The sequence below is a fragment of the Microthrixaceae bacterium genome (assembly GCA_023957975.1).
Taxonomy (GTDB): Bacteria; Actinomycetota; Acidimicrobiia; order Acidimicrobiales; family Microtrichaceae; genus JAMLGM01.
Genome location: JAMLGM010000002.1, coordinates 346030 through 403700, shown reverse-complemented (window position 1 = coordinate 403700; position 57671 = coordinate 346030). Strand labels below are relative to the sequence as shown.

Sequence of the window (57671 nt, the reverse complement as noted above, 5' to 3'; positions counted from 1 at the left end):
ACATGATCTGGCACAGAATCTACGTCCAACGCGGCTCGGAGATCTGGAAGCTGCCGCGCACGCTGGTCCTGCTGTTCGGCTCGGCGATCATCTCCGCTGATCGAGGGGAGAAGGTCCGCATGTACTTCAAGGGTGTCTGGCACGGACTCCTAGGCAGGCTCGGAAGCCAGGTCAAACCACCGTCGCTGGCAACGACTTCGGAGAACGATGATGCCTGACACCGCTGGGCAAGCGCCGCTGATCAGTGTGATCATTCCGGCGTACAACGCCGAGCGGTATCTCCCGCAGTGCCTGGATTCTGTCCTCGCCCAAACCCTGCGGTCCTTCGAAGTGATCATCGTCGACGATGCATCGACCGACCGCACGGCGGAGATCCTGTCGAGGTATCGATCCGCCGACGAGCGAGTTCGCTTGGTGTCCAATCCGCAGAATCTCGGTGTTGCGCCCACGAGGAATCACGGTATCGATGCGGCTCGCGGAGACTATCTGGCGTTCGTCGATGCCGACGACTACGTCGAACCGACGATGTTGGAGGACCTTCATCGAGCAGCGATCCGCCTCGACGCCGAGGTCGTCGCATGTGGCATCCGATTGGTCGACCCAACAGGACGAGAGCTTGAGGTTGTGGAGTTTCCGCTGCCGGGAGACCTGCGTCAGGATCGAAGCGCTGTCCGTGAGGTGTTGCATGGCGCGTTCGGGACCAAGATGCTCTGGTACCACGTCCGAAATCTCTATGCACGCCCACTGATCGAAGATCAGCACCTCAGGTTCGACGATGGCATCCGCAAAGGCGAGGACTCACTGTTCAATCTGCACGCGCTGTGCTTCGCCGACGGGGTCGCCTGTATCCGACGCACCCTGTACTCATACCGAAAGCACGCGTCCAGCGCGACAGCGAACCCGCTCGCGAGCGAATGTGCGAACATCGAGCGGCTGGGCCAGCAAGTGACGGCGTTGTACAAGGCACAGGGGTTCGATGCTCGCGCGTACGCAGACTTCTACGGCCAAGTACTCCGCAGCGACCTACCAACCGCCCTGGTGCGGCTTCGAGGCCACGCTACACAGCTCTCCCAGACTCGTGAATTGATCTCCGCGAACACTGTGAGACAGGCGTTCAAGAACCAATCCGTTGTCCGACTTGACGCGCCGGCGCGCGTGAAGCTCCTGCTCATTCTGAGCCGACTCCGGTGGGCACGCGCCATACGGGTGGTGGTGAACAGAGCTGGGTGAGGTGAACGCGCGACGTCCGGTCCGCTTGCCCGCAAGCGAGAGTTCACCGACGAGTTCGTATGTCGAGGGCTCCGGCTCGGTCAGGTGCCCGTACGCGCCCCCATCAGGACGCGTCACCTCGGTAGACCGACTCGACGCATTGGACGGCGCTGCCTGCACCAAATCGACCAGCTCCCAGCAAAGCCGCCGACGCGAGTCGCTTGCGAGCGCACAGCTCAACGAACTGGCTCTCTAACGCTTCAAGGAGTTGAGACCCGTCACCCTTCCCCACGAGCAACCCGTCTACTCCGTCCTCGACGGCGTCCGGAATTCCCCCCACCGCCGTCGCCACCACGGGCAAGCCGAGCGCCTTCGCTTCCATCAACGCCACTGGCAGCCCCTCGTGGTCCGACGACAGGCAGAAGACGTCGAACGCCGACATGACTCGATGCACATCCTCGCGGAACCCGAGGAATCTGAACCGGTCGCCCAGGCCCAGCACACTGTGCAGTTGGTTGAGTTCATCTTCAAGCGGCCCCTGACCGACGGCGAGAAACACGACGCGCTGCCCGTCGTCGATGAGGCGCTTCGCCGCACGCATGAGCATCGGGTAGTTCTTCTGCTTGCGCAGGTTCGCTACCGTGCCGATCGCGACGGTGTCATCGTCGATACCCAGCTCCGCACGCATCTCGTCACGGAACGCCCGGTTCGCCGCCACGGCTTCGACATCGATCCCGTGAATCAGCGTCTCCACCCGCGGCCGAAGTCGTTTCGGCACCGTCGACCGACAATCGTCGGACACGGCGAACACCTTGTCGTTCAGCCGGTACGTCAGCCGGTTTGCCCATCGGGTGAGCGGCTCGAATCGATCCCAACGGTTGTGTTCCGTATAAACAAAGCGAACGTTTCGGGCGGTCAGCGCCAACGCAACCCGCGCCACCGAGGCCGGAAGCGGCGAGTGCGCGTGCACCACGTCGATCTCACGACTCCTGACGATGTGGACCAGATCGCGAACCCATCGCAGGTCAGACCGTCGGCCAGTTCCGAGCCGATAGACCGGCACGCCGAGCTCCTCGAGCTCGCGTACAACCGAATGTGGGCGATCCACCAGGTACGCCGCGTGGTACTCAAACGCGTCTCGATCACCGAGACGGGCGTGGGTGACCAAGAGTCGTTCCATCCCGCCGACACCCAGGCCGTTTGCCAACCACAACACGCGGCACTTCTTGGGTTCAGAACAACTCGACATCGCCAAGCTCCAAATCGAGTTCATTGAGCAACGGCACCCCCGGGCGCCCAAGGGGCCGCCAGGTCAGAATCGGGCCCAGGCGAGGCACCGACACAAACCCCGACCGCGCCAGCTCGGTGCCTCCACCAGCAATCGCGTAATCCGCTCCGGTCTCACGCAAGATCCGCCGCATCGTCGCTCCGAACGCCTTTGGCGACGCTGCGAGCACTTCCGAAATCGTGGCCTCGAGCGCCGACCCACGCCGGCGAATCCGCACGACCACCACGCCGTCGGAGATCCGATCCCCGACTGGCACCACCCGGTACTGCAAGGCCTCAAATGAGTACCGCCACCGCAGATACTCACCAGAACGGTCGGTACGGAACTCACCGGAACGCTGGTCGCCGATCAACGCCTCAACATCGGCTTCGTTCGCGAACGCCTCGTGTGAAGTCAGCCCAATGGTGAGCGGCTCCGACCACTTGTTCGCAGCAGCCTTGGCCCCGGCAACGCGCCGAAGCGCACCGGGCCGCACAATCGCGACACCCACCGGAACCCGTCCAACCTCCGACCAACCCATCTTCAAGTAGCCAGGCCGACTCTGAGCGTTCGGAGTGTTGAACACGAAATGCGTTCCAGCCTCGGTCAGTTCCGGCAACGCGCCGAGTGTCAGCGCCTTGAACACCCCCCGGCCCTGGGCGTCCGGATGCGTCGCCGTGTCGACCGCCCGCACCGCCTCGTACCACTGCCCGTTGCGCACGAAACGCCACCGCAAGAACACCCGCACCCCAACCAGGCGACCGTCCATCTCCGCAAGCCACATGGGCGACTCGCCAAACGGGTTCTGAAAATGCTTCCAGTCGAAGAACGCCTCATTCGGATCGTCGGCACCCCAGCCGAGGGCAGCACGGCACAGATCGATGGCGTCTTGACGGTCGCTCGGCTCAGCCCGTCGAATCGAAATCTCAGAACTCACTGGTCGACTGCCTACAAGTCATAGCGCCGACATCTCACCAGAAACCGAGCGCGAACTCCAGAGCCAGTCGACCCACATCGCGGTACATCCAACGAAGCGCACTACGTCGAATTGGGCACTCCGGAATTGCGGCGGGGTCCGCGAGCTCCAGCGGTCGGTCCCCGTGCGGCGCTCAACCATTGCGGCCATGCCTCAGCCCAAGGCGTTCTTCATCAACGACCGTCCCCATGTTGCGTTGCGAGTCCAACGCGAGGACTGGGTGGACGGCGTGTGCGCTGTTGCCATGGTTGAAAGTCCGTCGGCCGGTTGACTTGGTTGAACTCGCCCTCGCCGAGTCTGTGGCCCAAATGCACTCGTGCGGCACAGACGACGCAGCCGTTGCCCCTGAAAACCAAACCACTCAACCCCTAAGCACCCTCCGCGATTCAACTCCACGGCGGCTACTGGCCCAGCAAATCGCGGAATGCCGACTCGAAGTGCGGAGCCAGACGTCGACTTCCGTCGGGGGTCAGGTGATTTCGATCCATCCACAACCATTTCCCATCCCTCACCGCAGCGCACTTCTGAGGCTCGCAAAGAGCGGGCGCGGGATCGACTGTCACAACTTGATCATAACGGGCGGCCACCGCGTGTTCGGCATCCAGCAACACCCGCCGGCGAAGCTCGACGTTGTCCATCGTGACAGTCGGAACTCCAGGGTCTGGACGAAACAAACTGATACGCGAAGTGAAGTCGTCAGCAAATTCAGGAACGACATCAAGCACGACGACAGGGATTCCGCGACGACTGAACTCGTCCAACATAGCGGTGAACCCGTCGGTCCACGTATCGATCGCCTGGTCCCGCGATTCGGCAACCTGCCCACCATTCCCGATGGTCGGCGAATCGTCGTTAGGGGGGAATTGCGGCTTCACGTAACTCGCAGATCGATTTGCCACAACGACAATTGCCGGTGCGTCCGCATGGAGATCTTGGAGCACCCTCGCACGCCAAACTAGACATTCGCGTGTCTGCCACACCGGGCTCGGTCCGATCAAGAACGGACAGCCAGACCGATACCGTACTCGCACCCCATACCCATTGGGAACCGCGGCCTCCATAACCCCTTCGAAAGCGCTGTTCGCGTGCGAGTCACCGAGCACCAATACGTGGGGGTTATTCGGCCCCACTCCGCAACGAATTGGCGACCATGACCGACGGGCTTCATAATCATCACACCCTTCCTTCGACGCGCGCCTCTGTTCCGTCAGGCCCGCCGGAAGGTCAAGGCCCCAACTGGCGCGGGCACCAACGTTGACACCGACGGCAGCCAAAATCGGCAGCGCAACGCAAGCCACCGCCAACCGGGCAAGCTTGCGACCATTGAACTCCTTGCCGAGACGAATTGGCTGCTCGATCCACTTATACGAAACTGCTGCAGGTACAAGCGCCACGAGAGCCGCAAGTGACAGAATCTCTCCTGGAGCGTCAGGGAACGCCGAGCGCGCAAGCACGATGAATGGCCAGTGCCAGAGGTACCAGCCATAGGAACGATCCCCTACCCATTGCACTACCGGGTGCTCAAGCAACCGACCAAGAGGGCTTGGGGCTCCTGTACCTGACGCGATCAAAGCCAAGGCCCCACCCACAGGGAGAAGCGCTGCAGTCCCGGGAAACGGAGTTGCGGCCCCGAACAGCCACGAGGCGACTGCGATGGCGCCCGCTCCACCGAACGCGAGACCCCACCGAACAACCCGGCCCAGTACGAGTCCAGACGCAGGCACCACCATCGCGAGCAACACACCCGCACCGAACTCCCACGCTCGCGTAGTCGGCGAGTAGAACCCGAACTGGTCCGGCAACGACGACTTGAACGGCGAGGACCCACTCAGGAACACGACGCCGCATACGAACGATGCAAGCGTTCCACAAAGCACTACTGCGGATGCGACTTTAGTGATCTCGAGTTGCGGTGATTTTAGCCGAGTCGACCGTCGACGCCAACAAAACGCCGTAAGGGCGAGTGCCACGGGCAGCACAAAATAGAACTGCTCTTCAACCGATAGCGTCCAAGTATGCAGGAATGGATTTCGCTCCTCCGCAGGGCCAAAGTATCCCCCCTCCGAGAACATCAGGTACCAATTGGCCAAGGAGACACTGGATGCAGCAGCCGTCCTTGCTGCGAATTGCTGCTGACCGTCAAACGGACTTACCAGCACGATCGATGCCACGAGCGTCAGCATTGACATGACTGCTGACGCGGGGAGCAGCCGCCGGGCTCTTCGGGCGTAGAAATGACGAAGATGGACACGACCAGAATCAGCGAGCTGACGCCGAATCTGCCCCGCAATGACGAAACCCGAAATCACGAAGAAGACGTCGACACCGATATAACCGCCTGGAACTGGAAGATGGGCATGAAATAGCACGACAAGCAGTACTGCGACGGCCCGGATCCCTTGAATGTCGTAGCGAAAGGTGTTCCCTACAGCGCGCTCGTCCGCCTGCCTCAGTTCAGTATTATCCACGCGGTCCAACGATACCGAAAGACAGGCTGCCATTCAACCTCGGGCGCTACCGACGAGTACCGTCAGATTAGCCTCTCCCGACGGAAGCACCGAGTTGGCCGTTCCGCTGCAATTACCAAGCAAGGACCGAGGAGGTAGATGGGATCAAGCGTGAGCCGACGTTCATCGACAATCACTAGCCGCCCGAGGAGGTTCGCGAGTCGTCGCTTCCGGCGGCGTATCGCCTCACTGCGGGTCCCGCCCTCAGGGATCTTGACATCAAAGTAGCCACGCCCAGTGCTGTCGCGCATTCGAACCTGAGTGACAGCGAGGAGGTGAATCGCGAAGTTGGGCTGCCAGTTCCCGCTACGCGAGGGACGATGCCGAGTCCGCTCATCTGAGGTCGCCTCGATTTGGTGTGCCCCGAGGATTCCGGACCATCGGTGAGGCGCACCACGAGGCCACCCAGCGCGCCGACAACCCACCAGCCATCCAGCCTTACTACAACGCTCGCCAAAGCCGACCTCAGAGTCACCATGACAGCTCACCCTCGATCAGCCCGCCATCAAGACATCACAGGAACCGGATCGGTGGGTTCAGGAAAGGCCACCAAGACCAAAAAGTCGTGTGCGAGGAACAACGTCGAGTTGTGCTTCACGCCGACCGAAAGCTCATGGCCGACCCCCCCATCGAGTGAGCTTGCCCCAAGTTGTGGCCACGGGTTTCTTCACGCGGCTTGCGACGCCATGGCCGGAATGAACGCGCACGAGACCGGCACCACGACACCACGACCACCAACCCATCCCCACCGACCGTGTCGCCGCCATCCTCATCCTGCCTGGTGGGCAACAAGTAGAGGCGTCGGCGAACGCTAGGTTGCAAGCGAACCGAGATCATCAATCGCGATCGCAAACCCGACCCGACGTCGGCGTGCCGTGGAGTCACCGACGCCGCACCACCGAATACCTGCTTGACATCGACAAGAGCGGACACCGCGAGCCGACCCGCTCAAACCGGCAGCGTCGCGCAAGGGCACCGGTGGCGCCGTCATCGGCCAGCGCATTCACAACGACCGATGCGTCGACGCTGCCGGAACGGTCACGGACGAGCTCATTCGGGATGCATACATTTCGCCATCAACGACCGCTCCGGCCACACGACCGAGTCAACGTTGCGTACCGCAAAGAACCGTCGAACGACGAGAAGACCCGCCAGTTCCAACGTAGCCGCCGATACGCTTTCACCGTGACCAACAAGACCCTCGGCCGCGAGCGGGCCAGCCAGCTTCTCGGCATCGTAGTGCTGCTAATCGCAGCACCGGTGGTCATTCCAGTCGGCCTGATGTGCGCGCTCGCGATCCGGCTCGATTCTTCCGGCCCCGCACTGTTTCGCCAGGAACGCGTGGGCAAGGGTGGTGTGCCCTTCACCGTCTTCAAGTTCCGCACCATGGTGAACGAATCCAACCCGATCGTTCCCGACGCGTCACGCATCACCCGCGTCGGCAAGATCCTGCGACGGTTCTCCCTCGATGAACTCCCCCAACTCATCAACGTCGCCAACGGAACCATGTCGATCGTTGGCCCACGCCCAACCTTGCAGTACCAGGTCGACCGCTACAGCGACTTCCAACGTCGACGCCTCGAGGTCCGCCCCGGGCTCACCGGACTCGCCCAAGTGAACGGTCGCAACGCATTGAGTTGGGAACGTCGCATCGAGCTCGACGTCGAGTACGTCGAGCGCCAATCGCTGCTCCTCGACCTGCAGATCATCACCCGCACCATCAAGACCGTGCTGAGCGGAGAAGGCATCGACGGACACGATGCCTCCGACCCGCTCGTGGCAGCGGATACCGCTGCGTCGCCAGACGTTGCCAACGCCGGCGGTAGCTCCGAACCGACCTGAGCCAGCCTCACCGCTGGGCCTGCTCACCCGATAGCCGCGAGACGCTCAACTCACGCGCGATCGACCTCAGACCCCGAGCACCTCGACATCGCACCGAATCCCCGGAGCACCTGCGAGTCGCGCATCAGCCGTCACCAGCACAACGCCGAAATGCTCGGCGAGCGCGACATATGCGGCGTCACAGACGGTGACATTGGCGCGCAATTCGAACGCGCGGTCCATGAGCGGAAGCGTCGGCAAACGCTCCATTGCAAACGCGCCGAGGTCCTCAACTGCGACAGCGAACCGCTCCGAGGTCAGATCGCCGTGAAGCCACCGGCGTCGCAGCACAGAAACTGTCTCGACGTCGACGAGGTCCGGCGCCACCAATTCGCCAGCGCGGATCAGCCGACGTCGCGCAACGCCGCCATCAACTCCGTCATCAGCCAACGCGTTAACAACGACCGACGCGTCGACCACGATCACCGCTCAGCCCGCGTCGCCTCGAGGTCGTCAACCGCCGTCCGAAAGCCAACCGTTCCGCCCTGGTGTTGTTCGATTCGAGCGAACAGGTCCTCCACCGAAGGCCGCGATGCCAGGCGGGTCAGTTCTTCGGTCAGGTACCGCTGAAACGACTGCCCACGGCGCTTGGCTCGCCGCTGCAGCGCCGCGTGGACGTCATCAGGAAGGTCACGGACTAACACATTCGGCATGCTTTCATTATGCAATCACTACCGCTGATGTCGCAATGCCCGCCACCTCACCTGTTCTCCGACAACCAGCGGTCGTGATCACGACCACTGGTTATCGGAGTTCACCGACCGGGCGTCGAAACAGCGAGCCCGTTGTGCCGACACGCATCCGCAAGCCGGTCGTCGTAGGTGAGCACGACGTCGACATCAAGCAGGATCGCCGTGGCGAGATGGATCGCGTCGAGCGTGCGCAGGACCGGTGGAGCGACGCGACGGGCAAGGCTGACGACATCCGCGGTGATCGGTCGTTCGGCGACGCCAGACAGCGCCACCTCGAACGCATCCACGAGCTGCTCACGAGAATTCGCGCCAGAATCCGACAAGGAACTCAACGCCCGGCTGACCTCGATCCACGCCAGCGACGACGAGACAACCACTGTGTCGTTCGTGATGTCACTCGCAATGTGATCATCGAGTGCCGCCAGGAGCGCATCGGATTCGGCCTCCTCGACGACCCGCTTAATGAGCGCGCTGCTGTCGGCATAGATCCGCATCAGATCCGATCGTCTCGGTCGAGCAGGCCGCTACTCGTCGTGCCTTCCGGCAACGCGAGACGTCGAGCGAGGTGCCGGTACGGACTGCGCGGTCGAAGGACCACTCCCGCGGCAATCAACACGTCCAACTCACCACGCTTCGCGATCGCGCTGGACAGGCCGAGGTCACGATCTATCGCATCGCGAATCACGTCCTGTTGCGACCGTCCGGAGCGCTGTGCTTCCCGGCGGACCGCTTCCTCCGCGTCCGGCCGCAGTCGCAAGTTCGTTGCCATACGCTCGATGGTACCAAACTTGTACCGATTCCGTACCGATCGAGCACCCCTTTGTACTACTCGAGGCGCCTGACGGGCGGACGCCCTGCCCGTTCTCCGATAACCGGTGGTCGTCATCGCGACCACTGGTTATCGGAGTTCACCGACCTGCCCAGCCGGCTCGCGAATTGGTGGACGCTGTCGGGAGCCGCGAATGCCGTGGCACCAAAGCCGACATCGCGCTATCGAGAGCGGACGTCGAGAACCTGAAAGCCAAGATCGACGCACGTTTCGACAGCTTCGAGGACCGCATCACCAAGCTGATGGCCGAGAACTTCGCCGCTCAGACGAGGTGGGTGGTCGGCAGCATGGTCGTGACGATGCTCGCACTCGTTGCGGCCGTGCTGTGCCGGTAACCGAGGCCACCGACACATCCGACAGGGTGCCCACCGCCACGCGGCCGGGACCTCCCATCCTCATCGCTCGATACGCTCGATTCATGGACACGACGCCCGCCACCCACCGAACCCAACCATGACCGACACCGCGCGTGATCTCGTCATCGTCGGTGCCGGTGGGCACGGACGTGAACTCGCGTCGGTCGTCGCGTCCATCAATCAGGTCGAACCGCACTGGAACCTGCTCGGGTTCGTCGACGACGGCTCACCAGACCTCGAACGACTCGCCCGGATCGACGTGACGTTCCTCGGCACACTGTCGTGGCTCATCGAACACCCTGGCGCCTACGCAGTCGGAATCGGATCCCCACCAACCCGCCGCTCGCTTTCTCAACAACTCGGTGCCGCCGGCTGCACCGCCGCCACCATCGTGTCGCCCTACGTACGTCTCGGCCTCGACGTACGCCTCGGCGACGGCGTGGTCATCTACGACAACTCGGTGCTCACCACCAACGTCACCATCGGACGCCACACCCACATCAACGTCGGATGCTCCGTCCAACACGACTCGACCATCGGCGAGTTCGTACAGATGAGCCCCGGCGTGTTCGTCAACGGTGACGTCACCATCGGCAACGACGTGTTCCTGGGCACCGGCGCGATCGTCACCCGCGGGGTCACCATCGGTGATAGCGCCCGCATCGGAGCCGGAGCGGTCGTGCTCGACGACGTCGCCCCCGACACCCTCGTGGTCGGCGCCCCCGCCCGCCCCGTCCACGGCTGAGCCGACCTCCGGACCTCGACCTCAGCCCACCTCACCCGTTCTCCGATAACCAATGGTCGTGATCACGACCACTGGTTATCGGAGTTCGCCAGACTGCCCGGCAGGCTCGGCGGGAGTCCGAACCCCTACAGCATTGAGCAACTCAACGGCGCCGTCGTCAGTGTTCCTGCCACGGGTTGATCAACTCGACGCCGGTATCGATGAAGTGTCGAATGTTGCGCGTCGCCAGTGCGTAACCGCTCGCAGCAGCGGTGGCCGCAAGATACCCATCAACTGCTGGCAACGGGCGTCCGACCGAGCGGGCGACGACCGCGATCTCGCCATAGCGCTGGGCGGCGGTTTGGTCGAACGGCAGAACCCGGCCGGAGAACAAGCCCATAAGCCGATCAAGCGCCTGCACGAGCCCAGCCTTCCTGCGGCCATCCGGCAGCACGCCAATGCCAAACAACAACTCGGCAAGAGTGACGCTCGAGAGGTACAGCGTGTTGGCCTCCTGGGCGTTGAGCCAGTTCATCACCGCAGAGTCGGGCTCAGGCCGCATAGCTTCGGAGACGACGTTGGTGTCCAGGACGATCACGGCAAGTTCGGCGGCTCGGCGGGAGTCCGATCCCGTACAGCATTGAGCACCTCGACATCGTCGTCGGTCAGGGCCAGTTCCCGACCGAGCTCGGCCAACGCATCGCCGAGACGGATTCGCTCCGCCGGGAGAAGCGCTGCGCTCAGAATCTCGCGAACCTCAGCCTCCGCGCTACGGCCGCGTTGAGACGCACGGACCCGCAACGCTCGGTGTACCTCGTCGGGCACATTTCGAATCGTGAGTACAGCCATCACCGTCACCTCCTCAGGAATGACAGCATTCTATCATTGTGCTGTCATTCGGTGTCGGCACGGCTTGACCTCACCTGTTCTCCGATTGCCAGTGGTCGTGATCACGACCACTGGTTATCGGATTTCGCCAGACTGCCCACACAGCGAGCGGGCGCACAAGCAGCCGTAGGCGACCTCGTTGAGGGCCCCGGCTCCGTATCACCCGCGCACCATCGCCTCACCACAATGGTACGGTTCACTCATGAGTGGGACACACACCATCTCGATGGGAGACAGGGGCAGGTTGGTCGTTCCGGCCGATGTGCGAGAACGACTTGGCCTCACCCCGGGCACTCCGCTGGTGCTGCTCGAAGCTCCCGACGGATTGGTTCTTCTGACCCGCGAACAGCTTCGCGACCGGGTGCGAGCCGGCCTCCAAGGAGTTGATGTCGTCGCCGATCTGCTCGCCGAGCGACGTGCGGCTGCGCGCGAGGAAGACAGCCACACCCTCGACACACCATGACCGCGGTCCTCGACGCATCAGCTGTCTTGGCCTACCTCCGCGGCGAACCAGGAGCCGTCGAAGTCGAGGCCGCGCTTGTGGAGGGCGCCGTGATCGGCGCCGCCAACTGGTCGGAGATCTGTCAGAAAGTCTCTGCCGCAGGCGGGTCCTGGAACGAGGCGCGAGCGCTCCTGCAGAGCTACCCCGTCGAGATCGTTCCCGTCAGCGCGACCGATGCCGAGCTCGCCGCGCAGCTATGGCGTCGGGGATCCGGCCTCTCGCTCGCCGACCGACTGTGCCTGGCGCTCGGCGCTCGACTCAACGCCGTCGTGGTGACAGCTGATTCCGCGTGGGGAGATCGACCAGGGATTCGCCAGATCCGCTGAGCGGGCGAGATCTCACACAGCGCCGCGTCCACGCAGACGCACTTCGCCCGTTTCCCGATAACCAGTGGTCGTGATCACGACCACTGGTTATCGGGAAACGAGTGAGGGCCGCCGCTCGTGGGACGCGGACAACCCGTCGCCAAGGTCTCAGTCGACCTTCTGCACCTTTTTCATTCTGCCTTTTGCACCGTGCGCCTGCAGCCGCACCGCCACCAGGGCCACCGCGACGACAACCGCTGCCATCAACCACACGCGAGCGGTCGCGTCGGATCCGATTCTCTGTGCGACCACTCGCGACCCCAGCACGTTCGCGAGGAGATGAATGCCGAGCAGCACCCCGATGCGACCAGCCCCCACCGACGCCGCTCGCCGCACAACGGCGCATCCGAACGACACCGCCAGGCAGCACAGCGCACCCAGCCACGCGGTGAGGTACCCGGCCGAACCGACCCAGGCCACGAGCGCGCACGCGAACAACGCCACCGCCCGCGCCCCCGGCCCGAACGCCAAGCGTCCCATCACCCCAACCACCGCCATCGGCACGGCCGCCGCGGCGACGAACACCGCAAGCTCCGTGTCGGGAACCGTCGCCCACAGTCCGACAAGGGTCAGGGTGAACAGCACCGGCAGCCACACCTCGAGGTCGCCACACGCCCGAGGCATCACACTGCGGCTCAGCCACATCGCCAGCGCGACCACAAGCCCGAGCACCAGCCCGGCCGCCGCGAGTTCGAGATGCCACCGCTGCACGAACGCAGCATCGAGACCACTCACCACCCCAACGACCACACCGCGACGTTACGCATCACCGGCGTGAGTGTCAGGCCTCGCCGTTACGATGAGGCCATGCCCAACACCGTGGATCTCCTCGACCGTCCAACCTACGGGTACGGCGAAGTCGATCGGCTCCTCCATCTTCGCGCAGGCACCTCAAAGCGGTGGATCGACGGCTACACCCGCGGCGGCAAACAGTACGCACCGGTCGTCCGTGAGCACCCGACCGACAGCCCATACGTCACCTGGGGTGAGTTCGTCGAAACCCGATACCTCTCGGAGTTCCGCAATGCAGGAGTCTCGATGCAGCAGATGCGACCCGCGGTCGCACTCCTCCGGCAGAGATTCCAAACGAAGTACCCGCTCGCCCACGCTCGGCCGTTCACTGACGGTCGAGATCTCGTGCTTAAGGTGCAAGAGGAGGTCGGGCTCGATCATCGTCTGAGTCTTGTCGTCGTCGCGAGTGGCCAGCTCAAGCTGTCTACCGGAGCACAGACCTTTTATTCGACCACGGAATTCGACCCCGATCGGGACAACACGGCCGTATTGATCCGCCCATTGGCGACGTCTGCGTCGGTCACCATCGATCCGTACAGGAACAGCGGATCTCCGGCGGTGCGAGGAGTCAGGACCGAAGTTATCTTCGAACAGTTCAAGACCGGCGAAGAGATCGAGGCAATAGCCGACACGTTCGACCTCACGGTCTCTGAAGTCGAAGATGCCCTGCGCTACGAGGCCGCATAGCAATGGCTGCGCGGCGCGGAAAGCTTCGGTACTACTTCGATGAGAACGTGCTGGGCATCGGCACTGGGTGAACCACCCACATGCCCGATTCCGGCGCATGCTGGCATACTGACGAGGCTGAATCGGTGGGTAGCGAACAGCAGAGCGGCGCACCTTCGCCCCTGACCACCACGCCCGCCAACACGATCATCGGAGAACACGTGAAGGTAGTCATCACCGGCGGTGCCGGATTCATCGGGGCGAATCTCGCCCGGATCATGTCGAACACCGACGAGATCACCGAGGTCGTCGCCTTCGACAATCTCTCCACCGGGTTCCGCACCAACCTCGACGGCCTCGACACCTCCGTCGTGCGCCTGGTTGAGGGCGACATCTTGAACCCCGACGAACTCGACGCCGCTATCGCCGGGGCCTCCGCCGTGGTACACCTCGCCGCTCGCCCGTCGGTGCCCCGCTCGGTGAAAGACCCGGTTGCCTCCCATCACGCAAACGCCACCGGCACCCTCAACGTGCTCGAAGCCGCCCGCCGCGCCGGCGACGTGCAGGTCATCGTCGCCTCGTCCTCCTCGGTGTACGGCTCCAACCCCGAACTGCCCAAACACGAAGACCTCGCCACCCGGCCACTCAGCCCCTACGCCGCCTCCAAACTCGCCACCGAGGCCTACGCCCTCGCCTACGGGTCGAGCTACGGCATGGCGACGTTGGCCTTCCGCTTCTTCAACGTGTTCGGCCCCCTCCAAGCCGCCGGCCACGCGTACGCCGCGGTCATCCCGGCCTTCGTCGACGCCGCCCTCGCCGGTCGCCCCCTTCCGGTGCACGGCGACGGCACCCAGTCGCGCGACTTCACCTACGTCGACACCGTCGCCTCGGTCATCACCGATGCCGTCCTGCGGCGGGTTTCCTCGCCCGAACCGGTCAACCTCGCGTTCGGCTCGCGCACCAACCTGCTCGAGGTCATCGAACTGTTGAAAGGTGAACTCGGCACCGACCTCGCCGTCGACTTCCAACCCTCGCGCACCGGCGACGTCCCCCACTCCCAGGCCGCCAACGACCGCCTCCGAGCCCTGTTCCCAGACATCGAACCCGTCGACCTCGCCACCGGACTCACCCGCACCGTGGAGTGGTTCCGCACCCTCGCCTGACATGGGGGAACGGTCGCTTCCCAAGACATCGTTGCCCCGGCGCGCCCTCAAAGCCACCGCACATCTCGCCGATCGGCTCTCCCCGCCCGAGCGCGGCATCGTCATCGCCATCTACCACCGCGTCGGCGCCGCTGGCGGCGGCCAGATGAACCTCGACCCGGCCGTGTTCACCGACCAGATCGCGTGGCTGAGCGACAACCGTCGGATCATCTCCCTCGATCAGGCCGTCGCCGAACTCACCGAAGCCGCCGAAGCGGGCGGCAATTCCGCCCTCGAACCGGGCGTCGTGTTGACCTTCGACGACGGCACCGCCGATTGGCTCGACGTGGTCGCCCCGATCCTCGTCGCCCACGACGCACCCGCCACCTTCTACCTCACCACCGCCTACACCGAAGGCGCCCAACCCCTCCCCGACGGCGAGCAGGCGCTGAGCTGGTCGGGGGTCGAGGAACTCGCCGCCACCGGCGTCGCCACCATCGCCAGCCACACCCACACCCACGTGCTGCTCGACCGCCTCGCACCCAGCGCAATCGCCGAGGAGCTCGACCGCAGCATCGACCTCATCGGCGACCACCTCGGCGCAGCCCCACGCCACTTCGCCTACCCCAAGGCGCTGCCGCCCTCGCCCGCCGCCGACTCGGCCGTGCGCGAACGCTTCGACTCCGCCGTGCTCGCCGGCACCCGCGCCAATAGCGCCACCGCGGACCTGCACCAACTGTCGCGATCCCCCATCCAGGCCGCCGATGACGAACGCGACGCCCACGCCAAATTCGACGGCGGCCTCGGATTCGAGGACGCGCTGCGCCGACGCATCAACACCATCCGCTATCGGGGCAAGAACCGGTGAGCGCGCCGACCTCCAGCGCGCAAGCCTCAACGACGTCGGGATCGCGCCCGCGCCTCATCCACCTCACCACCGCCGACATCAGTCTCGAACTCCTCCTCGGCCCTCAACTCTCTGCCTTCGCCCAGGCGGGCTACGAGGTCATCGCCATGTCGGCCCCCGGCCCCTTCGTGCCCGCCGTCGAGGCCCGCGGCATCCGCCACGTCGCCCTCGACAACGCCACCCGGTCGATGGACCTGTTCGCCGACGTTCGGGCCCTGCGCGAACTCGTGCGCCAATTCCGCACCCTGCGCCCCGACATCGTCCACACCCACAACCCCAAGACCGGCGTGTACGGACGCATCGCCGCCAAGATCGCCCGAGTCCCCGTCATCATCAACACGGTGCACGGCCTCTACGCCACCCCGGAGGATCGCCTCGTGCGCCGGGTCGCCGTCTACGGAGCCGAACGCATCGCCGCCATCTGTTCGGATCGAGAACTCGTCCAGAACGTCGAAGACATCGCCACGCTGCGATCCCTTCGCATCCCCGAACGCCGCATCCGCCTGCTCGGCAACGGCATCGACCTCGACCGCTTCGGCCCCCCGACCCCCGAGGACCGAGCCGCCGTTCGCCACGAACTCGACATCGCCGATGGCGCCGTCGTCGTCGGCGCGGTCGGGCGTCTCGTGGAAGAAAAGGGCTACCGCGAACTCATCGCCGCCTGGCAACGCGTGCGAGCCGAGGTGCCAAACGCGGTGCTGCTGATCGTCGGCCCGCACGAACCCGACAAGGCCGACGCCCTCGACGCCGCCACCATCGCCCAAGCCGAAGCCGACGGCGTGCGGTTCCTCGGCATGCGCGACGACGTCGAACGCCTCTACCGCGCCCTCGATGTGTACGTGCTGTTGTCATACCGCGAAGGCTTTCCCCGCTCGGCCATGGAAGCCGCAGCGAGCGGACTTCCGATCATCGCCACCGACATTCGCGGGTGTCGCCAGGTCGTCGACGACGGAGTCACCGGACGCCTCATCCCGGTTCGCGACGCCGACGCCGCCGCACAAGCCATCGTCGACCTGTGCACCGATCCGCCCCTGCGCCACACCATGAGCGCCGCCGCCATCGAACGCGCCGCCACCCACTTCGACCAGCGCAACGTCGTGAGTGTCACCCTTGCGGCGTATCGTGAACTCCTGCCCGGCCGGCCGGCGGTGACCAGGGCAGACGACACAACGAGGCCCGCGTGACCGACCCCTCCCCTCACGAGTTGACCCAGATCTTCCTGTCGCCCCCCGACGTCGGGCCGACAGAACGCGAACTCCTCCTCGACGCGTTCGACTCGAACTGGATCGCCCCGCTCGGCCCCCACGTCGACGGGTTCGAGGCCGACATCTTGGCCTGGAGCGACACCGCACACGCCGTCGCCCTCTCCAGCGGCACCGCGGCTCTGCACCTCGCCCTGTTGGAACTCGGCGTCGGCCCGGGCGACGAGGTCGTCGTTCCGACCTTCACCTTCGGCGCCACCGCATTCGTCGTCACCTACTGCGGCGCCACGCCGGTGTTCATCGACTCCGACGAGGACACCTGGAACCTCGACGGCGCCCGCCTCGCCGAATTCCTCGACGAACGCGCCGCCGCCGGCCGGCTCCCCAAGGCTGTCCTCTGTGTCGACCTCTACGGAGACTGCGCCGACTACGAAACGATCGAAGCCGCATGTGAACGCCACGACGTCGCCCTGATCGAAGACGCCGCCGAAAGCCTCGGCGCGTGGCGAGGGTCGCGGCGAGCCGGATCGTTCGGACACGCCGCGGTGTTCTCGTTCAACGGCAACAAGATCATCACCACCAGCGGCGGCGGCATGTTGGTCACCGACGACGAACGCCTCGCCGAACGGGTCCGCTACCTGTCGACCCAGGCTCGCCAACCCGTCGCCCACTACGAACACACCGAGGTCGGCTACAACTACCGGCTCTCCAACCTGTTGGCCGCACTCGGCCGGGGCCAACTCATGGGGCTCGCCGCCAAGATTGAGCACCGACGCTCCGTGCGGCAGCGCTACATCCGGGAGTTGGAACAACTCGACGGCTGGTCGATTCGCCGACCCAGCGCCGGCGGAACCGACAACGGCTGGCTGACCGTCGCGCTGCTCGACCCGACGCTGCCCTACACCCCCACCGAGCTCATGGCCGCCCTCGCCGCGCAACGCATCGAGTCGCGACCCGCCTGGAAGCCGATGCACCAACAGCCGGTGTTCGCCGACGCGCTCTACCTCGGCGGCACCGTCGCCGAGCAGGCGTTCGAGCGCGGCGTGTGCCTGCCGAGCGGATCCTCGCTCACCGAGACCGACCAGACCCGGGTCATCGAGGCGATCGTCGAGTTCGACCGCGCCGCCAAAACCACAACTGGCGCGCGATGACCACCGACCCCACGACCGACGCGCCCTTCACGGCCTCGGCCGCTGCGGCCTCACCCGCCGCCGACTCACCCGCCGCGCCGCCAGCGCCGCCAGCGCCGCCTCCGCCACCTACGGGACCGCCCGAACGGTCGAGGCGCACCAGCACCCATCGCCGACGTCGGTCACGCCTCACCCAAGGCGAACTTCAGGCGCTCATCGCACTGCTGGTGCTCGGCGCCGTGCTCGGAGCGCTCAGCCCCGGCGCCGCCACCGGCCACGACATCGTCGACGCCATCTATCGGGCCGCGTTCGTCGCCGCGGTCACCCTCGCCGGATCGAGGTCGCGACGATGGTCGCTCGTGTTCGGCGCCGGCATCGTCGCCATCTTCGGCGTCGGCCTCGGCCAGATCCTCGGCATCGCCGCCCTCGCCGGCGCCGGGTACGCGGCGTGGAAGGACTTCCGCAACCGACTCGTCGGCGCCACCCTCGGCGCGGCCATCTCGCTCGCCGCGCTTCGCCTCGGCCCCGGACCGTTCCTCGGGTCCACCGTCATCCTGGGCACCCTCGCGGTGGTGCCGCTGATGTGGTCTGGGTACAAGATCAGCAGCCGCGCCGCACGCCGCAACGTCCGTCGAGGCATCGCCGCCATCGCCGTCATCTTCATCGCCGGGTTCATCATGGCCGGCATCCGCGCCGCCACCTCGGTGTCGACGCTTCGCACCTCCGCCACCGACCTCCGCAACGCCGTCGACGCCGCATCCGACGGCGACACCGAGGCCGCAACCGACGGGTTCACCCGCGCCCAGGCCGGGTTCGCCAGCGTCGAATCCGGCGGATCGATCCTGTTGTCGCCGGCGCGCCTCATCCCCATCGCCGCCCAGAACATGGCCGTGGTCGAACAGGTCTCCAGCGCCGGCGCCGACCTCAGCGCCGCGGCCGCAGAACTCACCTCGAGTGTCGACTACGACGCCATCCGCCGCGACGGAGGCGGCGTCGACCTCGCCGTCCTCGAATCGATCAGCGGGCCGGTCGCACGGGCCGACGACGCCCTCAACGCCGCGGGCGACACCATCGATGGCCTCACCCGCGAATGGCTGTTGCCCCCGCTCGCCACCCGGGTCGACGAACTCGACGACAAAGTCACCGACTACGGCGGACAGACCCGGGTCGCCCGCATCGCCCTCGACCACGCCCCCGCCCTGCTCGGCGCCGGAGGCGAACGCCGCTACCTCGTGTTGTTGGGCAACCCGGCGGAGTTGCGCGACCTCGGCGGACACCTCGGCAACTGGGCCGAACTCACCATCGCCGACGGCGCCGTCAACCTCACCGAAGTCGGTCGCCCCTCAGAACTCTCACAACCCCAGCTCGACGCAGCGGTCGCCGACGACGGCAACGTGCCCGAAAGCATGGTCGGGTTGCAGCCCGCCCGCTACCCCCAGAACTGGAGCGGATCGCTCGACTTCTCCTTCGTCGCACAGATGTCGTCGCGCCTGTTCACCGCCGCCACGGGGCGCAGCGTCGACGGCGTCCTGTACGCCGACCCCCACGTCGTGTCCGCGCTGCTCGCCATCACCGGCCCCGTCGAGGCCCCCGGGCTCGGCCGCACCATCGGCTCCGGCGACGTGGTCGGCTTCCTCACCAAAGACCAGTTCGCCGACTACGGCACCGACTCCGAGGGCGACGACGCCGTCACCGAATTCATCGAAACCGTCTTCGAACGCTTCCAGAGCTCCACCCTGCCCGGCCCCCGAAGCATCGGCGACACCTTCTCTCCCCTCGTGCACGCCGGACGCCTCCGCATGATCTCGTTCCACGACGACGACCAGCCGCTCATGGACCTCACCGGGCTGAGCAACACCTTCGACGACACCGCCACCGACTACCTCGCCGTCGTGAATCGCAACGCCAACCCCTCAAAGATCGACGCCTACCTCACCCGAGACAACGACTACCGGGTGCTGTGGAACCCGGCCACCGGCGAGGTCACCGCCACCGTCACCGTCACGCTGCGCAACACCGCCCCGGCCACCGGGCTTCCCGACGTCGTCATCGGCAACGGATTCGGAGCCCCGTGGGGAACGAACCGCACCGACCTCGCCGTCATCACTCCCCTCGGGTTGAAAGGGGTGAGCGTCGACAACGCGGAGGTCGGCGCCATGCCGCTCGTCGAGGGGCGCGGGTGGCGCCACACCGTGCGCGTCGACGTCCCCGCCGGCGGCGAGCGCACCGTGCGATTCGAACTGAATGGCCGCCTGCAACCCGCACGCGCGTATGACCTGTTCATCGCGGCCCAACCCACCCTGAATCCCGGCTCGACGAACGTCACCATCACCAGCACCGACGGATCGTTCCGGCCGGCCGACGGGCTCGACGTCCTCGAAACCGAGGCGACAACCACGGTCGAAGACCTCGGCGAGCACCGCCTGTCGGCAGCACTCAGATGAACCGCCCCACACCGCGGTTCGAGAACGGGCCATTTCACCTAGCCCCCAGCCTTGACCCGAACCTCCGAGTCGTTCAGACTCTAAGTCGAATACGTCGGGATAGCATGAGAGTTCATCGCTCACCCGACGGGGCTGTTCGGCATTCGAAAATGCCGGCGGCGGGAACCACAAGGGAGTCCACATGAACGCCAAAAAGCGCACAACTGCAGCCCTTTCGGCCTCTGCAATCGTTGTCGCTCTCGGTGCCGGGCTGATCCCCGCCGGCCCCGTCGCGGCCCAGGGCGGCACCGCCACCACCAGCTGTTCGGAATACGTTGCGGCCAGCCTGTCGGTCAGCAACCCGTCTCCCAACCCCGGCGACACGATCACCGTCAGCGGCTCCACCGCGCCGAACAGCACCGTGTCCATCCAACTCGTCATCGGGTCGAACGTCTACCTGCTCGGCAACGTCGTCACGAACGCGAGCGGCAGCTTCTCCACCTCGGTGACCATCCCTGCCGATGCCCCCGCCGGCCCGGCGCGCATCCAAGCGAACGACCCCGCCTGTAACGGGCCGCTCAGCGTCGACATCACCATCGGCGGCGGCGGCACGACCACCACGACGCCGACCGTCGGCGAGTGCGGCACCGACCCGATCACCATCCATTTCGACGGCACCCGCCTGATCGACTGGGACGGCTACAACCCCAAGGTCGAATACACGGGCATCGAACCGATCAGCCTGGCGGCAGGCACCTGGAACATCATCGAGGCCGTCTCGCGAGACAGCTACCCCGGTCGAGTCACCCAGACCCAGACCTCCGAGATCTGGGAAATCGAGTTCCTTTCCGGCAGCACGGTCGTGGCCCGCTCGGCACCCACCGAAGACCTCGCAGACATGATCGCCAACGCCGAATGGATCGGACCGCTCGGGTCGGTCACGCTTACGAGCGCCATCGACGGCGTGCGAGCCCACCACCTTCCCGACCAGTTCCCCGACGCCCCGTGGGGCCAGGCCAACAGCGTCGACCCGATCAGCTTCACCATCTGCACCGAGGGCGGCGCAGCGGCGAGCACCACCACCCAGGCCGGCCAGACGACCACGACTCAAGCGGGTCAGACCACCACGACCCAGGCCGGCGATGTCGACGGCAACGAGGTCACGACCCCATCCTCGGCTCCGAGCACCACGGCTGGTAGCGGAGTCGGCGGCAGCAACCTCGCCTGGACCGGCTCGACCACCAGCGTGCTGTTGCGCATCGGTGCCGCGGCCGTGATGGTCGGTGCGCTCATCTTGTTGAAGTCCCGCCGCCAGCTCGCTTCCTGAGGCTGAGCCTCGCGCTTGGCGCCAAGCGGGTAGCGCTGGCATCTAACGCTCAAACTTCCTGCAGAAAGTGACACCACGTGTCACTTTCTGCAGGAAGTTTGCCGTTAAGGCACCCCGAGCGGTACGCGCCTGGGCACCCGGCACCACCCCCAGCCAGAACGCCCACCCCAGCCCGAACGCGGGTAGTTTTTGGGCGCCATCTGGCCCCCAGGGGTCACTTCTGCAATAACGCGCAGGCCCCCCGGAGCCGCCCGACCGACTCGGAGGCGGGCTTTTACTCGGTGCCGCGGACCGGGGTGACCGGGGTGGCCGGGCGCACCGGAAGGGCCGCCTCGGCGATGTGATCGTGCAACAACGCCGGGTCAAGCGCCGGCACCGGCACCCGCGAAATCAGCGGGTGCTCGGAGGTGCGGGCCTGAGCCTCCTCGTCGGGGCCGAACAGCACCTCGTGCAGCTTCTCACCCGGACGCAGCCCGGTGTACACGATGTCGATCGGGCGATCGGACTCGGCGATCAGACGATTCGCCAGATCGGTGATCTTCACCGGTTCGCCCATATCGAGCACCAGCACCTCACCCGAGGCCGAGCTCGCGCCCGCCTGGATGACCAACTGGCAGGCCTCCTCAATCGTCATGAAGAAGCGGGTGACGTCGGGGTGGGTAACCGTCACCGGACCGCCGCGTGCGATCTGCGCACGAAACAGCGGGATCACCGAACCGCGGCTGCCCAGCACGTTGCCGAAGCGCACGCTCAGATACGACTGATCCGACCCGACCGCGTAATGGGCCGTCAGACGCTCGGCGAGGCGTTTGGTGCGCCCGAGCACCGAGGACGCGTCGGCCGCCTTGTCGGTGGAGATGTTGACGAAGGTCGACACCCCGAAGCGCTTCGCCACTTCCAACATGTTGTAGGTGCCCAACACGTTGGTCTTGAACCCCTCCTCGGGGTGCATCTCGAGCAGGGACAGGTGCTTGAGCGCCGCGGCGTGGAACACGACGTCGGGCTGGTGCTCCTCGAACACCTCGATCATCCGGTCGAGGTCGCGGATCGACGCCACGACGAGGTTGCGCGAATCGAGCAGCCCGCGGCCCTCGATCGACACCTGCACCGCCTGCAACGCCGACTCGTCGCGGTCCAACATGACGAGCGACTCGGGTGCGAACCGCACGATCTGGCGGCACAACTCCGAACCGATCGATCCGCCGGCGCCGGTCACCAGTACCCGCCGGCCGGTCAGGTAGCCGGCCACGGACTCGATGTCGGTGTTCAACTCACGTCGGCCCAGCAGATCGGCCTCGGTGAGGGGGCGAACGTCGCCCACCGACGGAAGCTGACCCAACAGTTCACCAACCGGGGGAAGCACCATCGTGGTCAGGTGTGCCTCGTCGGCGCGTGCCACCAACTCGCGAATCAGGTCGCCCGACGCGCTCGGAATGGCGATCACCAGCCCGGTCGCCCCGTGGCGTTTCGCCACCTCGGCGAGGTCGTCGCGGCCGCCCTCGACGGGCACCGACCGGATCCACAGGTTGCGCACGTCGGGGCTGTCGTCCAACAACGCCACCGGGACATAGGGCGAGTTGGGATTGTTCAGCATCGACCGGATCAGCCCGGCCCCGCCCTCGCCGGCGCCGAACACGACGACACGCTTTGCGGTCTCCGCATCGGGGCGAAGGGTGCGGTCGCGGATGACGCGCCACGCCGATCGGCCACCGAACATCGCGCACAGGGCGATCGGGCCGGCCAGGATCGGCACCGACACCGGCACCAGACGGTCGAACACCGGGTTCAGCAGCGTCGAAACCACGGTGACGATCGCCGCCGAACGGATGGCGGCGGCGACCTCTTCGAAGGTGCCGTAACGCCAGCGGTGGATGTAGAGCCCGATGAAGCGGCCGACCACCACCTGGAACAGGCCGATGCCGAGCCCGAAACGGGCCACCGACACGAAGTCGATGCGGCTCGGGTCGAAGTCGTAGCGCAACAACGTCGCCGCCATGATCGCCACAAACCAGCTGGTGGCGTCGAACAACGCCTGCAGGGCAAACCTGAAACGCACCAGCGCGGTGGAAAAAGTCATCGAAGTGGATCCCCAGTTGTGTCCCGAACCGTGCAATAAGCTTCCCCCGCCTGCGGCGAGGATTCAAGAGGCACGTCAAACTCATCTGCGGCTGGGTCGATCGACCCTGTGGGCCCGGGTCGACCGTCCTGTTGACCCTGCCCGCCACGCTCCGCAGACTGATGCGGCAGCCGAAAAACGGAGGACGTTGGTGCAGCGAGTTGTCGTCATTGGACAGGGTTACGTCGGGCTTCCGGTGGCGGTGCGCGCCACCGAGGTGGACTACGACGTCGTCGGGTTTGAACTCGACCAGCGCAAGGTCGACGGGCTCAACGCCGGGCGCTCCCATGTCGAAGACATCACCGACGAACGCCTCGGCGCCGCGATCGCCACGGGGCGCTACCGGGCATCGGCCGACCCCGCCGACCTCGCCGGGTTCGACATCGCCGTGATCTCGGTGCCGACCCCCATGGCCGAGGGTCTCCCGGACCTCACCTACATCGAATCCGCCAGCTCCACCCTCGCCCCCCACATTCGGGCCGGAGCCACCGTCATCCTGGAGTCCACCACCTACCCGGGCACCACCGAAGAACTGTCCCTGCCGCTGCTCGAAGCCGGCTCGGGCCTCACCGGCGGCGTCGACTTCCACCTGGGCTACAGCCCGGAACGCATCGACCCCGGCAACCAGCGTTACCGCCTCGAAAACACCCCGAAGGTCGTGTCGGGAATGAACGCCGAGTCGCTCGCCCACGTCCAGGGCTTCTTCGACCGCCTCGTCGAGACCACAGTGCCGGTGTCGGGCACCCGCGAGGCGGAACTCACCAAGCTGCTCGAGAACACCTTCCGCCACGTCAACATCGCGCTCGTCAACGAGTTGGCCATGTTCGCCAAAGATCTCGACATCAACGTATGGGAGGCGATCGACGCCGCGTCGACCAAGCCGTTCGGATACATGCGCTTCACCCCCGGCCCCGGTGTCGGCGGGCATTGCCTGCCGATCGACCCGAGCTATCTGTCGTGGCAGATCGAGCGTCGCCTCGGCCAGACCTTCCGCTTCGTCGAGCTGGCCAACGACGTCAACAGCCACATGCCCGACTATGTCGTGCGGCGGGTGCAGTTCCTCCTCAACGAGGCCGAACGGTCGGTGAAGGGGTCGAAGGTGCTGGTGTTCGGTCTCGCCTATAAGGCCGACACCGGCGACGCCCGCGAAACCCCGTCGGTGCCGATCTGCGAGTTGCTCACCGGCCTCGGCGCAAACGTGTCGGTCGTCGACCCCCACGTCGAGGACCGTCAGTTCCCCGACGGCGTCTCCCGAGCCGAGGGCACCCCGCAACAGATCGCCGAGGCCGACATCGTGTTGTTCCTCGTCGATCACTCGAACTTCGACACCGCAGCGATCGTGGGCAACGCCCGCCTCGTGCTCGACTGCCGCCACCGCCTCGAGGGCCCCAACGTCGAACACCTGTAGACCCACCCCCTGCCGATCGGCCACCACTAGGGTGTCGGGCGATGTCCGACGACATTCCCACCGATCGCGCTAGCGCAGCAAACGACGCCGAGCGCGCCGAGGGCGCCGAGGAGGTCCGCCTCTTCGGCGACCCGCGCTCGGGCCTCATCGACCGACGCTCGCCCGGAACTCCAACGCCCGAGGGCGCTGCGATGGCACGGCGCGCCACCGACATCGATTCCGGCGTGCGCCTCAACCGCGGAACGGGATTCGCCACCTTCCTGCTCGTGTCGGGATGGCTGTTGTTCGGAGCGACGCTCATCGCCGGCGGGCTCATCATCTACAACGCTCAGGAGGTCGGCGCGTTTTCCAACCCGTGGAACTCGACGCGCCTCGCGGTGGGCATCGCCGTGTTGTCCATCGGCTTGACCCAGTCGATCCTGATGATCGCGTTGTCGCTGGTCATGACCCAGTTGCAGACGCTCATGCGGTTCAGGTTTCGCGACGCCCCGACACGCAATCACTGACGCGCGCCCAACCGCCCCGGGAAGGCATCATGCACATCGTGACGGTCTGCACGGCCAATCAGTGTCGAAGCGTCATGATGGCGGCCACGCTCGCCGACGCGTTCGCCCAACTCCGGCGACCCCTGGTCATCGAATCGGCCGGGGTCGACGCACACGCCGGAGCACCCCCCACCGAGGAGGTCGTCGCAGCATTGCGCCGCCGCAACCTCGATCACCTCGTCCGCTCCCACGCCGCCCGGCCGATCGAGGAGGTCGCCGCCCACGGGGTCGACCTGGTCGTCGCCGCCGAGCGTGCCCACCTGCTGCCGATCATCGAGATCGTCCGGGTCGACCGGTTCCGGGTCTACACCATCGACGAACTCGCGACGCTGGTCGCCTCCACCCCAGCGACCGACCACGAACCGCTCGATGCGTACCTTCAGCGCCTGACCGAGAGTCGGTCGCTGGGGTCGTTCCTCGGTGCCGGACCCGGGGCCCACGACCTGAGCGACCCGACCGGCCGGGGCCGCAGAGCGCACCGCAAGACACTCGACGCGCTCATCGACACCTCGCGGCTGGTCGCCGCGGCGCTTCCCGCGCCGTCCACCGGAAGCACCAGGACCGCACCCTCGTGAACGAGCTGAGATAGCCTTGTCTACTTCTATTTATTAGCCCCAGCTAACATCATGTTAGTCTCACCTACCGTCCAGTTGTCTTCCCCCGACTGACGACGCCGTACGTGTCCACCGTGGGCACGACGATCCGACAGGAGAGATGAAACGATGATTCGCAAGCCCGCCCCCCGGCTCGTAGGTGCGACCGCGGCCCTGACCGCAGCAGTCACCCTCGGCGTCGCCTGTGTCCCCGAAGGACCCGGTGGTTCCACCACCACCTCGACCCAGGCGCCCACGACGCAAACCCCCACGACCGAGACGCCGACCACCGAGACGCCGACCACCGAAACCCCGACGACCCTCGCTCCGATGGTCGCCAACGCGACCTTCACCAACACCACCGGTCTGGCCCAGGTCGGATCCACCGTCACGGTGACCGGCACCGGCTTCGACCCGGCGTTGATCACCCCGCCCGGGACCCCCGCCAACGCGGCTGTCGCAGGCGTGTACGTCGCCATCGGTACCGGGTCGGGCCCGGTTCCCACCGCCTACACGAGCGCGAAGTACATCCGACCCACGGGTCCGTCGCCGGAAACCGCGTCGGGCGCCAAGCTGGAGGCCGACGGAAGCTTCTCGGCCACCATCAACACCGTGGCGCTGTTCAACGGCCAGGGCCAGACCGTCAACTGCTACATCGACGCCTGCAACGTCTACGTGTGGTCGGCGCACATGGGCACGGTCCCGTCGTGGTCATTCTCGGCCCCGGTGACCTTCGCGGCACCGACCGAAACCCAAATGCTGGTCTCGAAATCGGCCGACCTCGCAAACGGCGAGACCGTGACCGTGAGCGGCGTCGGCTACCAGGCCGCCGGACCGGGCATCTACGTCGGGCAGATGCCTTGGACCCAATCCGCGCTCCCCGCCGACTGGAGCACCAACTCCGCCGCCTGGGGTCCCACCAAGTTCCTGCCCTTCCCCAGCCAGGTGAACGCGTCCGGCGCATGGCGCACCACCCTCGCCACCGCCAAGAACATCGGCGAGGTCGACTGCTCCACCGCCGACTCGTGCAGCATCGGCTCGGTGCGCGCCCACGGCACCGCTGACCCGACGGGCCAGAACACCGCGTTCGCGACGATCACCTTCGCGCCGTAGCCGACAGCCACCAGCCGACAGCCGACAGCCGACAGCCACCAGGCAACTGGCGCCCGGCTACCCGGGTACCCAGCTACACGGTTTCAGGGTCTGCGTCGCAACGCCGGCCCTGAAACCGTGCCCGGCTCAGTAGAGCGCTGCGAGTTTCGGAGTCAGGCAGTTCGCATACACCTGGTAGCCGGCGGAGGAGGGATGCACCCGATCGGGGGTCACCAGATCCGCCATCGTGCGATATGCGCTGTTCATCTGCTCGACGGCGGCGCCGGGGCTTGCCAGCACGTCGTTGCACTCGAGCACACGGTCGTTGCCCTTCGCTGCACGAAGCCAGTCGTTGTACTCGAGGCGGCGCTCGTAGCGGTGATCGAACGGGGTCAACGTCGACACCACCCAGGGGGTGATCGGCAGCCACACGGTCGCAATGCCGCGGGCGGCAAGCTCGTCGTCGAGTGCGGTCACCGCGTCGACGAGCGGTGCGAGCGGTTGAGCCGACATCAGGTCGTTGATGCCGCCGTTGAACACCACGAGATCGACCTCGGAGTTGCAGGAATCGAGCGCCGCCAGCACCCGTTCGCCGATATTGCGGCTCGTCGAGTCGTCGCCGGTGAGCGGACGGGTGAACCCGGAGCTGCCGGTTGCGACGCTGCCCCACACGACACCGGTGGGGAACCCGAGCCGGGCGACGGTTTCGACCATGATCGAGTCGCCGGCGAACATGACCCGGGCCTCGCCATCGCAGCCAGCGCTCGGGTGCGTGCCCGACTGGGGCGTGCTGTCGCTGCAACCCACGAGAGAAATGATCAACAATGCGGCGGCAAGCAGCCTTCCCAACGCACGCGCCACGCTGTAACTCTCCCACCTCGGGGACACCCGTTCCGGGTCTCCGTGTCCTTTGATGATACTGAGAACGATCTCAGAGATCCAGAGGTTGTTTCGGTGCGGATGCTCCAATGCCGCCGATCTCCGGGCCGCGCCTACCATTCGCCCGATGTTCCCACTGCCGCCCTCCGACGACCCCGCCCTCGCCGAACCGGTCGACCTCGCCATCTTCGGCGGGTCCGGCTTCTACTCCTTCGTCGAAGGGTTGACCCCGATCCCGCTCGACACCCCCTACGGTCCGCCCTCCTCGGTGCCGATGGTCGGCTCGGTCGACGGGCGACGCGTCGCCTTCATCGCCCGCCACGGCATCCATCACACCATCCCCGCCCACCGGGTGAACTACCGAGCCAACGTCTGGGCCTTCGCCCGACTCGGCGCCCGCGCCGTCATCTCGCCGTTCGCCTGCGGAGCCCTGCGACCCGACCTCGGCGTGGGAGACCTCGTCGTCGTCGACCAACTCGTCGACCGGACTTCACGGCGCGAGGGCACCTTCTTCGACGGACCCGAAACCGTGCACCTCACCTTCGCGGACCCCTACGACCCGACCATGGGCCGCGAACTCACGGACGCCGCCGATGGGCTCGGCCTTCGCGTGCACCGCGGCGGAACCGTCGTGGTGATCGATGGTCCTCGGTTCTCCACCCGCGCCGAGTCGCGCTGGCACGCCGCTCAGGGATGGGACCTCGTCAACATGACCCAGGCCCCCGAGGTGGCGCTCGTTCGCGAGGCCGCCATGGCCTCGCTCGGCGTCGGGATCATCACCGATCACGACGCCGGCCTTGAGGGCGAACCCGACGTCGCGCCGGTGACCGGCGAACAGGTGCTCGCAACTCTGCGCCACAACGCCGAGGTGTTGAAGTCGTTGCTGCGAACCACGATCGGTTCGCTCACGCTCCCCGACTCGGTCGGGGCCCAGGATCAGTCCTGGGAGGCGTAAACCAGCGCCGGTTCCGCATCGCCCGACCAACCGGACACGATGCCGGGCAGCACGCCCATCCCCACGGTGATCACGAGTGCGATGGCCAGCGACAGCGCCGCGCTCACCGGCACCCGCACCGGCGGGCCTTCGAGTTCGAGCGGCTCGTCGCCGTGGTCGCCGCCGCCGATGAAGAACATCGACGCCACGATGCGCAGATACAGGAAACACGAAATGGTCGCGCTCACCATCGCCACGATCGCAATCGCCCAGTGGCCCACGCTCGTCGCCGCCGAGATCACCCCGACCTTCGCCACGAACCCGGCCGTGAACGGCGTGCCGGCCTGAGCCAACAGAAACACCGTGAACACCAGCGCCACACCCGGACGCGAATGTCCGAGGCCCCGGTAGTCCGACAGGTTGTGACGGCCGTCGCCCTTGCGGCCGACCAGGGTCACCACGCCGAAGCTTCCGATCGTCATCACCGTGTAGGCGGCCAGGTAGAACAGCGATGCCGAGGTGCCACGCGCCGTCGCGGCCTCGACCCCCAACAGGATGAACCCGGCGTGATTGATCGAGCTGTAGGCCAACATGCGCTTCACGTTGGTCTGGGTGACCGCCATGATCGCCCCGACGAGCATCGACAGTACCGCGATGGCAAACACGATCGGACGCCACTGCTCGGCCTGGGTGGAGAACCCGACGACGAACACCCGCAACAGCCCCGCAAATGCCGCGACCTTCACCGCGGAACTCATGAACCCGCTGATCGGCGACGGCGCACCCTGATAGACGTCGGGAGCCCACATGTGGAACGGGGCACCGGCGATCTTGAATCCGAACCCGACCAACATGAGCGCCAGGCCGGCCAACAACAGCCCGTCGTGTTCCAACAGGTTGTCGGCCAGGAAATCCGAGATGTGCAACAGGCTGGTCGAACCGGTCGCCCCGTACACCATGGCCACGCCGTAGAGCAGGAACGCCGAGGCGAAGCCGCCCAACACGAAGTACTTGAAGCCGGCCTCCTGGCTGCTGAGGCGACGATCGTGGATCGCACACATCACATAGGCCGAGATCGACAACACCTCGAGGCCGATGAACAACACGATCAGGTCGTTCGCCCCCGCCATGATCACCCCGCCGGCCGCGGACAGGATCATCAACAGGAACAGCTCGGGGCCGACGATTTCTTCGCGGCGCATGTAGTCGGCCAACAACAGGGCCACCAAGATGACCGCCACGCAGATCAAACCGGTGACGTACAACGAGAACCGGTCGACGCCGAACACGCCGCCGATCGCACCGATCGGACCCTCAGCCGGGTTCTCCACCCGGCGCCACAACGGAATCGTCGACACCAGCGACGCCGCGGCGATCACGATCGTCAACCCGGCAGCGACCGCCGGGGTGAGCATCTTGCGGATGAGCGACATGGCGACGAGGAACACCACCACGCCGACGAACAACACCAGTAGCGGGGTCATGTACCCCCACTCGATCTTCGGAGTGGCCAACTCGACGCCGTCGGCCGAGATCGGGGTGATCCCCGGATCCTGCAGGATGTGCGTCAACATCAGTGTCCACCTTCTTCACCGTCGGCGGCCGCGCTCTCGGCGCCGGTAAGGTCCGCGCTCACGACATCGGTCACGTCGATCGACGACTCATGGGTGCCCATGTGCTCCATCAGCGCGTCCACCGACGGCTCGATGCGATCGAGCACCGGCTTCGGATACACGCCGAGCACCACGATCAGCACCAGCAGCGGCAACAACCCCATGGCCTCGGAGGCCTTCAGCTCCCCGAAGGACTCGTTGTCCTCCGACGGCTCGCCGTGAAACACCCGCTGATAGGCCCACAGCAGGTACAGCGAAGCGAAGATGGTGCCCGAGGTGCCGACCACCGCCCACCAGCGGGCCCCCTTGAACGCACCGATCAGGGTGAGGAACTCTCCGGGGAACCCGTTGAGGCCCGGCAACCCAACCGAGCTGAGCATGACCAACATGAACACGCCGGCGAAGATCGGCGCGACCTTCTGCAGGCCGCCCAACTCGTCGATCTGGCGGGTGTGGCGACGCTCGTAGATGAGCCCGACCAGGATGAACAACGCCGGGGTCGTGATGCCGTGGTTCAGCATCTGCAACACGCCACCGCCGATGCCCTGGCGGGTGAAACTGAAGATGCCCAAGATGATGAAGCCCATGTGGGCGACCGAGGAGTACGCCACGAGACGCTTCAGGTCTTTTTGCATCGTGGCGCACGCCGCGCCGTACACGATGCCGATGACCGCCACGGTCAACAGCAAGGGACGGAAGAACTGCGAGGCCTCGGGGAACAGGTAGAGCCCGAAGCGGATCAGGCCGTAGGCGCCGAGTTTCAACATGACGCCCGCGAGGATCACCGAACCGGTGGTCGGCGCCTCGGTATGGGCGTCGGGCAGCCAGGTGTGCACCGGGAACAACGGCACCTTCACCGCGAACGCGAGCGCGAAGCTGGCGAAGATCCACCGGGCCGCCGTGGTCGACAGCGACTGGCTGTTGGCCAACTCGACGACGTCGAAGGTCAACGTGCCGGTCGCCCGCTGATGCAGGAATCCCGTCGCCAAGATGCCCACCAGCATCAACGCCGAGCCGACCATCGTGTAGATGAAGAACTTCGTCGCCGCGTAGATGCGGTCGCCGTGACCCCACAGCCCGATGAGGAAATACATCGGCACCAGCACGATCTCGAAGAACACGAAGAACAACACCAGATCGAGGGCGATGAACACCCCCATCGAGCCGGCCTGCAGCATCAACAGCCACATGTAGAACGACTTCGGTTCCTTCTCCGGGTTGACCGCGGCGATGGCGATCGGGAACAGGAGCCCGGTGAGCACCACCATCCACAGCGAGATGCCGTCGATGCCGATGTGGAAGTTGATGCCGAGTTCCTCGGACCACGTCCAGTTCTTCACGAACTGGAATCCGGCGTCGGCCGTGTCGAACTGCACGAGGGTCTGGATGGCGATCGCCCCGGTCAGCCCCGAGAACAACAGTGCGAGCAGCTTGTAGGAGTCGCGACGCGCGGCGGGCACGAATGCCAGCACCAGGACACCGACCATCGGGACGATGACGAGGGGCAACAGCGGATCGAACGGAGCGCCCGCCGAGGCGAGTAGTTGAAGACTCATCAGCTGTTCTTCCTCACGATGACGTACACCAGGATCGCCACGGCGCCCCCGGCGAGGCCGATGGCGGAGTTGCGGACCCGGCCGGTCTGGGTCTTCGACAGCTCACCGCTGCTCGAGGACACGATCCCGGCGATTCCGTTGACGGCCCCGTCGATGATGGTCTTGTCGAACCAGGCGAGGGCGTCGAAGAGCTTGCGACCCGGGCCGCCCATGAAGGCGGCGTAGCTCGAGTCGATGAACCAACCCTTCGCGAACACGTCGAGTTCGATCTTTTCGGGGTCGACCTTGCGCTGCAGATACACCACCACGGCGGCGGCGATACCGATCAGCGAGGTGAGCGTGGCCACGATCGCCAGAGCGAAGATGCCCATGCCGCCGGTGTGGAAGTGATGTTCGCCGATGACGGGAACGAGCCATTCCTCGAGGAACTTCACCTCCCGGGTGAAGGGCAGGTTGAGCGCACCGCCGACCAGGGCGAGGCCACACAACACGACCAGGGGCAGCGTCATCGTCCACGGCGACTCGACCGGGGTGTGATCCGGGGTCAGGTGATGGTGATGATCGTCGTGGTCGCCGTGATCGGCCGCCTCATCGGCGTCCTCAGCCCCTTCGGCTGCGTGATCGTCGGCCACACGCCACTTCTCCTCACCGAAGAAGGTCATGAACACCTGGCGGCTCATGTAGAACGCCGTCATCAGCGCGGTCACCAGACCGATCGCCCATAGCGCATAGCCCGCACCGCCCTTGTCCCACGCCCCGGCGAGAATCTCGTCTTTCGACCAGAACCCCGAGAACGGCGGAACGCCGGCGATCGCCAACCAACCCACGATGTAGGTGCCGGCGGTGATCGGCATGTACTTGCGCAGGTTGCCGTAGCGGCGCATGTCCTGTTCGTGCGCCATGCCCAAGATGACCGAGCCGGAGCCGAGGAACATCAGGGCCTTGAAGAACGCGTGGGTCACCATGTGGAAGATGGCGGCGATGTAGTTGCCCGTGCCGACCGCCAGGAACAAGAACCCGAGCTGCGACACCGTCGAATACGCCAGCACCTTCTTGATGTCGTTCTGGCTGATGGCGATCGTCGCCGCCACAAACGCTGTGGCCACACCCACCCAGGCGATGACGTCTTGGGCCCACGCCGCCTGATGCACGATCGGGTTGAGGCGCACCAGCAGGTACACCCCCGAGGTCACCATCGTCGCCGCGTGGATGAGCGCGGAGACCGGCGTCGGGCCGGCCATGGCGTCGGGGAGCCACACGAAGAGCGGGAGCTGAGCCGACTTGCCGGTCGCCGCCACGAAGAACAGCAGCGTGATGGCGATGATCGTGCCCTGAGCGATCGTTCCCGCGTGACCGGCGTGGGCGATGTCGACGTAGTTGATCGACCCGACCGCGGTCCAGGTGAGGAACGTGGCGATCATGAACCCGAAGTCGCCGACACGGTTCGTGACGAAGGCCTTCTTGCCGGCCGAGGCGTTCGCCGGATCGGTGTGCCAGAACGAGATCAGGAAGTACGAACACGCACCCACGCCTTCCCAACCGAGGAAGGTGATCAACAAGTTGTCGCCCAGCACCAGCATCAACATCGAAAAGATGAACAGGTTCAGATAGACGAAGAACTTCGAGAACTTCGGGTCGCCCTTCATGTAGCCCACCGAATAGAGGTGGATCAGGGCACCGATGCCGGTGACGAACAGCGCCATCGTGATGCTCAGCGGATCGGCGAGGAACCCGACCCCGACCTGGAAATTCCCGACCGGAATCCAGTCGAACAGGTGCTGGGTGAGGGCCCGCTGCGACTCGTCGGTACCCATGAGGTCGAAAAAGGTCGCCACCACGACGAGGAACGACGCCCCCACCGCGGCGGTGCCGAGATAGCCGGCCTTCGGGTCGCCGAGTTTGCGACCGCCGACGAGCAGAACCAGGAAACCGGCGAGCGGCAGCGCCGGGATGAGCCAAAGGAGTTGATCCATGCCCGTCAGCCCTTCATCAACGAGAGTTCATCGGCGTCGGCACCGGTGTTGCGGCGCATGATCGCCACGATCAGACCGAGGCCGACCGTGACCTCCGCCGCAGCGACGACGAGTACGAAAAAGACGATGACCTGGCCGCCGATATCGTTCAGCGAATTGCCGAAGGCCACAAAGCTCAGGTTCACCGCGTTGAGCATCAACTCGATGCACATGAACATCACGAGCGGGTTGCGTCGGATGAGCAGGCCCGCGACACCGATCGCGAACAGCACCGCCGACAACATCAGATATGCGTTGCTACCAATCACTGCTGGGCCCCGATCTCGGCGTCGAGCGCGTCCTGTTCGTCGGCGTCGCTGAGGTCGATCTCCGGCTTGGGGAACTCGTCGAGATCGATCGGCTCCCCCTTCGGCTTGCGGGCCAACACCACCGCTCCCACGATCGCGACCACCAACAGCAACGAGGTGATCTCAAACGCGAAGATGTAGGTGCTGAACATCGCCTCGCCGATGGCGTTGACGTCGGTAGCACCGAGCGCCCCCTGAACCGATTCCGCCCCGGTCGGTTTCGGGATTCCGCCGAGGATGGCGATCAGCACCATCACGGCCACACCCGCGCCGAGGGATCCGCCGATGAGCAGCGTGCGAGGCGTCCGCTCCTTGGCGTAGCTCTGAATCCGGTCGACCCCGAGCAACATGATCACGAACACGAACAACACCACGATCGCACCGGCGTACACGATCACCTGGATCGCGGCGACGAAATAGGCACCCTGGGCCGCGTACAACACGGCCATGCCGAACAGCGTCGCGATGAGCGACAGCGCGTTGTGGACGGGATTGCGGAAGGCGATCACCCCGACCGCCCCGCCGATGGTGATCATCGAGGCGATGACGAAGGTGATGAGTTGCCCCGCTTGAACGGCGAGCATCAGTGGTGACCTCCCCCGTGGTCGTCGTGGTGGTCGTCGTGTGCCGCGGCGGCCGCCTGAGCGGCCTGCTCGCGCTCGAGCGGCTGGCCACCCTCGGGGGCGCGCACGCCGTAGCCGAGTTCACCCGACCAGGCCACCATGTTCTCGAAACGGGCGTCGCCGCCGGGCGAGGTGGCCCGCATCCACGCCGAGGTGTTCACGTCGTCACCCTCGCGCCAGTCTTCCCACGGAAGCTGCTTGGGTTTGCCGTCGTCGCCGACGAGCAGTTCTTCCTTGGTGTAGATCGCGTCCTCGCGGCTGGTGAAGCTGAACTCGAACAGCTTCGACTCGGTGATCGCCTCGGTCGGGCACGCCTCGACGCACATGTCGCAATGGATGCAGCGCAGGTAGTTGATCTCGTAGACGAACCCGAAGCGCTCGCCCGGAGACGTCGGATTCTCCGGATCGTTGTCGGCGCCGCGCACATAGATGCACTTGGCGGGGCACACACCGGCGCACAGCTCGCAACCGATGCACTTCTCCATCCCGTCCTCATAGCGGTTGAGGACGTGACGACCGTGCAGACGCTCGGGCTTGTCGCGCTTTTGGTCCTTGGCTCCGCCGCGACCGCCCTCGTATTCGAGGGTGAGCACACGACCGGTGTCGGTGTGCTTGAACATCTTCTTCAACGTGACCGCGAAGCCACCGAGCACACCCATCACGCACCAACCTTTTCGACCTCGCGACGGTAGCGAGCCGTTCGCACCGCCACCGACAACAGCGCCGCCCCAACGAAGATCACCAACACCGACACGAGGCCGACGACGAACTGGTTCCAACCCTCGTCCTGGGCGACCTTGAGCCCGGCGAGCAACAGGAACCATCCGAGCGCGAGCGGGATCATGATCTTCCAACCGAGATCCATGAGCTGGTCATAACGCAGGCGGGGCAGCGTCGTGCGGAACTGCACGAAGACCACCAACATGAACAGCGTCTTGAGCAAGAACCAGATCACCGGGAACACGTAGTCCGACACCCAGCCGGTGACCCCGAAGTCCGGGCCCGACGGGCCGCCGAGGAACAACGTGACGATGATCGTCGACATCGTCACCACGTTCATGAACTCGGCCAGATAGAAGATGGCGAAACGGAATCCGGCGTATTCGGTGTGGAACCCGCCGACAAGTTCCTGTTCCGCCTCGACGAGGTCGAACGGGGGTCGGTTCATCTCGGCGGTCGCCGCGATCACGAAGATGACGAACGGGATGACCCCGGTCGCCCAAGCGTTCCAACCCCACGTCGACTGGCTGTTGACGATCGCATTGGTCGACAGCGACTCGGAGTTCAACAACACCGCCAGCACCGACAGCCCGAGCGCCGCCTCATACGACACCATCTGCGCCGAGGCACGAACCGAGCCGAGCAGCGGATACTTCGACCCCGACGACCAGCCGGCCAACATGATGCCGTAGATGGCCAGGGAACTCGCCGCCAGGATCACGAGCACACCCATGTGCGGGTCGGCCACCTGCATCATCGTTTGACGACCGGCGATTTCGACCATGCCGGCCTTGTCGCCGTTGAAGTTGCCACCGATCGGAATCACCGAGAACACGATGAACGCCGGCACCAACGACAGCAGCGGCGCGTACTTGAACACCGCCCGATCGGCCTGATCGGGGATCAGGTCGCTCTTAAACATGATCTTCATGCCGTCGGCCAGCGTCTGCAGGACACCGAACGGGCCGGCCCAACGCGGACCGAGGCGGTTCGAGAAGTCGGCGTGCAACTTGCGTTCGAACCAGATCATGAGGATCACCGACGTCATCAAAATGCCGAAGGCGACGAGCACCTTCGCCAACATGACGAGCACACCGGTGAGATCGAGGTTGTTGAGGAGCGGATCGAGAGCGATCATCGCGCCGCCTCCAGACGGATCTCGGTGATCGGGGCGCCGGCCTCGATCAGGTCGTTCACGTTGACGTTCGGGGCGTTCACCGCAAGGGCGGCGGTGCCCTGGGCCACGGTCGCGTCCGCGACGGCCTCCACCACGAGCGTGCGGTTGTTGGCGCTCACCCGCACCCGCTCACCCGAAGCGACCCCGACCCGGTCGAAGTCGTGGGGGTGCAACCGCAGTGCGGCGACCGGAGCGAGGTTGGCCGAGCTACGCGAGTGGGCGAGGGTCGTGCCGGCGTCGTACATCGTGCGGCCCGCAGCAATGCGCAACGAGTAGGAATCGAGCGGGGGCACCGCCGTGGGTTCCGGGGTCCGGAACTCGAGCGGTTCGGGGGCGGCGATCAGCTCGGGGCCCTCGTCGACGGCTGCGTCGGCGCCGTCGGCCTCGTCGGTATCGACACCGTCGGTATCGACACCGTCGGTATCGGCACCGTCGGTGTCGGTTCCTTCGGCCTCGGTTCCTTCGGCGTCCTCGGTGGCGATCGGCTCTGGAGCCGGCAACGGCGCGACCACGCCCTCGACCGAGTTCTGCGCCAACAACTCCAAGGTGATGCCGTTGTGAATGCCCGACAGCTCTTCGATCTCGGCCCAGATCTCCTCGGCCGACTCGAGGCCCAGGTCGTGGCCCAGGCGATCGGCCAACTCGGCGGCGATCGACCAGTCGGTGCGCGTCGTTGCCACCGCGGTCACCTTGTGGGCGACCAGGCTCACCCGGCCCTCCAGGTTGGTGTGGGTGCCGGCGGACTCGTGTGCGGCGGTCGCCGCCAACACGACGTCGGCCCGGCGCGAACTCTCGTTGAGGAACGTGTCGAGGGCGATCACCGCCCGGGCGCCGGTCAGCGCCCGCTCGGCCAACCGTCGATCGGGAACGTCGCTCAGCGGGTCGGCGCCCAACAACACGAGGGTGTCGATCTTGCCGTCAGCGGCGGCCTGCAAGATGCCGATGGCGTCGAGCCCGTCGGCGTCGGGAACCGTCGGCCACGCCTGAGAGAACCAGGCGGCGCCGTCCCCACGGCGAACCCGGCCCGGCAACAAACCGGGGGCCAGGCCCATGTCGAGCGCTCCGTGAACATTGGCGCGCCGCAGCGTCGACAAGAACCGCACCCCGTCGAGGCGATCGTTCAGCAGCGCCGCAGCGTCGACGATCGTCGCACCCGACTCCGCCACGTTCGCTCGACCCAGCAACACCGTGACCGGGCCGTTCGCCGCATCGATCAGCGCCTTCGCGGCGTTGAGTTGATCGGCGGGCACCCCCGACACGTCGCCGTTCGCTCCGTCGAGCAACGCCGCGATCACCGCAGCCGCCTCGCCCGGGCGATACACCAGCGTCGAGGCCGCGTAACGCGACAACCCGGTGCGCTGCGGGGTGACCTCGATCAGCTTGGCGCCGTCCTCGACGATCGCGTGCTTCAGGCGGATGAACAGGGCTCCCAACGCCTCCTTCGGGTCGGGACCCAACAGGATGACCGTGGAACCCGGGCGACAGGCGTCGTCGATCGTGGCCTTCGGCAGGCCGAGGACCGCGTCGACCGGCAACCCGTCACCGAGTTGGGCGTCCAAGTTGTCCGACCCGATCACACCCTTGACGAGCTTCGACCACGCATAGGCCGACTCGTTCGACAACCGGGCGCCGCCGAGCACCGCCAGGCCGCTCGGGCCCGAACGGCCGAGGCCGTCGCTGATGAGCCGCGCCGCGGTGGCGAGGGCGTCGTTCCAGCGGGCCGGGACCAGCGCATCGGCATCGCGAACCAACGGTGCCGTCAAGCGGCCCTCGTCGTTGACCGCCTCATAGGAGTAGCGGCCCTTGTCGCACAACCAACCCCAGTTCACCGCATCGGCATCCACGCCGTTGAAACGCACGAGTTGGTCGCGACTCGACTGCGCCGTGATGCGACATCCCACCGAACAGCCGGTGCAGGTGGAGGTCGCCTCGCTCAAATCCCACGGGCGGGCCTTGAAGCGGTACGGAGTCGCCGTCAACGCACCGACCGGGCACAGTTGCACGACGTTGCCGCTGAAATACGAGGTGAACGGCTCGCCGGGGAAGGTGTTGACCTGGGTCGCCGAGCCACGGTCCATGAAGTGGATGAGCGGATCGCCAACCACCTCGTCGGCGAACCGGGTGCAGCGATCGCACAGGATGCAACGCTCACGGTCGAGGTTCACCGTCTCGGAGATGGCGATCGGCTTGCGGTGGTGGCGCTTTTCCTCCACGAACCGGCTTTCGCCCGGACCGTAGGCCATCGTGGTGTCCTGAAGCGGGCACTCGCCGCCCTTGTCGCACACCGGGCAATCGAGCGGGTGGTTGATGAGCAGGAACTCGAGCACCCCGTCCTGGGCCTTGCGCACCCGGTCGTTCTGCGAATCGACGACCATGCCGTCGCCGCACTCCAACATGCACGCCGGCTGCAACGCGGGTCCGCGACCGGTGTCGACCTCGACGAGGCACATGCGGCACATGCCCACCGGGTTCATGCGGCTGTGGTAGCAGAACCGGGGGATGTAATGACCGGCACGCTCGGCGGCGTCGATCAGCAGATCGCCCTTCTGCGCGATCACCGCGTCGCCGTTGATCGTGATGGTGACCGGCTGGTCGATGGTGATGGGCGTCGGTGCCTCAGGCATCGTGGCCTCCCGCGGCGCTCACCGGAATCGGCTCACGCCTGGTGATCTTCGCCTCGAACTCGTGACGGAACCGGCGCAGCGCGGACGTGATCGGCGCGACCGACGACGGACCGAGCGGGCAGATGGTGGTTTGCTTGGGCGGATACGGGACCGCCTCGAGGCCCTGATTCGGATCCGCGGCCACCGGATAGGGCCCGGGCGAAATGTTGTCGGCGACGTCCAACAGCAGGTCGATATCGCTCGGACGGCCGTAGCCGTCGACGATGCGCTGGAGGATCTTCTCCTCCCAGGCCGTGCCCTCACGACACGGCGAGCACTTGCCGCACGACTCGCGGGCGTAGAACCGCACGATGCGCAGGCAGGCCTTCACCGCGTCGACCGTCTCATCCATCACCACGATCGCGCCCGAACCGGCCATGGAGCCGGCCGCGCCGATCGTGCGGCCCTCGAGCGGAAGGTCGAGGTCCTCCGGGAAGAACCACGGGGCCGATGCGCCTCCGGGGATGAACGCCTTGAGCGCGTTGTCGTTGCGGATGCCGTTTCCGTACTGCTCGGAATAGAACAGCTCGCGAAACGTCGTCGTGCCCTGAGGCACCTCCCACACGCCGGGGTTGTTCACGTGACCCGACACCGCGACGAGGCGGGTACCGGGCGACGACTCCGAACCGGTCTGCTTGTAGACCTCGGCGCCGTGGTTCATCAGCCACGGCAGATTCGACAGCGTCTCGACGTTGTTGACGATCGTCGGCTTCATGTAGAGGCCCTTGGCCGCCGGGAAATACGGAGGCTTGAGGCGCGGCATGCCGCGGTTGCCCTCGAGCGACTCGATGAGCGCCGTCTCCTCGCCGACGATGTAGGCCCCCGCACCCCAGTGCAACACGATGTCGACGCTGAAGTCGGTGCCCATGATGTTCTTGCCGACCAGGCCCGCCGCGTACGCCTCGTTCAGCGCGGCCGCCACCCGTTCCTGGGCATGGGCCATCTCGCCGCGGACATACAAGAACACCTGCGCCGCGCCGATCGCGTAGGCCGCGATCAGGCAGCCTTCGATGAGCTGATGCGGGTCGCGCTCCATGAGCACGCGGTCCTTGTAGGTGCCCGGCTCGGACTCGTCGCCGTTCACCACGATGTAGCGAGGCCACACACCCGCAGGGGTGAACCCCCACTTGGTTCCCGCGGGGAAACCGGCGCCGCCGCGACCCAGCACCGTCGCGTCGCGGACCTCTTCGAGGACCTCCGATGGCCGTCGGGTCAACGCCTTGGCGATACCGCTGTAGCCCTCATAGCTGCCGGAGCGCTTGTAGCCCTCGAGCGTGTGGGCGTCGAGCACATCCCAACGGGAGGACACGACCTGGGGGACGTTGCCGTCGCTCATGATGCGTCTCCTTCGCCGGTCGCATTGCGGGCCGCGAACCACGCCGGCTCCACCTGCTGTTCGGGCGGGGCGATGTTGGCCACCTGCGACGGGTCGATGTGCTGGCGAGCCTTCGCCAACGTGCCGTGCAACGGAATCTCGGTCGCCTTGCCGGCGCGGATGTCGTCGATCAGCGTGTCGAAGGACTCGTTGGTGACCCGATGCTGGAACCGGTAGTTCACCAGGCACGCCGGGGCCTCGGTGCACGCCGCGATGCACTCGACGTCTTCCAGCGTGAACATGCCGTCGTCGGTGGTGCCCCCGGCGGGGACGCCCAATTTCTCCTCGGCGTGCGCCAACAGTTCCTCGGCGCCCATCACCTGACAGGAGATGTTCGTGCACACGTTGACCAGATACTTGCCGACCGGCTTGCGCTTGAACATCTCGTAGAACGACGCGGTGCCCAACACCTCGGCCGACGTGATGCCCACCAACTCGGCGATGTGCGAAATCGCATCGTCGGCCAGATAGCCGTCCTGTTCCTGCGCGAGATGACACAGCGGAATCGTCGCCGACTTCGCTCGGGGGTAGCGGGCGATGATCTCGCGAGCGAGCTGTTCGTTCGCCTCCGTGAAGCGACTCATCGGTCCACCTCTCCCATGATCGGATCCACCGACGACACGATCGCGACCGTGTCGGCCAGATAGCTGTCGCGCATCAGATGGGGCAGCGACTGAAGGTTCGAAAAACTCGGGCCGCGAATGTGCATGCGATACGGCTTCGCCGAACCGTCCGACACGATGTAGCAGCCAAGCTCGCCGCGCGGCGACTCGACCGCCACATAGGCCTCACCCTCGGGAACCTTGAAACCCTCGGTGTAGAGCTTGAAATGGTGAATCAACGCCTCCATCGACTCGTCGATGCGGGCCCGCGGCGGCGGGGTCACCTTCTTGTCCTGAACGCGATAATCGCCCTCGGGCATCTTTTCGATCACCTGGCGCAGAATGCGAATGGATTCCTCGATCTCAGCCAAACGAATCGCATAGCGGTCGAAGGTGTCGCCATGACCGCCGACCACCACGTCGAAATCCACCTCGTCGTAGCGCAGGTACGGCGCATCGCGGCGAAGATCCCAGGCGTAACCCGTCGAACGAAGGATCGGGCCGGTCACCGACAGCGCCAACGCCTCCTCCGAGGTCAGCACGCCCACGCCCTGAAGTCGCTCCCGCCAAATCGGTTGGCCGTTCATGAGGATCTTGAATTCTTCGAGGCGGCTCGGCAACACGTCGAGCAGCGGCACCAGCATCTCGCGCCAACCATCGGGCAGATCCGCCGCCACACCGCCGGGGCGGATGTAGTTGTGGTTCATGCGCAGACCAGTCACGGTCTCGAGGAACCGCAACAGTTCCTCACGCTCGCGCCAGCCGTAGATCATCATCGACACCGCACCGATGTCCATGCCGTTGGTGGCGAGGAACAACATGTGGCTCGAGAGTCGGTTGACCTCCGACATCAACATGCGGATCCACTGCGCACGCTCGGGTACCTCGATGCCGAGCAGCTTCTCGGTGGTCAACGAAAACGCCAGCTCGCTGAACAGCGGCGAGGCGTAATCCATGCGGGTCACGTTCGTGGAACCCTGCGCGTAGGTCAGTTCCTCGCCGGTCTTTTCCATGCCGGTGTGGAGATAACCGATCACGGGCTTCGAACGAAGGACCTGTTCGCCCTCCATTTCCAGCACCAAACGCAACACCCCGTGGGTAGAGGGGTGCTGGGGCCCCATGTTCATGATCATGCGCTCGGAATCGGACTGATAGCCCGAACGCTCCTCGGCCTCGGTGGCCGACATCCGCAGCACCGAAGTGTCGGTCGACAAACGGTGCACCGCAGCGTCGAGGCGTTCGATATCGGTCGTAGCGTTCACGGAACTCACTTGACCCCCTCGCGATCGCCACGGATCGGAGCCGCCTTGAACTGCACCGGGATACGACCCACCGAGTAGTCCTTGCGCAACGGGTGACCGGTCCACTCGTCGGGCATCAGGATGCGGGTGAGGTCGGGGTGACCGTCGAAGACGATGCCGAACATGTCCCAGGTCTCACGCTCGGGGCCCTCGGCGCCGGGAAACAGGCCGGTGATCGTCGGAACCGTCGGCTCGTCGGCGTCCACCTGCACCCGTACCCGCGCCCTCGACGCATCGCTGTGGCGGAGGAACTGGGCGACCACCTCGAAGCGCTGGGCCTCGATCTCCGCCGGCAACGCGGAGCGACCGCAATGGGTCAGATAATCGACGCCACACACGTCGATGCACATGTAGTAGCCGTCGGCACGAAGCGCGTTCACCACCGCGAGATACTCGCCAGGTGTGACATGCAACACGGTCGCGTCGCCACCATGCGTGACGAGAGCGCCATGAAGGCGCTCCGGCTCAGGCTTTTCGGCAGTTCCGGCGTCGTCGTCGACGACCTCGGTGACTTCAGACATCAAAGGCCCCCACGGTGGCGGCTACGGCGCCACGACCACGACCGATGGTCAGGCCCGAGGCGCTCTGGCCGTCGATCTGTTCGAGCACGATCCCGGCGCCGCCGCCGTTCTCGTCACGCCGGGCGAGCACCTCGCCCGAGGAAATCTTGTTCTGCAACGTCGTGATGGCGTGAATCAGCGTCTCCGGCCCGGGCGGACACCCCGGCACATACACATCCACCGGAACGACCTGATCGACGCCCTGCACGATTGCGTAGTTGTTGAACATGCCGCCGGTCGACGCACACACGCCCATCGACAACACGTACTTCGGTTCGAGCATCTGGTCGTAGATCTGCCGCAGGATCGGTGCCATCTTCTGGCTCACCCGGCCCGCGACGATCATCACATCAGCCTGACGCGGCGAGGCGCGAAACACCTCCATGCCGAAGCGGCTGATGTCGTAGTGGGCGCCGCCCGCACCCATCATCTCGATGGCACAACACGCCAGCCCGAACGTCGCCGGCCAGATCGAACGCGAACGCGCCCACTGCAGCAGGTCTTCGACCTTCGCGGTGACGACGTTGTACTCGATGCCGTTGACGCCCTCGTTCTTGATTCCCTCGATGATCCCCATCAGGCGGCCTCGTGTTCCCCGCTCGACGCCGCAGCGGCCGTGTCGACCTCGCGACCCTCGACCTCGCGGCCCTCGAATCCGACCTGTCGGATGCCGGTCGCGGCACGGACGTTGTTCAACAGCACGGTGCTGCGGCGCTCCTTCTTCGACGGTCCCCAATCGAGGGCTCCGCTCGAAATGAGATACAGAAACGCCGCGAACACGACGACCGCGAACTCGACCACCGCCAGGAACGCAAACGCCCCCGCCTCACGAAACACCATCGTGAACGGATACAGGAACACGATCTCGATATCGAAGATGATGAAGATCATCGCGATCAGATAGAACCGCACCGGAAACCGGGTCGGAGGTTCGACGTTTTCGACGATCCCGCACTCATACGGAGCGGTCTGCGCCGGGGTGGGGCGCGACGGAGCCAGCAACTGGTTGATCACCAGGCTGACGAGCCCGAATCCGGCCGCGAGGGCGGCCAGAATCACGATCGGCAGATACTGTCCCATCGAGTTGTACCCCTACTTCCCCGCGCCCGCTCCGCTGAACGCAGCGCGCACGGCCATGGCCTCTTTATCGCGGTAGTGCAGCATGGTCGTGAAGATCACGAAACCGAGGAACGTCACGACGGCGAAGACGAACGGGATCATCCGCTTGTTGCCGAGGTTACGCAACATGACCACGGTGACCTCGGAGGTGTCGTCGAGCGATTCGGCCGGAGGCGGGGTGCCGCCAGGCGGAACCACGTGTTGCACCGAACGAACCGCGGTCGCCGCCGCGTACATATCGGGGTTCTTCACCTGGAACACCGTGGCGACGCGGTGCCACGTGCGCTTGACCATCGAACTCTCGGTGATCGGCTCGCACGGTTCCTTGCCGCCGTACAGGAACACGTTCTTGATCAGATAGTCAGTGGTGTCGGTCTCGCCGTCGGCACCGGGGAACGCGTCGGCGTTCGCCAAGGCCGCATCGGCCGAGGCCTGCGCTTCGCCGCGTCGCGGATCCGACTCGGTCAACAGACACCAGTCGCCCAGCGGCGCATCGACCGCCTCACGAACACTGTTCGCATCGGCCCGCACGGCGTCGCGCAACGCGGTGCCGCCGCCGTTGATCAGCGCTTCGGTGGCGGAATCGGCGGCCACGGCATCGGGCGCCTTCTCGATCGCGTCCCGAGAGAGGTTCATCACCTCCGCGGTGGAAATAGTCGCCCACGGCTGCACAATCGTCTTCAGTTCGGTGATGGTCGCGGGCTCCCAGCCCTCGCCTTCAGCACCCTGAGCAAGCGCCGTGACCAACGGATATTGCGCCATGATCTCCGCCGCGTCGGGCAGATCGGCATGCGCCGGCAACTGCTCGGTCTGCGGAACCGCCACCATCGGATCGGCGCGATCGAAGTTGACGTCGGTGATCATCCACGCCGGAGCCCGACCGATCAGACCGATGCCGTAGATCGTCCAGATGATCCCCATCAGGAAACACCAGCCGAACGTCGCGCTCATCGAAATCAGAAAGCCGACACGGACACCCGTGTTGGTCATCAGAATCGTGTAGAGCGAGCCACCCCACACCAAGGTCGACACGACCACCACCATCACACCACGGATGGCGGGGTCGAACGCGACCGCCGAAAGTAGACCCAAGCCGTTCATCAGCCGTTTTCCTCCGATGCGTTGCTCGCCGGGCCCCCGGCCAAGAGACCCGCAGTCGCTCGTTCGACCGGGTTCTCAAGGGTGAGGCTGCGGGTGTAGGTCACCACGGCCCAGACCTGTTCGGGGGTGAAGACCCCAGCTGCGCCAAATCCGCCACGGTCGTTTTCGGCACCGTCGTTCGGGTTCAGGCCGAACCCGGGCATCTTGCCGGTACCCAGACCCACCGAACCGTAGGAGATTCCCTCCTCGGTGCCGGTATTCACCAGGTTGAACTGCTGGTTCTCGGTGAGGCGGTTCTCGATCCCGATCAGGTTGAACCCGAACGAACCGCGGCCGCTGATCTCCGCCGGCAGCCAGTCCTGGCCGAACGAGTGGCCCGGGGTGTGACAGCGAGCGCAGTTGAACGAGGTTCCGCCGAGCGTCGCCGAGTTTGCGTAGAACAGCACCTCGCCGAGATACCGCTCGTCTTCGAGGCTCATCCGCGTGTACTCCTCGCTCGTGGCGTCGAGCACCCCGTCGTTGAGTTCGCGATTCGCGATCATCCGGTTGTAGAGCTCCTCGTCGACACCCCTGACGTAGTCGTCCACGAGCGTGCGGACCTCTTCGGGGGTCTTCTGCACGGTCCACAGGTATTCGAGCACCGTGTCGAGCTGCTGGGTGGTGTTCGGGCCGCCGCCATCGACGCCCCACGCCGGCATCGGCGTTCCCGGACGGCCATAGGTGAGGATGTCTTTCACTTCCTGCACCGAGAACCGGTAGAAGATCGTGTCGAGCGCAGGAGCGGTCCACGACACCGTGTCGAGATACTGGCCGTTCTCGTCGGTGATGACGAACGACGCCACGCCGCCCGAGGCCGCGGTTCCGTGGCAGTTCACACACTGGGCACCTTCGACGTACAGGGTCTCGCCCCGGTGCTGGAAGATGTGGAGGCTGTCTTCATGGGCGCCTTCTTGGCGGCCGGGCTCGGCGAGCCAGTACGCCGGAAGCGTCACCACGGTGATGACCAAAAGCGCGACACAGGCCCACAACGCTGCGTTGAGACGCTTGCCCTCAAGCTCCTCGTCGTCGTAGTACTGCTTGCGGTTCGGAGCGAGTTCGATCTCGCTGCCGAGTTCGGCCTTGCCCTTGCGCATCTGCGCCAAGGCGAACGCCGCGCCGCCGGCGAAGATCACGAACGCGATCACATAGGCGATCGACCGCTGCGTTGTCATGAGCGCAATCATTGCGAGACGCTGCCTTTACTCTCGTGCCGTTGCATACCTGAAATCCTTGTTGGTCTCCGCAGCCGCATCAGATGCAGTGCGGGCCCTGAGCCTCTTGACCGGTCGTGTTGGTGCCGAGCGGGGGCCCCTGGACGATCATGCCGGTGTTCACCGTCAAGACGCCGTCCGCAGAGACCTCCATGGCGAAGCGGTCGAGACCGCGAGGCGCCGGGCCACCCTTACGCTCGCCCACCTGGTTGTACTGCGAACCGTGGCACGCGCACTCGAACCACTTCGAGGTGTCGCATGAGGGAACGCGGCACCCGAGGTGGACGCACTTCTGATACAGGGCCAAGATGCCCGCTTCCATGCCCGGCCACGACGGCTGCGAGCCGTACACGACCTGCCCCTTCGGAATGGCACTCTTCGGATATTCGACGAGCCACATGCGGCCCTCGGGGCGATACAGGAATCCGCCCTCGGTCTGGATCTCTCCGACCAGGTCGGTGATCTTGCCCATGCGCAGCTTCGAACCGAAACCGCCGGTGCGGAACGGCCACAGGAACACCGGGAACGACACCGTTGCGAACAAGGCGATGCCGAGGCCCATCAGCACGACGATCGAACGGTTGAGGAACTGACGTCGGGTGACGCCGAGGGTTTCCTCATCCGGGGCGACCCATACCGTCGGGGCGGTGGAGGCGGCCGGGACCGCCACCTCGCCACGGTCGGCGGACGCCGCACGCTCGATCTCCTTGCCGGTCACGCCGACGCTGATGAGCTCGCTGTCGTCGAGGCGCCGGGCCCTGTCGCGCTTGAGGGTCTCGCGGGAAAGCTGACCGGTCGCGGAACCGAGGTCCTTGCGACGGGATGCGGAGGCCACGAGCGCGATTGCAGCGACCACGATGATGACGATGGCGACGATGGCAAGTGGAGTCACGATTCACCTCGAATCGATTGCGGTGAGAATGTGGGGTGCGACATGTCGGGCGAACTCACAGGTCGAAGAAGATTCCGTCACGCCACGGAAGCGTGAAGTTGAACCCGGGACCACGGAAGAACGAACCGATCATCACCAGTGTCGCCCAGAAGAACAGGTGCACCGACATCAGGGCGACCGCGAACTTGCGGTCCTCCGGTCGGTTCGACGGGTTCTTGTCGACGTAGGGGGCGAGGATCAACAAGAAGATGCCCATGCCCGGAATGGTCACACCGGCGACCATCGGGTGGAACATGGTGAGCAACTCCTGAAGGCCGAGGAAGTACCAGGGAGCCTTCGACGGGTTCGGTGTCTTGTTGACGTCCGCGAGTTCGAGCAGCGGGGCGTTGACGAAGATCGAAAAGATCGTGGTGAACGCCAGAATGAACAGCGCCGCAGCGAATTCGACGACCAACAGGTGCGGCCACGTGTGGACCTTGTCCTGCGGCTTCGACTTCACGTCCTGGATCGACCCGGACTTGACGACCGTCAACAGGCGTTGGGTGTGGCCACCGGGACCCGCTGCGAGCGGCAGGGTCGGCGCGGCAACCGCGCCACCACCAGCCGCCGCCGGAGTGGCGGCCGCGGGAGCAGCCGCCTCGCCGCCGCCGGCCTTGGCCGCCTTGCGCGCTTGGCTTCGCTGCAACAGGTGAGCGGGGATTCGGCTATCGGATGGCGCCGCTGCGGCCGGCTCGGCCGCAGCCGCCTCGGCCGGAGCTTCGGCGCCCGACTTCGCCGCAGCCTTTTCCTTGGCCGCCTGCGCCCGCTTGAGGAGATGTTCTGGAATTTCCGTCATCGATCGTTACCTCGGCTTAGAGCGGTCCAGAGATTCCGCCATCCTTACGGACCCGCCAGAAGTGGATGGCCATGAAGATGACAGTGACGAATGGCATGAACAACACGTGCAGCACGTACCAGCGTATGAGCGTGTCGGTGCCGATCTCAGCACCGCCGAGCAGCACGAACCGGACCTCATTGCCGAGCACCGGCGTGTAGCCGATCATGTTCGTGCCCACCGTGACCGCCCACAGCGCGAGCTGATCCCACGGCAGCAGATAGCCGGTAAACGACAGCATCAGCGTCATCACCAACAGGATCACGCCGATCACCCAGTTGAACTCCCGCGGCGCTTTGTAGGCACCGTGGTAGAAGACGCGGGCCATGTGCAGGAACACCGTGATCACCATGATGTGCGCACCCCACCGGTGCATGTTCCGCACGAGGAGGCCGAAGGTGACCGAGGTCTGCAGTGCGTGGATGTCGTCCCACGCATTCACCGCGGTCGGACGGTAGAAGAACATCAAGAAGATGCCGGTCACCGTCAACAGGATGAACACGAAGAACGACAGGCCGCCCAGACACAGCGTGTAGCTGACCTTCACCGCGTGGCGCTTCACCTTCACCGGGTGCAGGTGGTACAGCACCGAGTTCATGATCACGTAGCTGCGGTTACGGGGGCTGTCGGAATAGCCCTTCCGGAAAATCGAACCCGGACGGAAGATCGAATTCCAAGCCTGGCTTCCCTGGACCTGTTCGGTCAGGTTCGAAACTGCCTGTTGTGCCCGTTGGGCCGGGCTTCCCTGCATGGTCTTTGCCACGGGGTGACTCCCTGTGTCGTCGAATCAGTGGGGTGGATGAGCTGATGGGAACGAATGTTGGATGAGAACGAATGGGTGCCGAAAGTCGTTCGGCGAGAATGTCTAGCCGAGGCGCATGCCGTAGCCATAACCGTGAGAGTTGGTGCGCCCGTGTGGGTCGCCGTCGGGACTGGGATCGCCGATCTTGCCCAGGATGATCACGCCGGTCGGGCAGCGATCGACGCACAGCGCACAGCGGGTGCACACGTCGTCGTCGATGAGGAAGATCACGTTGTCGGAGGGATCGAGGCCGGGCTGTTCGATGCCCACCGCTTCCTCGATGCTCGACGGGCTGACCATGTGGATGCACTTCCACGGGCAGATGTCGACACAGCCCTCGCACATGATGCACTCGGACTGATCGATGTGGATGAACTGCTTCGGCTTGACGGCCTTCGCCAGATAGTCGGCGTTGACCTCCTGCAGCACGTAGTCGGTTGCAAACTCCGGCATCGGGGGGTTCGCGTCGGTTGCGCCCATGTCGCCTCCTCGGTCCTGGTCCCGGTCCTAGCCCTTGGCCTTTGCCACGAGCGGACGGCCGTAGCTGGAAGTCGGCTCGACTGCCGCCGGGGCCTTTGCACGATTGTTCCAGAACCAACACACCCAGATGAACCCGCCGAGGCCGACTCCGTAGATGGCGACCGCCATGAAGTCGCGAAGGGTCTGCTTGGTGATCGTCAACGGGATGGCGGTCCACAAGCCGCCGGTGCCCAGCCAGTCCCACGTGCCCTCCGGGCCGATGATCTTCATGTCGGGACGCCAGCCGAGCTCGGCGTCCGCCCAGTTCAGGAACTCGTGGGGCACGACCCCGTAGAGCCAGAACAGCAGGAAGAACGAGTACGTGGCGCCGACCATCGCCTCGCCCCACGTGATGGGCTGGCTCTCCTTGCGGCGGTTGGCCACGGCGAAGAAGGGGATCATCGCCGCGATGAACACGATCACCGAGGTGATGTAACGAGCGCTGAACACGTGCGCTTCATCGAATCGACCGCGGTTGGGGCCATCGGCGAGCCACATCAAGAACGCAACACCGATAGGGAATGCGAGCAATGAAGCGATGATGAAGCCGACCGTCTTGCCCGCAACGTTCCAGATCTTCAACGCAAGCGCCTCCTCGTGAAACTTCTCACAAACTAGCGGGGTGCGAACCCCATACGCGTAGACGGTGGTTTATCACGCCCAGCGGGTCCTTGGCACATCCGAGCGGTGAAGTGGTGTCGCGAGGATGAGTTTTTCCGGCGACTCTCACAGCTACACCTCCCCCAACCTGTTCTCCGATAACCAGTGGTCGTGATCACGACCACTGGTTATCGGAGAACAGGCGGGGCGACGGTCGGCCCCAACTTTGGAACGTCGACCTCACCGGTGCGTAGACTGCTCCTCAGTTATGGGTCCGTGTGGCCAACCGTGATCCACGCGTCGCGAAGTGGCGCGATCACCCCACCCACACAACGACATGGCGCCGGAGGCAGCCTTGACCGAAATTCCTGAGCATCTCCTCGCCCGCAGCCGAGCCCGCCGTGCAGGCGGCGCCGCTCCCGCCGGCGATTCGGCACCGGCCAAGGCAGCCGAGTCCGCCGCAGCCACGACCGAGTCGGCAGCGGCCCCTGCGGCCGCGGCTGCGCCCGCTGCGGCAGCCAAGAAGAAGGAAGAGCCGAAGCTGCCGTGGGTCGAAGCGGCAACCGCTCGGCGCAAGGTACCGGTCTGGGCGGTCGGCGCGCTGGCGCTCTTGCCGATCTGGGCCGTCGTCTACGCGACCACCAACGATCCGCAATCCCCCAAGGTCTCCGGGCCGCTCACCAGCGGCGCCACGGCGTACTCCTCCTGTGCAGGCTGTCACGGCCAAACCGGCGGCGGCGGCGCGGGCCCGGCGCTCACCAACGTCGACGAGCTGTTCCCCGATCCGGCATCGCACGTGCGTTGGGTCCTGCTCGGCACCGCCGGCTATCAGTCCGAGGGCACACCGACCTACGGCGCCGACAACAAGCCCGTCGGCGGCGCAGGCAACATGCCCTCGCAGGTCGCGCTCGACTCCAGCGAACTGCTGTCGATCATCCGCCACGAGCGCGAGACGCTCGCCGGCGAGACCTACGACGAGCAGGCATGGCTCGACGCGGTCGAGGAACTCCTGAACGACCCGAATCCCGAGGTCAGCTCCAAGGCGGAGGAATACGGAGCCATCGTCGAAAGCTGGGCCAACTTCGCGCCGGGTTCGTGACCCGCTCGCACAAGTTCATCATCGTTCTCACTGCCGCCGTCCTGTACGGCGGCAGTGCCTGTTCCGGCGACGACTCGTCCAACGGCACCACGGTTCAAGCCACCCAGGAGGCGGCGCCGTCGATGGCGGATGTCACCCGCGATGCCGGGCTGGTGTTCCCGCCGTCGGTCAGCGATTTTCGCCTCGTCAACATCTCAGAGACCCAGATCGACCTGTCCTTTCAGATCGATGCCGACGAGGTGGCCACGTTCGCCGAGGAATCAGGGTTGACCCTCACCAGAGGTGAGCGGGCCATCAAGCACGCCTCACCGATCTGGCAGCTCGAGGTGTACGGCGAGTTCTCGGGGTCGGTCACCGCCTTCGGGAAGGTGCAACGGGCGGTCGAAGTCGTGGCCAACGAAGCCTTCGTCGCGCCGAGCACCACCGCCGGGCCGACCACGACGCGCGCCGACAGCGACGCCCCGACCAACGAGATGCCCGAGATCGCCCGCGACCCCGGGCGTTACACCGTTCGGGCCACCCTCACCCTCGGCTGACCCGCTTACCAGCCTGCCCGGGCTACGCCAGGTCGTCGAGGCGGATGCGGGCGCAGCGCTGCTCCGCCTCGGCCAGCGCCACCAGATCTCCGGCGGCCTGTGCCGCCTTGATCTGCTCAAATCCCAACGCGCTGCCCGGTACCGCCAACTCCTCGGCGCTGCGCAGAAACTGCAACACGACGATCTCCGACGGCCCGCCCTTGTGCAACTGCCCGGTCGAATGCAGAAACCGCGGGCCGAACCCCAGCGTGGTCACAAACCCGAGTTCGCGACCCAACCGCGAGCGGAGGGCCTCGAGCGCGTCGGCATCCGCACCACCGGGATCGACAAACCCGCACAATGCGATCGTGTCGCCGGGCACCGCCAGCTCCAAGCCCTCCTCCAGTGACAACTCCACCGGGTTCGCCGGCGCGGCACTGTCGAGCAGGGCGCGGGCCGCAACCTTCGCGCTCTCGACATCGGGCTGATCGAACGGATTCACCCCGAGCACCCGGCACGCCAGCGCAACCGCGTACTCCCACAGCACCACCTGGGCGCCGATGTCGGTCAGCTCCTCGAGCCCCAACTCGACGAGCGGAACGTCCATTTCCCGCAGACGTTCGATACCTGCAACCTCGCCGATCGTCACGACGATGCGGCGATCCGGGGTCGCCGCCACCACGTCGATCGCCTCGCCCACCACCGGGGTGATGCCGGTGCCGTGTTTGCCGCTCGACTCGGCGACGAGTTGCTCGAGCCACAGCGCGAACGACTCGATGCGAGGGTCGAGCGCGATGGTCAACAATTCGCGGCCATGCATCGCCGCACCGCCGAGCAGCGCGGCAAGCATCACCGCGATCGACGCCTCGGCACCGCCTGCGCCCTCCGCACCGTCAGCGCCCTCAGCACCGTCAGCGCCCTCAGCACCGTCTGCGTCCAACTCCACCGGCGTCAACGACTCCAGCGCCTCGATCGCCGCGTCGAGCATCGCCAGACCGTCAACGCCGAGCACCGCGGCAGGGACCATGCCGAACAACGACAACGCGGCGAACCGTCCGCCGATGTCGGGGTCGTTGCGAAACACGTGGGCGAACTCGCGCTCATCGGCGAGGCGCTCCAGCTCCGAACCAGGGTCGGTGATCACCGCGAAACGCTCGCGATCGCCCGACAGCGCCCAGAACAGCTCGAGATGCGAACGCGTCTCGAGGGTCGTGCCCGACTTCGACGCGGCGATGTAGAAGCAACGATTCGGGTCGGTGATCGACACCACCCGGCGGACGGCGTCGGCGTCGGTGCTGTCGAGCACGTGAAGGCGCGGACGGCCAGGGGCCGGGCCGAACGACGTGGCGAGCACCTCGGGAAACAGCGACGAACCGCCCATCCCGATCAGCACGACATCGTCGGCAAGCTCCGCGACCTCGTCCGCGAACCCGCTCAACACCTCCCAGAGATCACTCGACTCCTCGGGGGCGTCCAACCATCCCAGGCGGTTGGCGATCTCGTCCGGCTCGGGACCGAAGAGGGTGTGGTCTCGGTCTTGGAGCCGCTGCGCCGCGCCGTCCGCGACGAACCGGGCGACCTCGGCTGCAACCACGTCAGCCATGTCAGCGAATCGATACCGTGCACTCAACATGTCGATGTTCCCGTTGTCGTCGGATGGAGGCGAGTTCAGGTGAACCCGGGCGGGTTCAAACGAGTTCGGTGGCGGCCTGTGCCGCCGCCTCGATCGTACGCCGCACATCGGCGGGACCGTGCGCCAACGACGGGAACAGCACCTCATAGGGTCCGGGGGCGAGCGCGATTCCGCGACGCAACATCGCGTGGAACCATGCCGGGTACCGCCCGAGCGCCACCGACGCCTGCGCCTCGTCGTAGTTGGTGGGGTCGTGTTCGCCGAAGAACAACCCCACCAGTGGCCCGACGCGGGGCACCCGAGCGGCCACCCCGGCCGATGCGAACGCCTCGGCCAACCCGTCCGCCAGCGCCGTCGCTGTGGTCGTCAACTCCTCGTACCGGTCCGGCGTCATGAGTTCGAGCACCTTCAAACCCGCGGCCGTCGCCAACGGGTTCCCCGACAATGTGCCCGCCTGATAGACCGCGCCGAGCGGAGCGAGGTTGCTCATCAGCTCGACCGACCCACCGAAGGCCCCCACCGGCAGGCCACCGCCGATCACCTTGCCGAAGCTCCACAAGTCGGGGGTCACGCCGAACGCCGCGGTCGCCCCACCGGCGCCCAAGCGGAACCCCGTGATGACCTCGTCGAACATCAACAGCGCACCGACCCGGTCGCACTCGACGCGCAACGCTGCGAGGAACCCGTCCGCGGCGGGCACCAGCCCCATGTTGGCGGCCACCGGTTCGACGATCAGCACGGCGGTGTCGGCGTCGAGGGTCGGCACCACATTCCACGGCACGACCACGGTGTCGGCCACCGCTCCCGGCGTGACCCCGGCCGAATCGCTCAGCCCCTGATCGGCCACCCCCGAGCCACCCGCAGCGAGCAGCGAGTCGGAGTGACCGTGATAATGCCCGGCGAACTTGACCACCTTGGTTCGCCCCGTCGCGCCGCGGGCCACCCGCACCGCACTCATGACGGCCTCGGTGCCCGAGGACACCAACCGGATCATCTCGAGGCCCGGAACCCGTTCGACGATCGCCTCGGCCAACGCCACCTCGCCCGGGGTCGGCGCGCCGAAGGTGGTGCCACTCGTCGCTGCCGACCGAATCGTGTCGATGACCTCGGGGTGGGCATGGCCGAGAATCGACGCGCCGTAGCTCTGCACGTAGTCGATGAAACGATTGCCCTCGACGTCGACCACATATGCGCCCGACCCCTCGGCGATGAAATGCGGCGTGCCCCCAACCGAGCGGAACGCCCGAACCGGGGAATTCACCCCGCCCGGGATGACGGCACTTCCGCGGCGGAAGAGCGATTCGTTGGTATCGGTCGTCGTGTCGGTCATCGTGACCGTCCTCCTTGCAGCCAAGCGGCGCAGTCCTTTGCGAAATAGGTCACGATGGCGTCGGCCCCCGCCCGTTTGATCGCCACCAGTTGTTCGAGCGCCACCGCGTCGCCGTCGATCCAGCCGTTGGCGGCAGCAGCCTTGATCATCGAATACTCCCCCGACACGTGATAGGCGGCCAGCGGCACATCGGTGAGCTCCCGGGCCTTCGTCAACACGTCGAGATAGGTGACCGCCGGCTTCACCATCACCATGTCGGCGCCCTCGGCGAGATCGGCCCGGATCTCCTCCATCGACTCTCGCACGTTGTGGAGGTCCTGCTGGTAGGTCGTGCGGTCGCCGCCATCGGCGATGTGCACGTCGACGGCGTCGCGAAACGGCCCGTAGAGCGCCGATGCGTACTTCGCCGCGTACGCCAGGATCGCCACGTCGGCTTCGCCGGCCTCGTCGAGCGCAGCACGGATCGCTCGGACCTGGCCGTCCATCATCCCCGACGGCGCGCACACGTCGACCCCCGCGGCTGCCTGGGCCCGGGCCACCGCCGCGTACCGGTCGAGGGTCGCGTCGTTGTCCACCGATCCGTCGGAGCGAACGAGACCGCAATGGCCGTGATCGGTGTATTCGTCGAGGCACAGATCCGCCATCAACACGATCTGATCGCCGAAGCGATCACGCAGGTCGCGCAACGCGACCTGAACGATCCCGTCGGGGTCATCGGCGCCCGAGCCCACCGCGTCCTTGCGTTCGGGAACCCCGAACAACATCACCGCCGGCACACCGAGGTCGACGAGCTGGCCGACCTCGTCGATCATCGAGCGCCGATCGAGCTGGAACACCCCCGGCAACGAGGCGATCTCCACCGGCGAGTCGATGCCCTCGCGCACGAACAGCGGGGCGATGAGGTCGTTGGGGGTGAGCACGGTCTCGGCGACGAGCCGACGCATCGGGGCGCTTCGGCGAAGGCGACGCAGCCGTCGGTCGGGAAATTGGGAGGCTTCCACGCCCAGAGTCTACGAATGCCGGCGCCAGCACCGACCCGTTGGTGAGAAATCCCTCACGTCGCGACCCGAACGTGTCGATACACAGCAGATGAAGCGTCGCCATGTCGCACTCGCACTCGCACTTCCGCTCGCCATGGTGAGCGCCCCCGGCTGCATCCCGAGTACCCCCCCAGGCACCGTCCCACCGGTCACCGCGTCGCCTCAGGCGTCCAAGGTGCAGGCGTTCACCGCGTCGGCCTCGAGCGGCAAAGCCCCGCTGAGCATCGCCTTGTCGTGGTCGGTGTCCGGCACCGGGCCGCTGACCTGTGAGCTCGACACCGACGGCAACGGGTCGGTCGACATCACCATCACCGACTGTCCGAGCACCGGAAGCCGGCCAACCACGCTGCGTTCGGTCGGCACCCACACCCCCGTCATCCGGGTCTCCGGCCCCGGCGGGATCGCCACCAGGACCACCACGATCACCACCAGCGCGGCGGCACCCGACCCCTTCAACATCGACATCGTCCCCCTCGAGGGCGCCGGCGCGTACCAGAGCGAGATCGACGCAGCAGTCGCGCGATGGGAGGCGGTCATCCGCAACGGCCTCGACGACTCGGTCCTGAAACTGCCCGCCAATTACTGCCGGATCGACGGTCGGCCGGCCGAGGACTTGAGCGTCGACGACCTCGCGATCGAGATCAAGATCGCGCCCGACGACGGCCCGGGCGGACGCCTCGGCAGCGCCGGATTCTGTTACGCAGACGGCGGCATGCCCCGATACGGGGCCATCAACCTCGACGTCGACGACGTCGCTCGACTCCGCGCCAGCGGCCGTCTCGTCGACACCCTCACCCACGAAATCGGCCACGTGCTCGGCATCGGCACCGCGTGGAATTTCGGCGGCCGCACCCTGTTGGTCGGCGCCGGTTCGGGCGACCCGCGCTTCAGCGGGCCCGTCGCCGTCGCCGCCTGGGCCACCCTCGGCGGCTCCGCTGCGGTGCCGGTCGAAAGCGAGGGTGGCGAGGGCACCGCGGATGCCCACTGGCGCGAATCCACCTTCGACGACGAGTTGATGACCGGTTGGCTGTCCGG

General features: G+C 65.8%; 58 protein-coding genes (2 of these 58 only partly in view). 22 read left to right on the top strand and 36 right to left on the bottom strand.

The features are described 5' to 3' along the window. Positions 1-218: the final stretch of a glycosyltransferase gene (locus tag M9952_04595; protein ID MCO5312202.1), read on the top strand. 643 nt of this gene lie to the left of the window's left edge; the window shows 218 of its 861 coding nt (coding positions 644-861); the start codon falls outside the window, past its left edge; the stop codon is at positions 216-218. Then, positions 211-1230 (top strand): glycosyltransferase, encoded by a 1020-nt coding sequence (locus tag M9952_04590; GenBank protein ID MCO5312201.1) that lies wholly within the window; start codon positions 211-213, stop codon positions 1228-1230. Before M9952_04595 ends, M9952_04590 begins: the two co-directional genes overlap by 8 nt. 103 nt (positions 1231-1333) lie before the next feature. Here the strand turns inward: M9952_04590 and M9952_04585 are convergent, their stop codons facing one another. From M9952_04585 to M9952_04575, 3 genes are all read right to left on the bottom strand, one after another. Next, the gene (locus tag M9952_04585; GenBank protein MCO5312200.1) at positions 1334-2425 is read right to left on the bottom strand and encodes a glycosyltransferase; all 1092 of its coding nucleotides are present in this window, start codon (positions 2423-2425) and stop codon (positions 1334-1336) included. Positions 2426-2441: 16 nt separating this feature from the next. Beyond that, positions 2442-3413 (bottom strand): GNAT family N-acetyltransferase, encoded by a 972-nt coding sequence (locus tag M9952_04580; GenBank protein ID MCO5312199.1) that lies wholly within the window; start codon positions 3411-3413, stop codon positions 2442-2444. 440 nt (positions 3414-3853) lie between these two features. Then, positions 3854-5953, bottom strand: coding sequence for an acyltransferase (locus M9952_04575; protein MCO5312198.1), 2100 nt, complete (start codon positions 5951-5953; stop codon positions 3854-3856). 1191 nt (positions 5954-7144) lie between these two features. On the opposite strand from M9952_04575, the gene M9952_04570 reads away from it, so the two are divergent. Next, on the top strand, positions 7145-7801 hold the full coding sequence (locus M9952_04570) for a sugar transferase (GenBank protein MCO5312197.1): 657 nt from the start codon (positions 7145-7147) through the stop codon (positions 7799-7801). A gap of 66 nt (positions 7802-7867) precedes the next feature. On the opposite strand, the gene M9952_04565 is transcribed toward M9952_04570, so the two are convergent. The 4 genes from M9952_04565 to M9952_04550 form a co-directional block, all read right to left on the bottom strand. After that, a complete protein-coding gene (locus tag M9952_04565) occupies positions 7868-8260 on the bottom strand; it encodes a type II toxin-antitoxin system VapC family toxin (GenBank protein ID MCO5312196.1) in 393 nt (130 codons plus the stop codon). 2 nt (positions 8261-8262) lie between these two features. After that, positions 8263-8493, bottom strand: a complete 231-nt coding sequence (locus M9952_04560; GenBank protein MCO5312195.1) for a hypothetical protein — start codon at positions 8491-8493, stop codon at positions 8263-8265. A gap of 101 nt (positions 8494-8594) precedes the next feature. Next, positions 8595-9026 carry a type II toxin-antitoxin system VapC family toxin gene (locus M9952_04555; protein MCO5312194.1) on the bottom strand — a complete coding sequence of 144 codons (432 nt, stop codon included), beginning with the start codon at positions 9024-9026 and terminating at the stop codon, positions 8595-8597. Continuing rightward, positions 9026-9301: a hypothetical protein gene (locus M9952_04550; protein MCO5312193.1), complete on the bottom strand. Its 276-nt coding sequence runs from the start codon at positions 9299-9301 to the stop codon at positions 9026-9028. Before M9952_04550 ends, M9952_04555 begins: the two co-directional genes overlap by 1 nt. 170 nt (positions 9302-9471) lie before the next feature. Between M9952_04550 and M9952_04545 the strand changes: the two genes are divergently transcribed. After that, entirely contained in the window at positions 9472-9696 is a 225-nt protein-coding gene (locus tag M9952_04545) for a hypothetical protein (protein MCO5312192.1), read from the top strand. Positions 9697-9814: 118 nt separating this feature from the next. Next, complete coding sequence (locus tag M9952_04540; protein MCO5312191.1) at positions 9815-10462, top strand: acetyltransferase; 648 nt, start codon at positions 9815-9817, stop codon at positions 10460-10462. A 157-nt stretch (positions 10463-10619) separates the two neighbouring features. On the opposite strand, the gene M9952_04535 is transcribed toward M9952_04540, so the two are convergent. Continuing rightward, positions 10620-11039, bottom strand: a complete 420-nt coding sequence (locus tag M9952_04535) for a type II toxin-antitoxin system VapC family toxin (GenBank protein ID MCO5312190.1) — start codon at positions 11037-11039, stop codon at positions 10620-10622. After that, complete coding sequence (locus M9952_04530) at positions 11036-11290, bottom strand: antitoxin (protein ID MCO5312189.1); 255 nt, start codon at positions 11288-11290, stop codon at positions 11036-11038. Before M9952_04530 ends, M9952_04535 begins: the two co-directional genes overlap by 4 nt. 241 nt (positions 11291-11531) lie before the next feature. On the opposite strand from M9952_04530, the gene M9952_04525 reads away from it, so the two are divergent. Continuing rightward, complete coding sequence (locus tag M9952_04525; GenBank protein ID MCO5312188.1) at positions 11532-11792, top strand: AbrB/MazE/SpoVT family DNA-binding domain-containing protein; 261 nt, start codon at positions 11532-11534, stop codon at positions 11790-11792. After that, a complete protein-coding gene (locus M9952_04520) occupies positions 11789-12157 on the top strand; it encodes a type II toxin-antitoxin system VapC family toxin (GenBank protein ID MCO5312187.1) in 369 nt (122 codons plus the stop codon). Before M9952_04525 ends, M9952_04520 begins: the two co-directional genes overlap by 4 nt. 147 nt (positions 12158-12304) lie before the next feature. On the opposite strand, the gene M9952_04515 is transcribed toward M9952_04520, so the two are convergent. Then, the gene (locus M9952_04515; GenBank protein MCO5312186.1) at positions 12305-12946 is read right to left on the bottom strand and encodes a hypothetical protein; all 642 of its coding nucleotides are present in this window, start codon (positions 12944-12946) and stop codon (positions 12305-12307) included. A 57-nt stretch (positions 12947-13003) separates the two neighbouring features. On the opposite strand from M9952_04515, the gene M9952_04510 reads away from it, so the two are divergent. From M9952_04510 to M9952_04480, 7 genes are all read left to right on the top strand, one after another. Continuing rightward, positions 13004-13675, top strand: a complete 672-nt coding sequence (locus tag M9952_04510) for a DUF433 domain-containing protein (protein MCO5312185.1) — start codon at positions 13004-13006, stop codon at positions 13673-13675. Between the two features lie 200 nt (positions 13676-13875). Beyond that, on the top strand, positions 13876-14817 hold the full coding sequence (locus M9952_04505; protein ID MCO5312184.1) for an NAD-dependent epimerase/dehydratase family protein: 942 nt from the start codon (positions 13876-13878) through the stop codon (positions 14815-14817). 1 nt (position 14818) lies between these two features. Beyond that, positions 14819-15664 (top strand): polysaccharide deacetylase family protein, encoded by an 846-nt coding sequence (locus tag M9952_04500; protein MCO5312183.1) that lies wholly within the window; start codon positions 14819-14821, stop codon positions 15662-15664. Then, complete coding sequence (locus M9952_04495) at positions 15661-16887, top strand: glycosyltransferase family 4 protein (GenBank protein MCO5312182.1); 1227 nt, start codon at positions 15661-15663, stop codon at positions 16885-16887. Before M9952_04500 ends, M9952_04495 begins: the two co-directional genes overlap by 4 nt. A 20-nt stretch (positions 16888-16907) precedes the next feature. Next, a complete protein-coding gene (locus M9952_04490) occupies positions 16908-18056 on the top strand; it encodes an aminotransferase class I/II-fold pyridoxal phosphate-dependent enzyme (protein ID MCO5312181.1) in 1149 nt (382 codons plus the stop codon). Then, complete coding sequence (locus tag M9952_04485) at positions 18053-20479, top strand: DUF4012 domain-containing protein (GenBank protein MCO5312180.1); 2427 nt, start codon at positions 18053-18055, stop codon at positions 20477-20479. The genes M9952_04490 and M9952_04485 overlap by 4 nt, the downstream gene beginning before the upstream one ends. A 181-nt stretch (positions 20480-20660) precedes the next feature. After that, the gene (locus M9952_04480; protein MCO5312179.1) at positions 20661-21785 is read left to right on the top strand and encodes a hypothetical protein; all 1125 of its coding nucleotides are present in this window, start codon (positions 20661-20663) and stop codon (positions 21783-21785) included. A 274-nt stretch (positions 21786-22059) separates the two neighbouring features. Here M9952_04480 and M9952_04475 read toward each other — a convergent pair whose 3' ends face one another. Continuing rightward, complete coding sequence (locus M9952_04475; protein MCO5312178.1) at positions 22060-23862, bottom strand: polysaccharide biosynthesis protein; 1803 nt, start codon at positions 23860-23862, stop codon at positions 22060-22062. Between the two features lie 190 nt (positions 23863-24052). Here M9952_04475 and M9952_04470 point away from each other — a divergent pair, with 190 nt between their 5' ends. The 4 genes from M9952_04470 to M9952_04455 all read left to right on the top strand — a co-directional run bounded on the left by M9952_04470 (position 24053) and on the right by M9952_04455 (position 27560). Beyond that, a complete protein-coding gene (locus M9952_04470; protein ID MCO5312177.1) occupies positions 24053-25309 on the top strand; it encodes a nucleotide sugar dehydrogenase in 1257 nt (418 codons plus the stop codon). A 41-nt stretch (positions 25310-25350) separates the two neighbouring features. Next, complete coding sequence (locus M9952_04465) at positions 25351-25815, top strand: hypothetical protein (GenBank protein ID MCO5312176.1); 465 nt, start codon at positions 25351-25353, stop codon at positions 25813-25815. Positions 25816-25853: 38 nt separating this feature from the next. Then, complete coding sequence (locus M9952_04460) at positions 25854-26429, top strand: hypothetical protein (protein MCO5312175.1); 576 nt, start codon at positions 25854-25856, stop codon at positions 26427-26429. 147 nt (positions 26430-26576) lie between these two features. Next, a complete protein-coding gene (locus M9952_04455) occupies positions 26577-27560 on the top strand; it encodes a hypothetical protein (protein MCO5312174.1) in 984 nt (327 codons plus the stop codon). Positions 27561-27686: 126 nt separating this feature from the next. Here M9952_04455 and M9952_04450 read toward each other — a convergent pair whose 3' ends face one another. Beyond that, a complete protein-coding gene (locus M9952_04450; protein ID MCO5312173.1) occupies positions 27687-28400 on the bottom strand; it encodes an SGNH/GDSL hydrolase family protein in 714 nt (237 codons plus the stop codon). Between the two features lie 145 nt (positions 28401-28545). Between M9952_04450 and M9952_04445 the strand changes: the two genes are divergently transcribed. After that, entirely contained in the window at positions 28546-29373 is an 828-nt protein-coding gene (locus M9952_04445; protein MCO5312172.1) for an MTAP family purine nucleoside phosphorylase, read from the top strand. Here the strand turns inward: M9952_04445 and M9952_04440 are convergent. The 21 genes from M9952_04440 to M9952_04340 all read right to left on the bottom strand — a co-directional run bounded on the left by M9952_04440 (position 29355) and on the right by M9952_04340 (position 51001). After that, on the bottom strand, positions 29355-30926 hold the full coding sequence (locus tag M9952_04440; protein ID MCO5312171.1) for an NADH-quinone oxidoreductase subunit N: 1572 nt from the start codon (positions 30924-30926) through the stop codon (positions 29355-29357). The two genes, M9952_04445 and M9952_04440, sit on opposite strands and share 19 nt — an antisense overlap. After that, positions 30926-32521, bottom strand: coding sequence for an NADH-quinone oxidoreductase subunit M (locus M9952_04435; protein MCO5312170.1), 1596 nt, complete (start codon positions 32519-32521; stop codon positions 30926-30928). The genes M9952_04440 and M9952_04435 overlap by 1 nt, the downstream gene beginning before the upstream one ends. Then, the gene (gene nuoL / locus M9952_04430) at positions 32521-34494 is read right to left on the bottom strand and encodes an NADH-quinone oxidoreductase subunit L (GenBank protein MCO5312169.1); all 1974 of its coding nucleotides are present in this window, start codon (positions 34492-34494) and stop codon (positions 32521-32523) included. Before nuoL ends, M9952_04435 begins: the two co-directional genes overlap by 1 nt. 5 nt (positions 34495-34499) lie before the next feature. Next, on the bottom strand, positions 34500-34802 hold the full coding sequence (gene nuoK, locus M9952_04425) for an NADH-quinone oxidoreductase subunit NuoK (GenBank protein MCO5312168.1): 303 nt from the start codon (positions 34800-34802) through the stop codon (positions 34500-34502). After that, entirely contained in the window at positions 34799-35425 is a 627-nt protein-coding gene (locus M9952_04420; GenBank protein ID MCO5312167.1) for an NADH-quinone oxidoreductase subunit J, read from the bottom strand. Before M9952_04420 ends, nuoK begins: the two co-directional genes overlap by 4 nt. After that, positions 35425-36123: an NADH-quinone oxidoreductase subunit I gene (locus M9952_04415; protein ID MCO5312166.1), complete on the bottom strand. Its 699-nt coding sequence runs from the start codon at positions 36121-36123 to the stop codon at positions 35425-35427. The genes M9952_04420 and M9952_04415 overlap by 1 nt, the downstream gene beginning before the upstream one ends. Further along, complete coding sequence (nuoH, locus tag M9952_04410; protein ID MCO5312165.1) at positions 36123-37322, bottom strand: NADH-quinone oxidoreductase subunit NuoH; 1200 nt, start codon at positions 37320-37322, stop codon at positions 36123-36125. Before nuoH ends, M9952_04415 begins: the two co-directional genes overlap by 1 nt. After that, positions 37319-39985: an NADH-quinone oxidoreductase subunit NuoG gene (gene nuoG / locus M9952_04405; protein ID MCO5312164.1), complete on the bottom strand. Its 2667-nt coding sequence runs from the start codon at positions 39983-39985 to the stop codon at positions 37319-37321. Before nuoG ends, nuoH begins: the two co-directional genes overlap by 4 nt. Then, positions 39978-41360: an NADH-quinone oxidoreductase subunit NuoF gene (nuoF, locus tag M9952_04400; protein ID MCO5312163.1), complete on the bottom strand. Its 1383-nt coding sequence runs from the start codon at positions 41358-41360 to the stop codon at positions 39978-39980. The genes nuoG and nuoF overlap by 8 nt, the downstream gene beginning before the upstream one ends. Then, positions 41357-41983, bottom strand: coding sequence for an NAD(P)H-dependent oxidoreductase subunit E (locus M9952_04395; GenBank protein ID MCO5312162.1), 627 nt, complete (start codon positions 41981-41983; stop codon positions 41357-41359). The genes nuoF and M9952_04395 overlap by 4 nt, the downstream gene beginning before the upstream one ends. Next, entirely contained in the window at positions 41980-43272 is a 1293-nt protein-coding gene (locus M9952_04390; protein ID MCO5312161.1) for an NADH-quinone oxidoreductase subunit D, read from the bottom strand. Before M9952_04390 ends, M9952_04395 begins: the two co-directional genes overlap by 4 nt. Further along, entirely contained in the window at positions 43269-43823 is a 555-nt protein-coding gene (locus M9952_04385; protein MCO5312160.1) for an NADH-quinone oxidoreductase subunit C, read from the bottom strand. Before M9952_04385 ends, M9952_04390 begins: the two co-directional genes overlap by 4 nt. Then, the gene (locus M9952_04380) at positions 43816-44439 is read right to left on the bottom strand and encodes an NADH-quinone oxidoreductase subunit B (protein ID MCO5312159.1); all 624 of its coding nucleotides are present in this window, start codon (positions 44437-44439) and stop codon (positions 43816-43818) included. The genes M9952_04385 and M9952_04380 overlap by 8 nt, the downstream gene beginning before the upstream one ends. Continuing rightward, positions 44439-44942: an NADH-quinone oxidoreductase subunit A gene (ndhC, locus tag M9952_04375; protein ID MCO5312158.1), complete on the bottom strand. Its 504-nt coding sequence runs from the start codon at positions 44940-44942 to the stop codon at positions 44439-44441. The genes M9952_04380 and ndhC overlap by 1 nt, the downstream gene beginning before the upstream one ends. A gap of 12 nt (positions 44943-44954) precedes the next feature. Beyond that, positions 44955-46082: a hypothetical protein gene (locus tag M9952_04370; protein MCO5312157.1), complete on the bottom strand. Its 1128-nt coding sequence runs from the start codon at positions 46080-46082 to the stop codon at positions 44955-44957. Then, positions 46082-47293 carry a c-type cytochrome gene (locus M9952_04365; protein MCO5312156.1) on the bottom strand — a complete coding sequence of 404 codons (1212 nt, stop codon included), beginning with the start codon at positions 47291-47293 and terminating at the stop codon, positions 46082-46084. Before M9952_04365 ends, M9952_04370 begins: the two co-directional genes overlap by 1 nt. A 79-nt stretch (positions 47294-47372) precedes the next feature. After that, complete coding sequence (locus tag M9952_04360; GenBank protein MCO5312155.1) at positions 47373-48224, bottom strand: Rieske 2Fe-2S domain-containing protein; 852 nt, start codon at positions 48222-48224, stop codon at positions 47373-47375. 55 nt (positions 48225-48279) lie between these two features. Then, positions 48280-49059 (bottom strand): menaquinol-cytochrome c reductase cytochrome b subunit, encoded by a 780-nt coding sequence (locus M9952_04355; protein MCO5312154.1) that lies wholly within the window; start codon positions 49057-49059, stop codon positions 48280-48282. A 16-nt stretch (positions 49060-49075) separates the two neighbouring features. After that, positions 49076-49861, bottom strand: a complete 786-nt coding sequence (locus M9952_04350) for a cytochrome b N-terminal domain-containing protein (GenBank protein ID MCO5312153.1) — start codon at positions 49859-49861, stop codon at positions 49076-49078. A 102-nt stretch (positions 49862-49963) separates the two neighbouring features. Beyond that, entirely contained in the window at positions 49964-50380 is a 417-nt protein-coding gene (locus M9952_04345) for a 4Fe-4S binding protein (protein ID MCO5312152.1), read from the bottom strand. A 27-nt stretch (positions 50381-50407) separates the two neighbouring features. Continuing rightward, the gene (locus M9952_04340) at positions 50408-51001 is read right to left on the bottom strand and encodes a hypothetical protein (GenBank protein ID MCO5312151.1); all 594 of its coding nucleotides are present in this window, start codon (positions 50999-51001) and stop codon (positions 50408-50410) included. 373 nt (positions 51002-51374) lie between these two features. Between M9952_04340 and M9952_04335 the strand changes: the two genes are divergently transcribed. Together M9952_04335 and M9952_04330 are read left to right on the top strand one after the other, a co-directional pair. Then, on the top strand, positions 51375-52118 hold the full coding sequence (locus tag M9952_04335; GenBank protein MCO5312150.1) for a hypothetical protein: 744 nt from the start codon (positions 51375-51377) through the stop codon (positions 52116-52118). Then, positions 52115-52654 (top strand): hypothetical protein, encoded by a 540-nt coding sequence (locus M9952_04330; protein ID MCO5312149.1) that lies wholly within the window; start codon positions 52115-52117, stop codon positions 52652-52654. Before M9952_04335 ends, M9952_04330 begins: the two co-directional genes overlap by 4 nt. Positions 52655-52676: 22 nt before the next feature. On the opposite strand, the gene M9952_04325 is transcribed toward M9952_04330, so the two are convergent. The 3 genes from M9952_04325 to hemB form a co-directional block, all read right to left on the bottom strand. Then, positions 52677-54236, bottom strand: coding sequence for a hypothetical protein (locus M9952_04325; GenBank protein MCO5312148.1), 1560 nt, complete (start codon positions 54234-54236; stop codon positions 52677-52679). An 85-nt stretch (positions 54237-54321) separates the two neighbouring features. After that, positions 54322-55596, bottom strand: coding sequence for a glutamate-1-semialdehyde 2,1-aminomutase (locus tag M9952_04320; protein MCO5312147.1), 1275 nt, complete (start codon positions 55594-55596; stop codon positions 54322-54324). Continuing rightward, positions 55593-56597 (bottom strand): porphobilinogen synthase, encoded by a 1005-nt coding sequence (hemB, locus tag M9952_04315; GenBank protein ID MCO5312146.1) that lies wholly within the window; start codon positions 56595-56597, stop codon positions 55593-55595. The genes M9952_04320 and hemB overlap by 4 nt, the downstream gene beginning before the upstream one ends. Positions 56598-56685: 88 nt before the next feature. Between hemB and M9952_04310 the strand changes: the two genes are divergently transcribed. Continuing rightward, a protein-coding gene (locus tag M9952_04310; protein MCO5312145.1) for a hypothetical protein crosses the window boundary here: on the top strand, positions 56686-57671 show its 5' portion. 181 nt of this gene lie beyond the right edge of the window; 986 of the gene's 1167 nt are visible here — the first part of the coding sequence; the start codon lies at positions 56686-56688; the stop codon falls past the right edge of the window.

Coding starts and splice junctions, on each gene's coding strand:
- M9952_04415 (MCO5312166.1), bottom strand. CDS start 36,123: ATGGGTGTGCTCGGTGGCTTCGCGGTCACGTTGAAGAAGATGTTCAAG.
- M9952_04480 (MCO5312179.1), top strand. CDS start 20,661: ATGAACGCCAAAAAGCGCACAACTGCAGCCCTTTCGGCCTCTGCAATC.
- nuoG (MCO5312164.1), bottom strand. CDS start 39,985: ATGCCTGAGGCACCGACGCCCATCACCATCGACCAGCCGGTCACCATC.
- M9952_04485 (MCO5312180.1), top strand. CDS start 18,053: ATGACCACCGACCCCACGACCGACGCGCCCTTCACGGCCTCGGCCGCT.
- M9952_04560 (MCO5312195.1), bottom strand. CDS start 8,493: ATGCCGAATGTGTTAGTCCGTGACCTTCCTGATGACGTCCACGCGGCG.
- M9952_04465 (MCO5312176.1), top strand. CDS start 25,351: ATGTCCGACGACATTCCCACCGATCGCGCTAGCGCAGCAAACGACGCC.
- M9952_04475 (MCO5312178.1), bottom strand. CDS start 23,862: ATGACTTTTTCCACCGCGCTGGTGCGTTTCAGGTTTGCCCTGCAGGCG.
- M9952_04380 (MCO5312159.1), bottom strand. CDS start 44,439: ATGGGGATCATCGAGGGAATCAAGAACGAGGGCGTCAACGGCATCGAG.
- M9952_04510 (MCO5312185.1), top strand. CDS start 13,004: ATGCCCAACACCGTGGATCTCCTCGACCGTCCAACCTACGGGTACGGC.
- M9952_04550 (MCO5312193.1), bottom strand. CDS start 9,301: ATGGCAACGAACTTGCGACTGCGGCCGGACGCGGAGGAAGCGGTCCGC.
- M9952_04520 (MCO5312187.1), top strand. CDS start 11,789: ATGACCGCGGTCCTCGACGCATCAGCTGTCTTGGCCTACCTCCGCGGC.
- M9952_04345 (MCO5312152.1), bottom strand. CDS start 50,380: ATGGGCGCAACCGACGCGAACCCCCCGATGCCGGAGTTTGCAACCGAC.
- M9952_04525 (MCO5312188.1), top strand. CDS start 11,532: ATGAGTGGGACACACACCATCTCGATGGGAGACAGGGGCAGGTTGGTC.
- nuoF (MCO5312163.1), bottom strand. CDS start 41,360: ATGAGCGACGGCAACGTCCCCCAGGTCGTGTCCTCCCGTTGGGATGTG.
- M9952_04540 (MCO5312191.1), top strand. CDS start 9,815: ATGACCGACACCGCGCGTGATCTCGTCATCGTCGGTGCCGGTGGGCAC.
- M9952_04575 (MCO5312198.1), bottom strand. CDS start 5,953: ATGGCAGCCTGTCTTTCGGTATCGTTGGACCGCGTGGATAATACTGAA.
- nuoL (MCO5312169.1), bottom strand. CDS start 34,494: ATGGATCAACTCCTTTGGCTCATCCCGGCGCTGCCGCTCGCCGGTTTC.
- M9952_04530 (MCO5312189.1), bottom strand. CDS start 11,290: ATGGCTGTACTCACGATTCGAAATGTGCCCGACGAGGTACACCGAGCG.
- ndhC (MCO5312158.1), bottom strand. CDS start 44,942: ATGGGACAGTATCTGCCGATCGTGATTCTGGCCGCCCTCGCGGCCGGA.
- M9952_04325 (MCO5312148.1), bottom strand. CDS start 54,236: ATGGCTGACGTGGTTGCAGCCGAGGTCGCCCGGTTCGTCGCGGACGGC.
- M9952_04370 (MCO5312157.1), bottom strand. CDS start 46,082: ATGAACGGCTTGGGTCTACTTTCGGCGGTCGCGTTCGACCCCGCCATC.
- M9952_04500 (MCO5312183.1), top strand. CDS start 14,819: ATGGGGGAACGGTCGCTTCCCAAGACATCGTTGCCCCGGCGCGCCCTC.
- M9952_04355 (MCO5312154.1), bottom strand. CDS start 49,059: ATGACGGAAATTCCAGAACATCTCCTCAAGCGGGCGCAGGCGGCCAAG.
- M9952_04420 (MCO5312167.1), bottom strand. CDS start 35,425: ATGCTCGCCGTTCAAGCGGGGCAACTCATCACCTTCGTCATCGCCTCG.
- M9952_04395 (MCO5312162.1), bottom strand. CDS start 41,983: ATGAGTCGCTTCACGGAGGCGAACGAACAGCTCGCTCGCGAGATCATC.
- nuoH (MCO5312165.1), bottom strand. CDS start 37,322: ATGATCGCTCTCGATCCGCTCCTCAACAACCTCGATCTCACCGGTGTG.
- M9952_04590 (MCO5312201.1), top strand. CDS start 211: ATGCCTGACACCGCTGGGCAAGCGCCGCTGATCAGTGTGATCATTCCG.
- M9952_04440 (MCO5312171.1), bottom strand. CDS start 30,926: ATGTTGACGCACATCCTGCAGGATCCGGGGATCACCCCGATCTCGGCC.
- M9952_04445 (MCO5312172.1), top strand. CDS start 28,546: ATGTTCCCACTGCCGCCCTCCGACGACCCCGCCCTCGCCGAACCGGTC.
- M9952_04385 (MCO5312160.1), bottom strand. CDS start 43,823: ATGTCTGAAGTCACCGAGGTCGTCGACGACGACGCCGGAACTGCCGAA.
- M9952_04320 (MCO5312147.1), bottom strand. CDS start 55,596: ATGACCGACACGACGACCGATACCAACGAATCGCTCTTCCGCCGCGGA.
- M9952_04555 (MCO5312194.1), bottom strand. CDS start 9,026: ATGCGGATCTATGCCGACAGCAGCGCGCTCATTAAGCGGGTCGTCGAG.
- M9952_04435 (MCO5312170.1), bottom strand. CDS start 32,521: ATGAGTCTTCAACTACTCGCCTCGGCGGGCGCTCCGTTCGATCCGCTG.
- M9952_04455 (MCO5312174.1), top strand. CDS start 26,577: ATGATTCGCAAGCCCGCCCCCCGGCTCGTAGGTGCGACCGCGGCCCTG.
- M9952_04365 (MCO5312156.1), bottom strand. CDS start 47,293: ATGACAACGCAGCGGTCGATCGCCTATGTGATCGCGTTCGTGATCTTC.